Origin of the sequence: Pseudomonas sp. GL-B-19, assembly GCF_019956415.1 — a bacterium.
Classification (GTDB): Bacteria; Pseudomonadota; Gammaproteobacteria; order Pseudomonadales; family Pseudomonadaceae; genus Aquipseudomonas.
In genome coordinates this window covers 1-43,111 of sequence record NZ_JAHBDK010000047.1, presented here as the reverse complement: position 1 = coordinate 43,111, position 43,111 = coordinate 1, and the positions used below count along the sequence as shown (strand labels likewise).

The 43,111-nt window shown below is 59.2% G+C and carries 38 protein-coding genes and 1 pseudogene; 15 read left to right on the top strand and 24 right to left on the bottom strand.

All coding sequences use genetic code 11. From position 1 onward, the window contains the following. The 3 genes from KGB06_RS19390 to copC form a co-directional block, all read right to left on the bottom strand. Window positions 1-457: OprD family outer membrane porin (locus tag KGB06_RS19390; protein WP_411741859.1), on the bottom strand; the 457-nt coding region annotated here is incomplete at its 3' end. A 249-nt stretch (window positions 458-706) separates the two neighbouring features. After that, entirely contained in the window at window positions 707-1,567 is an 861-nt protein-coding gene (gene copD, locus KGB06_RS19385) for a copper homeostasis membrane protein CopD (protein WP_223518614.1), read from the bottom strand. 3 nt (window positions 1,568-1,570) lie between these two features. After that, window positions 1,571-1,933: a copper homeostasis periplasmic binding protein CopC gene (copC, locus tag KGB06_RS19380; protein WP_223518612.1), complete on the bottom strand. Its 363-nt coding sequence runs from the start codon at window positions 1,931-1,933 to the stop codon at window positions 1,571-1,573. 139 nt (window positions 1,934-2,072) lie between these two features. On the opposite strand from copC, the gene KGB06_RS19375 reads away from it, so the two are divergent. Further along, entirely contained in the window at window positions 2,073-2,693 is a 621-nt protein-coding gene (locus KGB06_RS19375) for a TetR/AcrR family transcriptional regulator (protein ID WP_223518611.1), read from the top strand. 113 nt (window positions 2,694-2,806) lie between these two features. Here KGB06_RS19375 and preA read toward each other — a convergent pair whose 3' ends face one another. The 3 genes from preA to hydA form a co-directional block, all read right to left on the bottom strand. Then, window positions 2,807-4,081: an NAD-dependent dihydropyrimidine dehydrogenase subunit PreA gene (preA, locus tag KGB06_RS19370; RefSeq protein ID WP_223518608.1), complete on the bottom strand. Its 1,275-nt coding sequence runs from the start codon at window positions 4,079-4,081 to the stop codon at window positions 2,807-2,809. Beyond that, on the bottom strand, window positions 4,082-5,449 hold the full coding sequence (locus tag KGB06_RS19365; RefSeq protein WP_223518607.1) for an NAD(P)-dependent oxidoreductase: 1,368 nt from the start codon (window positions 5,447-5,449) through the stop codon (window positions 4,082-4,084). A 153-nt stretch (window positions 5,450-5,602) separates the two neighbouring features. Beyond that, on the bottom strand, window positions 5,603-7,042 hold the full coding sequence (gene hydA, locus KGB06_RS19360) for a dihydropyrimidinase (RefSeq protein ID WP_223518605.1): 1,440 nt from the start codon (window positions 7,040-7,042) through the stop codon (window positions 5,603-5,605). Between the two features lie 542 nt (window positions 7,043-7,584). On the opposite strand from hydA, the gene KGB06_RS19355 reads away from it, so the two are divergent. From KGB06_RS19355 to KGB06_RS19335, 5 genes and pseudogenes are all read left to right on the top strand, one after another. Then, window positions 7,585-9,069: an NCS1 family nucleobase:cation symporter-1 gene (locus tag KGB06_RS19355; protein ID WP_223518603.1), complete on the top strand. Its 1,485-nt coding sequence runs from the start codon at window positions 7,585-7,587 to the stop codon at window positions 9,067-9,069. 141 nt (window positions 9,070-9,210) lie between these two features. Beyond that, the gene (locus KGB06_RS19350; protein WP_223518601.1) at window positions 9,211-10,497 is read left to right on the top strand and encodes a Zn-dependent hydrolase; all 1,287 of its coding nucleotides are present in this window, start codon (window positions 9,211-9,213) and stop codon (window positions 10,495-10,497) included. Between the two features lie 586 nt (window positions 10,498-11,083). Then, window positions 11,084-11,600, top strand: a pseudogene (locus KGB06_RS19345) (RNA polymerase subunit sigma-24); the annotation flags it as partial. A 198-nt stretch (window positions 11,601-11,798) separates the two neighbouring features. Continuing rightward, window positions 11,799-13,274 carry a helix-turn-helix transcriptional regulator gene (locus tag KGB06_RS19340; RefSeq protein ID WP_223518599.1) on the top strand — a complete coding sequence of 492 codons (1,476 nt, stop codon included), beginning with the start codon at window positions 11,799-11,801 and terminating at the stop codon, window positions 13,272-13,274. Between the two features lie 201 nt (window positions 13,275-13,475). Beyond that, a complete protein-coding gene (locus tag KGB06_RS19335) occupies window positions 13,476-13,724 on the top strand; it encodes a DUF1652 domain-containing protein (RefSeq protein ID WP_223518598.1) in 249 nt (82 codons plus the stop codon). Between the two features lie 540 nt (window positions 13,725-14,264). On the opposite strand, the gene KGB06_RS19330 is transcribed toward KGB06_RS19335, so the two are convergent. Further along, window positions 14,265-15,032, bottom strand: coding sequence for an SDR family oxidoreductase (locus tag KGB06_RS19330; protein ID WP_223518596.1), 768 nt, complete (start codon window positions 15,030-15,032; stop codon window positions 14,265-14,267). 62 nt (window positions 15,033-15,094) lie between these two features. Next, window positions 15,095-16,162 carry a phosphotransferase family protein gene (locus tag KGB06_RS19325; RefSeq protein ID WP_223518593.1) on the bottom strand — a complete coding sequence of 356 codons (1,068 nt, stop codon included), beginning with the start codon at window positions 16,160-16,162 and terminating at the stop codon, window positions 15,095-15,097. Window positions 16,163-16,353: 191 nt separating this feature from the next. Between KGB06_RS19325 and KGB06_RS19320 the strand changes: the two genes are divergently transcribed. Then, window positions 16,354-16,749 carry a DUF4280 domain-containing protein gene (locus KGB06_RS19320; protein ID WP_223518592.1) on the top strand — a complete coding sequence of 132 codons (396 nt, stop codon included), beginning with the start codon at window positions 16,354-16,356 and terminating at the stop codon, window positions 16,747-16,749. Between the two features lie 188 nt (window positions 16,750-16,937). Here KGB06_RS19320 and KGB06_RS19315 read toward each other — a convergent pair whose 3' ends face one another. The 12 genes from KGB06_RS19315 to tssB all read right to left on the bottom strand — a co-directional run bounded on the left by KGB06_RS19315 (window position 16,938) and on the right by tssB (window position 28,797). Beyond that, a complete protein-coding gene (locus KGB06_RS19315; RefSeq protein WP_223518590.1) occupies window positions 16,938-17,480 on the bottom strand; it encodes a toxin-antitoxin system YwqK family antitoxin in 543 nt (180 codons plus the stop codon). Window positions 17,481-17,492: 12 nt separating this feature from the next. Continuing rightward, window positions 17,493-19,502, bottom strand: a complete 2,010-nt coding sequence (tssI, locus tag KGB06_RS19310; RefSeq protein WP_223518588.1) for a type VI secretion system tip protein VgrG — start codon at window positions 19,500-19,502, stop codon at window positions 17,493-17,495. A gap of 45 nt (window positions 19,503-19,547) precedes the next feature. Beyond that, the gene (locus tag KGB06_RS19305) at window positions 19,548-19,799 is read right to left on the bottom strand and encodes a DUF2283 domain-containing protein (protein ID WP_223518586.1); all 252 of its coding nucleotides are present in this window, start codon (window positions 19,797-19,799) and stop codon (window positions 19,548-19,550) included. Window positions 19,800-19,854: 55 nt separating this feature from the next. Continuing rightward, window positions 19,855-20,160: a DUF4258 domain-containing protein gene (locus tag KGB06_RS19300; RefSeq protein ID WP_223518585.1), complete on the bottom strand. Its 306-nt coding sequence runs from the start codon at window positions 20,158-20,160 to the stop codon at window positions 19,855-19,857. A gap of 16 nt (window positions 20,161-20,176) precedes the next feature. Then, a complete protein-coding gene (locus KGB06_RS19295) occupies window positions 20,177-20,341 on the bottom strand; it encodes a hypothetical protein (protein ID WP_223518583.1) in 165 nt (54 codons plus the stop codon). Window positions 20,342-20,384: 43 nt separating this feature from the next. Further along, window positions 20,385-22,928, bottom strand: coding sequence for a type VI secretion system ATPase TssH (gene tssH, locus KGB06_RS19290; RefSeq protein ID WP_223518582.1), 2,544 nt, complete (start codon window positions 22,926-22,928; stop codon window positions 20,385-20,387). Between the two features lie 2 nt (window positions 22,929-22,930). Further along, entirely contained in the window at window positions 22,931-23,956 is a 1,026-nt protein-coding gene (gene tssG / locus KGB06_RS19285) for a type VI secretion system baseplate subunit TssG (protein ID WP_223518580.1), read from the bottom strand. Next, the gene (tssF, locus tag KGB06_RS19280; RefSeq protein WP_223518578.1) at window positions 23,920-25,713 is read right to left on the bottom strand and encodes a type VI secretion system baseplate subunit TssF; all 1,794 of its coding nucleotides are present in this window, start codon (window positions 25,711-25,713) and stop codon (window positions 23,920-23,922) included. Before tssF ends, tssG begins: the two co-directional genes overlap by 37 nt. Next, window positions 25,697-26,140, bottom strand: a complete 444-nt coding sequence (gene tssE, locus KGB06_RS19275; RefSeq protein ID WP_223518576.1) for a type VI secretion system baseplate subunit TssE — start codon at window positions 26,138-26,140, stop codon at window positions 25,697-25,699. The genes tssF and tssE overlap by 17 nt, the downstream gene beginning before the upstream one ends. A gap of 15 nt (window positions 26,141-26,155) precedes the next feature. Further along, window positions 26,156-26,653, bottom strand: coding sequence for an Hcp family type VI secretion system effector (locus KGB06_RS19270; protein ID WP_223518575.1), 498 nt, complete (start codon window positions 26,651-26,653; stop codon window positions 26,156-26,158). Window positions 26,654-26,729: 76 nt separating this feature from the next. Further along, a complete protein-coding gene (gene tssC / locus KGB06_RS19265; RefSeq protein WP_223518574.1) occupies window positions 26,730-28,211 on the bottom strand; it encodes a type VI secretion system contractile sheath large subunit in 1,482 nt (493 codons plus the stop codon). 28 nt (window positions 28,212-28,239) lie between these two features. Beyond that, complete coding sequence (gene tssB, locus KGB06_RS19260; RefSeq protein WP_223518573.1) at window positions 28,240-28,797, bottom strand: type VI secretion system contractile sheath small subunit; 558 nt, start codon at window positions 28,795-28,797, stop codon at window positions 28,240-28,242. Between the two features lie 226 nt (window positions 28,798-29,023). On the opposite strand from tssB, the gene KGB06_RS19255 reads away from it, so the two are divergent. From KGB06_RS19255 to tssA, 5 genes are read left to right on the top strand one after another with little or no spacing between them, the layout of a single operon-like run. After that, window positions 29,024-29,473 carry a type VI secretion protein gene (locus KGB06_RS19255; protein WP_223518572.1) on the top strand — a complete coding sequence of 150 codons (450 nt, stop codon included), beginning with the start codon at window positions 29,024-29,026 and terminating at the stop codon, window positions 29,471-29,473. Window positions 29,474-29,527: 54 nt separating this feature from the next. After that, complete coding sequence (gene tssK / locus KGB06_RS19250) at window positions 29,528-30,859, top strand: type VI secretion system baseplate subunit TssK (RefSeq protein ID WP_223518570.1); 1,332 nt, start codon at window positions 29,528-29,530, stop codon at window positions 30,857-30,859. 17 nt (window positions 30,860-30,876) lie between these two features. Beyond that, on the top strand, window positions 30,877-31,644 hold the full coding sequence (locus KGB06_RS19245) for a DotU family type IV/VI secretion system protein (protein ID WP_223518566.1): 768 nt from the start codon (window positions 30,877-30,879) through the stop codon (window positions 31,642-31,644). Next, the gene (locus KGB06_RS19240) at window positions 31,641-35,462 is read left to right on the top strand and encodes a type VI secretion system protein (RefSeq protein ID WP_223518564.1); all 3,822 of its coding nucleotides are present in this window, start codon (window positions 31,641-31,643) and stop codon (window positions 35,460-35,462) included. Before KGB06_RS19245 ends, KGB06_RS19240 begins: the two co-directional genes overlap by 4 nt. Next, window positions 35,459-36,547, top strand: a complete 1,089-nt coding sequence (gene tssA, locus KGB06_RS19235; RefSeq protein WP_223518562.1) for a type VI secretion system protein TssA — start codon at window positions 35,459-35,461, stop codon at window positions 36,545-36,547. The genes KGB06_RS19240 and tssA overlap by 4 nt, the downstream gene beginning before the upstream one ends. On the opposite strand, the gene KGB06_RS19230 is transcribed toward tssA, so the two are convergent. The 3 genes from KGB06_RS19230 to KGB06_RS19220 all read right to left on the bottom strand — a co-directional run bounded on the left by KGB06_RS19230 (window position 36,544) and on the right by KGB06_RS19220 (window position 38,631). After that, complete coding sequence (locus KGB06_RS19230; protein WP_223518560.1) at window positions 36,544-37,515, bottom strand: 2-hydroxyacid dehydrogenase; 972 nt, start codon at window positions 37,513-37,515, stop codon at window positions 36,544-36,546. The genes tssA and KGB06_RS19230 overlap by 4 nt on opposite strands. Window positions 37,516-37,617: 102 nt before the next feature. Then, window positions 37,618-38,217, bottom strand: coding sequence for a TetR/AcrR family transcriptional regulator (locus KGB06_RS19225; RefSeq protein WP_223518559.1), 600 nt, complete (start codon window positions 38,215-38,217; stop codon window positions 37,618-37,620). 30 nt (window positions 38,218-38,247) lie between these two features. Beyond that, window positions 38,248-38,631, bottom strand: coding sequence for a tautomerase family protein (locus KGB06_RS19220; protein ID WP_223518558.1), 384 nt, complete (start codon window positions 38,629-38,631; stop codon window positions 38,248-38,250). 558 nt (window positions 38,632-39,189) lie between these two features. Here KGB06_RS19220 and KGB06_RS19215 point away from each other — a divergent pair. The 3 genes from KGB06_RS19215 to KGB06_RS19205 all read left to right on the top strand — a co-directional run bounded on the left by KGB06_RS19215 (window position 39,190) and on the right by KGB06_RS19205 (window position 42,778). Then, the gene (locus KGB06_RS19215; RefSeq protein ID WP_223518557.1) at window positions 39,190-39,525 is read left to right on the top strand and encodes a hypothetical protein; all 336 of its coding nucleotides are present in this window, start codon (window positions 39,190-39,192) and stop codon (window positions 39,523-39,525) included. A 225-nt stretch (window positions 39,526-39,750) separates the two neighbouring features. Further along, a complete protein-coding gene (locus tag KGB06_RS19210; RefSeq protein WP_223518556.1) occupies window positions 39,751-41,031 on the top strand; it encodes a serine/threonine transporter in 1,281 nt (426 codons plus the stop codon). Window positions 41,032-41,125: 94 nt separating this feature from the next. Beyond that, window positions 41,126-42,778, top strand: coding sequence for a SulP family inorganic anion transporter (locus KGB06_RS19205; protein ID WP_223518555.1), 1,653 nt, complete (start codon window positions 41,126-41,128; stop codon window positions 42,776-42,778). A gap of 184 nt (window positions 42,779-42,962) precedes the next feature. Here KGB06_RS19205 and KGB06_RS19200 read toward each other — a convergent pair. Beyond that, window positions 42,963-43,111 (bottom strand): hypothetical protein (locus KGB06_RS19200; RefSeq protein ID WP_223512690.1); only part of this gene is annotated, 149 nt, incomplete at its 5' end.

Here is a 43,111-nt window from a genome sequence, read left to right as displayed (position 1 = left end):
TCCACTCGCCGACCTTCACTTCGGTTTTACTCACTTTCATCTTCCCGGCCACCGCCAGACGACCAAAGTCATCGACTGGGCGACCGTCGCTGCCAATCGGCAGCAGCTGGGTGCCGCCCGTGCCTTTGCCGCCATCGAGCTTGACCGACAACAGTCCCAGCATATCCGCGCCGAACCCCACCGGGCCTTGGGTGAAACCGGACTTGGCGTCGAAAATGAAGCTCTGCGTCCACTCCTCGGCCTTGCTCTGCGGGTAAGCCGGGTTGGTGAAGTTGCGGTTGATGTAGAAGTTACGCAGGTTGAGCGTGGCCTTGGCGTCGTCGGTGAACCCTTCGGCATGGCTGATCATCGGCAGGGCAAGGGCCAGGCCGCCGCAACCAATGAGGCTCAGGGTATGACGGCGTTTGAACATTGGACGTGGGGTGTGGGCGGACGAATTGCGGACGAGCTTGCTCACTGTGACGCTCCCTTGCTTCTTGTTGTTTTTATTTGTCATACGTCGTCGTACAACATGTGCGGCGATTATTTGCGAGGGTCTGAGGGCTTGTCAATCAGAAGTTATACGATGACTTGTCGCTGCCAGTGCGGCTGTCGAAGAAACCTGTGGGAGCGAGCCTGCTCGCGATAGCGGACTGTCAGTCGACAACAATGTCAGATGTGGGATTGCAATCGCGAGCAGGCTCGCTCCCACAGGGGAATTGGGTCGTCAGGCCGAAATCATGGGGGGCATGGTGCCCAGGAGGGAAACTGCTGCCACCGCGCCAATCCCCAGCATCCATTCGAGAATCACGCTGGTTTTCAGTGTCGACAGACGCTGTTCGCAGTGGTTTATGCGCAGGCGATTGAACAGTGCCAGGCCCAACATCGCTGCAATCAGCGCAACCTTGATCAACAGAATCAGCGCGAAACCGCTGAACAATGGCGTCGGCCAAAACACCCCGGTGAGGACCCGAACGTTGATCATCCCGGTGATCAGCAACCCCGCCACCAAGGCGTAACCGACACCACTGAAACGCTGCAGTATCGCTTTGATGGGCTGCTCTGCCGATTGGCGCAAGATCATCACCAACAGCATCAATCCGCCGAGCCAGGCGCCGACACAGGTCAGGTGCACGACTTGGTTGAGCATCAGCAATTGGCCGTTGAGTCCGTCCAGCATGGCGCCGTGACCGACCGGGGCGAGGGTCATCAGCAACAGGCTGGCGAGGCCGATTCGCAGGGGTTTGTGCGCACGCCACGGGCTCATCAGCAACGCCACCAGCAACGCATTGAGCAGCAAGTGCCAGCGCCAGACCTGACCGAAAAACGTATTACTCAGCACCAGGCGCAGCGTCGACGGATCAAATGCCGCTTCCCAGGCCCCGGCCATGCTCGCAGTGATCAGCAGCAACCAGGCAACGCCGCTGAGCAGCGCCACGGCCGCCAGCCAGCGGGCTGTCAGCGCCAGACGGCGATCGAGGTGTGCAGCGCTGCCGTTGAGCAGCAAGGGCCTGAACGCCCACGCCCCGAACAGCATCAACACCACCGTGAAATGCACAAAGCGACACAGCACCATCGCGCTGGTCATGAATTACTGGCCAACCTTGAAACCGTAGGCGCCTTCGCTTTTGTGGGTGTCGACGGACACCGCGTGCCATTCGACTTTATACGTACCCGCCGTCAGAGGCTCGGCAGGTGTGACGATCAGGGTTTTCTTGTCGCTGCCTTCGGTGGCAAGGTTCTTCACGGGTACAGGGGCCCCGTCCTTCGTGATCGTGACTTTGGTGAACGTCGCTTCAACGCCTTCAGAAAACTCCAGCCGCAGTTGCGCAGGTGCGCTCACGGTGCTGTCCGCCGCCGGGGTCTGGCTTTTCAGATGGGTGTGGGCCCATACCGACGAAGCGGCAAGCAGCGAGCCGAGGAGGGCAGCGGTGGTCAGGGCTTTATTGAGCATCGTGAATACCTTTGGGGCAGGTTCGAAGTGGCGCCAGTTTACCCGCCGAAAGCGTGGTGTACGAAGTTTCGTTTTAGCTTGTCGCCGCGACGTAGAGCCGGATGCTAGTCTTGGTCAACGCTGGTGTCAGGGAGCCCTCATGGGCAATCACAAGATCGGGATTCGTCGCAATAACGTCGAGAAAATTCTGCTCGGGGCGGAAAAGGTCTTCGCCGAAAAAGGCTTTGGCGGTACCGCCATGGCCGACATCGCCGCCGAGGTACAACTGCCTCGATCCAATCTGCATTACTACTTCAGCACCAAGACCGAGCTGTACAGTGCGGTGTTGTTTGATCTGCTGGAAGTCTGGAAGCAGGACGCGCTGTGCTTCGAGATGTTCGACGATCCGCGTGTAGTACTCAGCAGCTACATCCGCGCCAAGATGAACCACTCGCGCAGCCGGCCTTACGGCTCGAAAGTCTGGGCCAACGAAATCATCCATGGCGCACCGACCTTAGGCGCGGCGCTGGACGCCAGCCTGTATGACTGGGCGAAGATGAAAGAAGCGAAAATTCGCCAGTGGGTGGACGATAAACGCATCCTGCCGGTGGAGCCATCGAGCCTGCTGTACATGATCTGGGCGTCGACTCAGCACTACGCTGACTTTGATCATCAGGTGAACATTCTCAATGATCATCAGCCGCTGTCGGACATGCAGTTCGAGCGGGCGGTGCAGACGGTGACCAGTGTGATTTTGCGGGGGATCGGGTTGGAGCCCTGAACCTGTGGTGATGCTGCCGGCCCCATCGCGAGCAGGCTCACTCCTACCTTGGAACGCATTTCAACTGTAGGAGTGAGCCTGCTCGCGATGGGGCCAGTTCAGACACTAAAAACTCAGACCGCTACATGATACGGATTCCTCGGATCATGATTCCAATCCAGAAACGGCTTGCCCGTGTCCATCGGCACCATCTCGATACAGTCCTGCACCGGGCAGGTGATCTGGCACAAATTGCAGCCCACGCACTCATCTTCAATCACTGAATATTTATGCGTCCCGTCCGCCTGCTTCAGGCTGGCAATCGCCTGGTGCGAGGTATCCTCGCAAGCGATGTGGCAGCGCCCACAACCAATACACGCCTCCTGATCAATCTTCGCGATCACCTGATAGTTGATGTCGAGGTACTTCCAGTCCGTGGTGTTGCTCACCGCGCGCCCGGAAAACTCGGACACACTGGCGTAGCCCTGACTGTCCATCCAGCGTGACAAACCGTCCTTCATCTCCTCGACGATCCTGAAACCATGCAGCATCGCCGCCGTGCACACCTGCACCGAGCCGCTGCCCAACGCAATAAACTCCGCCGCGTCGCGCCAGCTGCCAATGCCGCCAATGCCAGAGATCGGCAGACCTTGGGTCTGCGGATCACGGGCGATTTCGGCGACCATGTTCAGCGCAATCGGCTTCACCGCCGAACCGCAATAACCGCCATGGGTGCTTTGGCTGCCCACAATCGGGTTGGCGACCATGCGCTCCAGGTTGACGCTGGTGATCGAGTTGATCGTGTTGATCAGCGACACCGCATCCGCTCCCCCGCGATGGGCCGCCCGGGCGGCGACGCGGATGTCGGTGATGTTCGGCGTGAGCTTGACGATCACTGGCAGCGAACAATAAGTCTTGCACCAGCGGGTGACCTGTTCGACGTACTCCGGCACCTGGCCGACCGCCGCGCCCATGCCCCGTTCCGGCATGCCGTGGGGACAGCCGAAATTCAGTTCGATGCCGTCGGCGCCGGTGGCTTCCACCAGCGGCAGGATGAACTTCCACGACTCTTCGACGCAGGGCACCATCAGCGACACGATCAGCGCGCGGTCCGGCCAGTCCTTTTTCACCTGGGTGATTTCCCGCAGATTGATTTCCAGCGAGCGGTCGGTGATCAGCTCGATATTGTTGAAACCCACCACCTCACGGTTGGCGCCGAAATGCGCCGAGTAGCGCGACGACACGTTAACCGCCGCCGGGTCTTCACCCAGGGTTTTCCAGACCACGCCACCCCAGCCAGCCTCGAAGGCGCGGACCACGTTGTAAGCCTTATCGGTCGGTGGTGCAGAAGCCAACCAGAACGGATTAGGCGCTTTGATGCCGGCGAAAACAATCGAGAGATCGGCCATTTACGCAGCCTCCACGTTGAGCATCAGTTGAGCGTTGATGGCCTCGGCGGCGCGTTTGCCGTGTTGCACGGCTTGCACGGTGAGGTCCTGATCGAGGCTGGTGCAGTCGCCACCGGCATACACGCCGGGGATGCTGGTGCGCAGTTGTTCGTCGACCTGAATCCGTTCGCCCTGACGCTTGAGTTCACGGGCCAGCGGGTCGGCGAGGGCGCTGCCATCAAAGGCTTGGCCGATGGCTTTGAAAATGGCGTCGGCGGCCAGTTCGAAAGTGTGCCCGGTGGTTTGCAGGCGACCGTCGACGAGATGCGTGCGGGCGAAGCGCATGCCGCGCACCTTGCCTTGGTCATCGAGCAGCACCTCTTCCGGCTGCGCCCACGTCAGCAAGCGCACCTGATTGGCCTTGGCGATGTCCTGTTCGTGACCGGTGGCGCCCATGTCTTCAACGCCACGGCGGTACACCAGATTCACATCACGAGCGCCGAGGCGGGCCATTTGCACGGCCATGTCGATGGCGGTGTTGCCGGCGCCGAGGACGATGCAATGATCCGCCAGTGGCAGTTGAGTCAGGTCATCGGCCTGGCGCAGTTCGCGAATGTAATCGGTGGCGGCGAGCAGGCCGGGCGCGTCTTCGTGGGCCAGGCCGAGTTGTTTGCTGGCATTCAGGCCGAGGCCGAGAAACACCGCGTCGAATTGCTGGTGCAAGTCGCTGAGGGTCAGGTTGTCGCCGAGTTTTTGCCCGTGGCGGATTTCAATGCCGCCAATTTGCAGCAGGAACTCCAGTTCCTTTTGCGCGTAATCGTCCACCAGTTTGTACTTGGCGATTCCGTATTCATTGAGGCCGCCGGCCTTTTCCCGGGCTTCGAAAATCACCACGTCGTGGCCGTGCATGGCGCTGCGATGAGCGCAGGACAAACCGGCCGGGCCGGCACCGACCACGGCGATGCGCTTGCCGGTTGATGCTGCACGGGGGAAGGGGTGTTCACTGAAGTGTGCGTTGTCTACGGCGTACCGTTGCAGCAAGCCGATCAAGACCGGTGCGCACTCATGGTCGTTGTTGCGCACGCAGGCTTGCTGGCAGAGGATTTCCGTCGGGCAAACCCTCGCGCAACTGCCGCCAAGGATGTTCGCCGAGAGGATTTTCTGCGCGGCGCCCTGAACGTTGTCCTGATGGATATTGCGGATGAACGACGGAATATCAATCTCACTGGGGCAGGCGTTTACGCAGGGCGCGTCGTAGCAGTACAGACAGCGCGAGGCTTCCAGATGGGCCTGACGGTCGTTCAGCGGCGGCGCCAAGTCAGTGAAATGGCCGGCGAGGGCGGCAGCATTCTCGTAAGGATGGGGGAGGTGGTTCAGGGTCTTTATCACGGTAGTGGCCTCACGGTGATGGAGGTGCTGCCTCTGTCGGGCATTGGTTTTGTGTTGTCGCTGCCGGCCTCTTCGCGAGCAGGCTCGCTCCCACAGGGGAATGCATTTCAAATGTGGGAGCGAGCCTGCTCGCGAAGGCCGCAGGCCTCGATCTCAGCGGTTCACAGATTTTGGCTGGTGCTGTGCAGCCCGCTTACTCAGCAAGTCAAACACCGCCGGATACGCCGGCCGTTCGACATACCGCCCCGCGCCACGCTCGGCACGCAAGTCGCCATCGGCCCATACCACGCGGCCCTGGCTGACGGTGTGGCTCGGCACACCGCGCACGGTCTTGCCTTCAAAGATGTTGAAGTCGACCTGCTGGTGATGGGTCTTCGCTGAAATGGTTCGAGTGCCCTCTGGATCCCACAGCACCAGGTCCGCATCGGCTCCAACCCGAATCGCCCCTTTGCGCGGGTAGAGGTTGAAGATCTTCGCGGTGTTGGTGGAGGTCAGCGCCACGAAGTGCTGCATCGACAAACGCCCGGTGTTCACCCCTTCATCCCAGAGCACCGCCATGCGGTCTTCGATACCGGCGGTGCCATTGGGGATTTTGCTGAAGTCGTCGCGGCCAGCGGCTTTTTGCTCGGCGCAGAAGCAGCAGTGGTCAGTCGCAGTGGTGTGCAGGTTGCCCGATTGCAGGCCGTGCCACAGGGCCTCTTGATGGCCGCGAGGACGGAAGGGGGGACTCATCACGTAACCGGCGGCGGTTTGCCAATCCGGGTGTTGATAGACGCTGTCATCCAGCAGCAAATGCCCGGCCAGCACTTCGCCGTAGACTTGCTGGCCTTTGCTGCGGGCATAGGTGATTTCGTCGAGGGCTTCCTTGGTCGAGACATGCACCAGGTACAGCGGCGTGCCCAGTGTCTCGGCGATACGAATCGCCCGACTGGCCGCTTCGCCTTCAACCTGCGAAGGTCGCGACAGCGGATGCGCTTCCGGGCCGGTGATGCCTTGGGCCATCAATTTGCGTTGCAGGTGATAGACCAACTCGCCATTTTCGGCATGCACGGTCGGCACCGCACCCAACTCCAGACAACGCTCGAAACTCGCCACCAGCGTGTCGTCGGCCGCCATGATCGCGTTCTTGTAGGCCATGAAGTGCTTGAAGCTGTTAACCCCGTGATGGCTGACCAGCTCAGCCATTTCCTCGCGCACCTGTTCGCTCCACCAGGTAATCGCGACATGAAAGCCGTAGTCCGACGCTGACTTCTCGGCCCAGCCGCGCCACTGGTGAAACGCCTCCATCAGCGATTGCTGCGGATTGGGGATCACGAAGTCGATGATCGACGTGGTGCCACCGGCCAGCCCTGCTGCGGTGCCACTGAAAAAGTCTTCACTGGCCACGGTGCCCATGAAGGGCAGTTGCATGTGCGTGTGCGGGTCGATGCCGCCGGGCATCAGGTACTGGCCGCTGCCGTCGAGCACTTCGGCACCTGCCGGAACATCAAGATTATCGCCAATGGCTTTAATCACGCCGTCGGCGCAATAGACGTCGGCGCGATAACTTTCATCATGGGTAATAACGGTGGCGCCACGGATCAACAGAGACATTCCGAGTTCCTCGCAGGCAATGACCGGCTTATGCCGGTTCTAAGTGTTTTATCTAAAATCGCCGTCAACAGGCGTATTCCTGTCAACGCTGTCAGGAATTGAAGCTAGTCTGAGTTTATGAAATCAGCAAGAATATTTTTTATAAGCTTATGACTGATTTAACTAATTGATTAATAACAAATTAAAGCGAAATTCACCAAAATGGTGAGGCTGCTCACCATTTTGACGCACTTGACAGGTTCGAAAAATAGACAAGATTTCCTATGTGAAATCAGCCGCTTGAGGATGGTCTATGGTTGATGCGCAACGTTTGAAAAAAGTGTGATGCACCAGATTGAGTCCTGATTATTCGGAGAACTTGCCTGGCATTCAGCCTGAGTGAACAGGCAGGTCGCCGAAGACTCACTGGATATATTAATGAAAACAGTTATTTGCAACGTTTTTATGGAACTGCCCGATGCGTAATCGGGGTGCCCGGCACGTTTATTGATGCCCCGGCTCCCGATGAGCAAAAAAATAATTCAAAGAACAGTGGAGCGGCCATGCAAAAGATCAGATCGCAAGTGACCGAGCGCGAAGGCTTGTTTGAGCTGGAAGCCGGCAGCGACGTCCTCGACAGTCCCCGTTACAACCACGACATCGCGCCGACCAAGGTGGCCGAACGAACCTGGAACAAATGGCACATCACCGCGTTGTGGGTCGGCATGGCGATTTGTGTGCCCACCTATACCCTCGGCGGCGTGCTGACCGCTTACTTCGGACTGACCGTCGGCGAAGCGTTGTTGGCGATTCTGTTTGCCAACATCATCGTGCTGATCCCTCTGACCCTGAACGCCTTCGCCGGCACCAAGTACGGCATTCCGTTTCCGGTGCTGCTGCGTTCATCCTTCGGCGTCCTCGGCTCCAACATTCCGTGCCTGATTCGCGCCGTGGTGGCGTGCGGCTGGTTTGGTATCCAGACGATGTTTGGCGGTCTGGCCATTCACCTATTCCTGGGTTCAGTGTTCGAGGGCTGGAAGTCGTTGGGCGGTACCGGTGAAGTCATCGGCTTCATGGTGTTCTGGGCGCTGAACCTGTGGGTAGTGATTCGCGGTGCCGAGTCGATCAAATGGCTGGAAACATTGTCTGCGCCGCTGCTGGTCGCGGTGGGCGCGGGCCTGCTGGTGTGGGCGATGCCGAATGTCTCGATGACTGAATTGCTGGCGATCCCGGCCAAGCGTCCCGAAGGCGCCGGCGTGGCCAGTTACTTCGCTGCCGGGCTGACCGCCATGGTCGGATTCTGGGCCACGTTGTCGCTGAACATTCCGGACTTCAGCCGCTATGCGAAAAGCCAGAAGGACCAGATTGTCGGGCAGATCATCGGCCTGCCGCTGACCATGTTCCTGTTTGCCTCCCTCGGCGTGGTCATGACCGCGGCGTCGGTGAAACTGGTCGGCGTGACGGTTTCCGATCCGGTCACGTTGATCGGGCATATCCAGAGCCCGGTCTGGGTTGCGCTGGCCATGGCGCTGATCATCATCGCCACGCTGTCCACCAACACCGCCGCCAATATTGTTTCACCCACCAATGACTTCCAGAACATCGCGCCCAAAGTGATCAATCGCACCACGGCGGTGATGCTCACCGGTCTGGTGGGACTGGCATTGATGGCCCATGAACTGCTGAAGAAACTTGGCTTGATCGTCTCGGACCTCAGCCTGGAAACCGTCTACTCCAACTGGCTGCTCGGTTATTCCAGCCTGCTCGGCCCGATCGCCGGGATCATGGTGGTGGACTATTTCCTGATCAAGAAGCAGCAACTGGATCTGGCCGGGCTCTATCGCGATGACGTTTATCCGGCCTGGAACTGGTTCGGGTTTATCGCGTTTGGTGTGCCGGTAGTGCTGACGTTACTGTCGCTGGGTAGCGATGCGTTCAGCTGGTTTTACAGCTACGGCTGGTTTACCGGCTCGGCGTTGGGTGGGGTGATTTATTACGGGTTGTGCTCGTTGCGGCCTAGCCCATCCGTCGAGAAATCTGCGGTGTAGCTGATGGCCTCATCGCTGGCAAGCCCGGCTCCTACAGATTCACAAACCCCCTGTAGGAGCCGGGCTTGCCCGCGAAGACGGCCTCAATAACACCAAAGTACTACTTGAAGAAACCTGGAACAACTGCCTGAGGAGATCACCATGAACGCTGCCGTAGACGTTCTGCAATCCACCCATCAGCACATCAACCGCGACCGCTTGTGGCAATCACTCATGGAGCTGGCCAAGCTCGGTGCCACGGTCAAGGGTGGCGTCTGCCGCCTGGCCCTGACGGACCTCGACCGCCAGGCTCGCGACATTTTCGTCAACTGGTGCGAAGACGCCGGTTGCACCGTCAGCGTCGACGCCGTCGGCAACATCTTTGCCCGCCGTCCGGGTCGCAACCCGAACCTGCCACCGGTCATGACCGGCAGCCACATCGACACCCAACCCACCGGCGGCAAGTTCGACGGTTGTTTCGGCGTACTGGCCGGCGTCGAAGTGCTGCGCACCCTCAATGATCTGAAAATTGAAACCGAAGCGCCACTCGAAGTAGTGGTCTGGACCAACGAAGAAGGCTCGCGCTTCGCCCCGTGCATGATGGGCTCTGGTGTCTTCGCGGAAAAATTCACCCTCGAAGAAACCCTCGCCAAAGTCGATGCCGAAGGCATCACCGTGGGCCAGGCGCTGAACGCCATCGGCTACGCCGGTCCGCGTCAGGTCAGTGGGCATGCGGTGGGCGCTTATTTTGAAGCACACATCGAGCAAGGTCCGATCCTTGAAGACGAACACAAAACCATCGGCGTGGTGATGGGCGCGCTCGGCCAGAAATGGTTCGACCTCAAACTGCGTGGCGTCGAAGCCCACGCCGGCCCAACCCCGATGCACCTGCGCAAGGATGCCCTGGTCGGCGCCGCCGTAATCGTCGGTGCGGTCAACCGCGCCGCGCTGGGCCATCAACCCCACGCCTGCGGCACCGTCGGCTGCCTGCAAGCCTATCCCGGCTCACGCAACGTCATCCCCGGCGAAGTGCGCATGACCCTCGACTTCCGCCATCTGGAACCGGCACGCCTGGACTCGATGATCGCCGAAGTCCGTAAAGTCATCGAAACCACCTGCGATGAACACGGCCTGACCTTCGAGCTCACACCGACGGCCGACTTCCCGCCGCTGTACTTCGACCAGGGCTGTGTCGAAGCGGTGCGCAACGCGGCCAAAGGCTTGGGCTTGTCGTACATGGACATCGTCAGCGGAGCAGGGCACGACGCGATCTTCCTCGCCGAACTCGGCCCGGCCGGAATGATATTCGTGCCGTGCGAAGGCGGCATCAGCCACAACGAAATCGAAAACGCCGCGCCGGACGATCTGGCGGCCGGGTGTGCGGTGTTGTTGCGGGCGATGCTGGCGGCGTCGGCAGCGATTGCCAGTGGTCAATTGGCCCTGACTTAGAGAAGTTGAGTGTATTACGCCCGCTTCAAACCCTCACACGTTCTACACGAGCAGTGTGGGGTATCGGATTTCATCCCGTTGAGCCCTCCAGCTATGGGCGCGACGGGATGCGATCCGGGCAAGCCATGCCACTGGTTTCGTAATGTTGATGAAACAACTCCCTAGGCGATAGCTCGCACTTTATCGATCACTTTGCCGCTAGCATCAGTCTCGAATGAGACCTTTATGCCTCCACGGATAATGAGAGTCATGCTTGGGTGATCGTTCTGGAAGGCCCCATAATCTGCCGTCCACTCCTTCCCATTTGTGTCAATGATGACGAATTTATTGTTTTCGTCGAGGTAGTCTTTCACTGTACCTAGGGGTATGTCTTTCTCCTGAAAATGCGATTCATTCGTTGATAAAACTAAACAGCTGCTATCAAGTCGTCTACTGTAAAAAGTGACAGTTTTTCAGATGTTTTCGCTCTTTCTACAGATCTTTTAAATTGGCGGTCGTCGCGAAGGGGGCTCTGGCAGTTTGAATTGTGTGAATTGCGCAGAATCAATCAGCGCACGTCACAAACCCCACGCCTCAATCGTCTCCTGTTGAACCCCTTAAACATGTGCACAAGTCGCGGGACGATTATATCGGCACCTGGCTGCCGGAGCCGATCCACACCACCCACCAGGGTTCACCCGAGCATGCGCATGAACTGACCTCGGCGCCGGGCAAACCCGCTAAAAGCCAGAACCGGCAAATTGCTGAGCGCCTTCCACAGCGCCATTGCCAGCGGCTCGACCACGTCATTGACCGCAATGCTGAGCGAAGACGTCGAACTCTGCGCCGACAGCGGTGGCAAGGCCTCGGCCATCCGCGAAACATTGTCCGGCATGGCCTGCGTGCTGGATTTCATTGGTCAGTCGCTGCACGCCTATTGGCAGGCGTGCGAATGGCTGCCGATGGAGATCAATGGCGCTCAAGGCGTGATCATCAGGGCTGACGGGATCATCACGGCGTCGTTGACCTTTGGTTTTGAGGAAGCGGGGCGCGTAAGCCGGATTTTTATCATGCGTAATCCGGACAAGCTGGCGGGGCTGCGGGATTCGCTGGACATGCAGTAACCCGGCCCCGACTGACACCCCCCAAAACCTGTAGGAGTGAGCCTGCTCGCGATAGCGGTGGGTCAATCAACAATGATGTCGACTGACACTCCGCTATCGCGAGCAGGCTCACTCCTACAGGTTCTCTGCACGATCCCGACCCTGTGCGGTCGTACTCTTCACGGGGGCTAAAAGCCCCGTTGTACTTGCGGAGTACCCATGAGCCAGGACGTCCTGAGCACCGACACCAATCGTCGCCAGATGCAGCAGATTATTGCGGGTTTGTCCGACGGCGTGATTCTGCTGGAACTCGATCAGACGATCCTGTGGGCCAATGAAGCGGCACTGGCCATGCACGGTGTCGGGCAGCTGTGCGAACTGGGCGCCAATGCCAGGGAGTATGCCAAACGCTTCGCCTTGCGCTATCGCAACCATCACCCCGTACCGAAGGACAATTACCCGATCAGCCGCGTGGCCCGGGGCGAAACGTTCGGCGATATGCTGGTTGAAGTGACGCCTGCCGACGATGAAGAACGCACCTGGGTGCACCGGGTGCGCAGCATGGTACTGGCGGACAGCGCCGGTGAGCCGGAGTCGCTGGTGCTGATCATGGACGACGTCACCGAGTGGGCCAGCGCCGAGCAGCGTTTCGAAAAGACGTTCAACGCCAACCCGGCCCCGGCGGTGATCTGTCGCCTCAGCGATTTGCGTTACATCAAGGTCAACAGCGGTTTTCTGGAGATGACCGGTTATACCCGTGATCAGGTGATCGGCGTGTCGACGTATGAGCTGGATGTGCTGCATGGCGCGGAAAAAAAAGAGCTTGCGATTGAGCGACTGCGTGACCACGCCACGATTGCGCAGATGCAGGCTGAGTTGCAATTGCCTGAAGGGGACAGCAAGCAGGTGATCGTTGCCGGACAACCGCTGGAGTTAAACGAAGAAGACTGCATGCTGTTTTCGTTCGTCGACATGGAGCCTAGGCACAAAGCTGAAATCGCGCTACGCCAGAGCGAGGAGCGCTTTGCCAAGGCCTTTCGCCTGTCACCGGTGCCGACGCTGGTGTGCAGTGTCGAGGATCAAATGGTGCTCGATGCCAACGACGCCTTTCTCGACACCCTGGCGTATCCCAGTGAAGAAGTGCTCGGCAAAACGGTGGCGCAGATCGATTTCTTCGACGACTCGGGCGCGCGCACGCGCTTTTTTTCGGCACTGGAGGAGGCCGCAAGGCTGGACCGAGTCGATGTCAAAATCCGTAAAAAGAATGGTGAAATGATCGATTGCACGGTCTCGGCCGACACCGTGAACATTCAGGACAGTCCTTGCTATCTGCTGGTGTTGATGAACATCACCGAACGCAAACGCACCGAGCTTGAGCTGGTCGCGGCCATCGAAGAGGTGATGAAAGATGCCTCCTGGTTCAGCCGCACGCTGATCGAAAAACTGGCCAATGTGAAAAGCGTTAACGCACCGACGTTGCCCAGCGCGTCCTTCACCGATCTGACCGCCCGTGAGCGTGATGTGCTTGGCCTGATCTGCGAAGGGTTGGCCGACAAGGAAATCGCCGTGCGTCTGAAACTGGCGGCTAACACGGTACGCAATCACGTTTCGATGGTGTATTCCAAACTTGGCGTTCACAGCCGCAGCGAGGCGATTGTCTGGGCCCGTGAGCGTGGATTGTTCTCCCGGCACTAGAGTGCAAATGCACTAGTTCAGGCAGTGCAATTGGATGTATTGGTGCCAGACTTCAGCGACTAGGCTGTCAGTGTGCGAAACGAGTCTTTTGACCGCTTCGCGTCCACGACGACGAAACCGCTCAAGGAACCGCCACATGTGTCGCCCACTCATCACCGTTTCAATCGACGAGGTTGCCCGTCAGCCGGTGGGTGAATCGCAATGATTCACCTGGCGCAATTGCGGGCGTTGCTGGAGCAACACTTTTCTCCCTGCGCCTGTGAATGCAGTGTGTCGGGAGAAAATTCGGTGACGGTGAAGCTGTATCACCCGGCGTCGGGCGAGGTCGACCTGGTGGTCAGTGGATTGAAAGTGACGAGCCTCAATTCGCCGCAAGCGGTGGCGTCGTTAATCGAAGAGCTGCGTTACGAACTGCAGAGCAATAGGTTGCATCACCCCGGGGACGAGTAGGAACTGTCGTTTTTCGGGGTAAAAAACGGTCTGATACCTTAAATGCTGGCATTGACCGGTGACTGGGCTATAAGAAACGAGAAGGTAAAATTTTCTGTGACCGGTCCGCGGCTTCGCGGTGTTGTCGTCGTGTCGCGGAAAGCATCGATTACTTACCGCGGGTCAGACTATGAACAGTCTTGGAAAACGTGCTTTTTCGCCGCTGTCGCTCGCCTTCTGCGTTGCGATCCTCAGTGGTTGCTCCAGTCCACCGCCTCCGCCACCCCCTCTGCCACCCGTAGAAAAAACCTGCGAAACCCTGGACAACACCTCTGTGACAGGTGACGCGCAAGGAGAGGGTGAAGTGACTCGGGTCACCACGACCACTCGCTGCGTGACTCAATAACTCTGGCCGCTTGAAGCGTGGACGCGCCGTGTTGAACGTTATACCGGCAACCTGTTCGGTCGGCTCGACGGTGTCCGCCGCTCAATAAAATGCCAGTCAGCTTAACTGACTGGCATTAGCCCCACGGCTGCCTTTAGCTCACCTGGCGAATCGAATCAGGACAGGAAACCACCGTCCACATTCAACGAAATCCCAGTGGTGTAACTCGACGCATCACTCGCCAGATACAACACTGCGCCCGCCATTTCACTCGGATCGGCAACGCGCTTGAGCGGAATCTGCTGCAGCGCAGTCTTCAGAATCGCATCGTTTTTCACCAGCGCCGAGGCAAACTTGGTGTCGGTCAGGCCCGGCAGCAGGGCATTGCAGCGGATGCCGAATTGCGCGCACTCCTTGGCGAACACTTTGGTCATGTTGATCACTGCCGCCTTGGTGACCGAGTAGATGCCCTGGAAAACGCCCGGCGAGACGCCGTTGATCGAGGCGACGTTGATGATGCTGCCGCCACCGTTTTCGCGCATGATCTTGCCGGCTTCCACCGACATGAAGAAGTAGCCGCGGATGTTGACGTCGACGGTTTTCTGGAAGGCGCTCAGGTCGGTGTCCAGTACGTTGCAGAACTGTGGGTTGGTCGCTGCGTTGTTGACCAGAATGTCGAGGCGGCCGAACTGTTCCTTGATGCCAGCGAAGACCTGGCTGATCTGTTCCATTTCACCAATGTGGCAAGCGACTGCAGTGGCTTTGCCGCCGGCGGCGATGATCGCGTCGGCCACATGCTGGCAACCGTCGAGCTTGCGGCTCGAGACGATGACGTGGGCGCCTTGCTGGGCCAGTAATTTGGCGATGGCTTCACCGATGCCGCGGCTGGCGCCGGAGACGAAAGCGATTTTGCCGTCGAGGTCGAACAACTGAGTCTTGGACATGGGATTCTCTTATAAAAAGTCTTGTTATAGGGGCCTGCTTTGCGATAAGCGCGCCGGGCGGATCAGAGGCTGGATTTCGATATGACTTGCAGGCTCATTTGCTCCAGCAGCTTGTTCATGTGAATGAACTGCGCGAAGCGTTTGTCCTGAGTCTGACCATGGAAGAAGCGGTAGTAGATCTGCTGCACGATGCCGGCCAGACGGAACAGGCCATAGGTGTAGTAGAAGTCGAAATTGTCGATCCGGATGCCCGCGCGTTCGGCGTAGTAATCGACGAATTCGCGGCGGGTCAGCATGCCTGGTGCGTGGCTGGGCTGGCGGCGCATTAGTTGCACCGGTGGCGGGTCGCCGGCTTCGATCCAGTAAGCGAGGGTGTTGCCCAGATCCATCAGCGGGTCGCCGAGGGTGGTCAGTTCCCAGTCCAATACGCCGATGATTTGCATCGGGTTTTGCGGGTCGAGGATCACGTTGTCGAAACGATAGTCGTTGTGGACAATGCTGGAAGTCGGGTGGTCGGCCGGCATTTTGTCGTTGAGCCAGGCCTTTACCGCTTCCCACTGCGGCGCATCCGGGGTCAGGGCTTTCTCGTAGCGGTCGCTCCAGCCTTTGATTTGCCGCGCGACATAACCTTCGGGCTTACCGAGGTCACCCAGGCCATAGGCGTTGTAGTCGACACGGTGCAGTTCAACGAACTTGTCGATGAAGCTTTTGCACAAGGCTTCGGTTTTCGCCGAATCCAGACCCAGTTCCGGCGGCAGTTCGGAACGCAGGATGATCCCGTTGACCCGCTCCATCACATAGAACTCGGCGCCTATCACCGATTCGTCAGTGCAGTGCACGTAGGCTTTGGGGCAGTACGGAAAACCGTCCTTGAGTTGATTGAGAATGCGGAATTCACGGCCCATGTCATGGGCGGATTTGGCCTTGTGGCCAAACGGCGGCCGACGCAGAACGAATTCCTGCTCGGGGTATTCGAGCAGGTAAGTCAGATTCGACGCACCGCCCGGAAACTGGCTGATCTTTGGCAAACCACTCAGGCCCGCAATGTGCGCCTTGAGGTACGGATCGATCAGGCTGGCATCGAGTTCTTCGCCGGAGCGGATACGGGTGGACTGGTCAGTAAGCGCCATGCTTATCCCTTCTGCTTATTTTGGAGGCCAGACATCATTGACTAATCTAATGGTGAGGCGAGGGCGCCACAAGTGCGGCATGGTCTTATAGGTTAGCGTGTTGCTGGATAATCAACGTTCTTGATAGGCGAAAACAGTACCTGCGGGCTATGGTTCAGGGGATACGGTGCTTCCAGGAAGGAGCGTTGAAAATGGGTTGTCCGCAAGTCTGTGCCACCGCAACCCTGCAATGCAGTTTCGGCGCGGCGCCCGCCGTACTCAATGTGTTGCCGGTGAACCGAACCCTGACCGGGGGGCTACCGGCGGCAAACATCATGGACCACATCCCGCTGGTGAACATCATGCCCTTTGGCATGTGCATGAGCATGGCCAACCCGGTGGTCGCTGCTGCGACGGCGGCGGCGCTCGGGGTGTTGACGCCAATGCCCTGCATCCCGGCCACCGCCGCCCCGTGGATCCCCGGTGGTGCGCCGACGGTGTTGCTCGGCAACATGCCAGCCATCGATGCCAACAGCACCCTGATGTGTAATTGGGCCGGGGTGATAAAGATTGTGATGCCTGGACAAATGCAGATGCTGATTCCCTGACTCACACGATCAAACTGTGGGAGCGGGCTTGCTCGCGAAGGCGGTATGTCGGGTGGCATTGATGTTGAATGTGTCGGCCTCTTCGCGAGCAAGCCTGCTCCCACATTTGGATCTCCGTCGCCCACAAATACCACCCCTGTGGGAGCGAGCCTGCTCGCGATCAGGCCATGACATTCAACACAACAAGTTCAGACTTGCGCAGGATCACTCCAGCGCCTGAACCACCAGCGCACCCTCGAGATCGGCTTGCCCTCGGCGTCCAGCGGTCGTCCATCGGCGGCGAAGCCCTGTTCCGGTTCCAGCAATTGACCGTTTAGATAACGGGCCTCGACGGCGGGTTTACCGTTGGGATGAAAGCGCTGATACCGGCCCTCGCGCACGCCGTCGCGGTAGAACTCTGCCTCGGACAGTTGCCCATCGGGAAAGTAATTGAACGCCTCGCCATGCAGCAGCCCTCGGCGGTAAGTCGCCTTGCGCTGTAGCCAGCCTTGCGGCGCATAGAAACTGGCGATCCCCTGCAGCTTGTCATGAACAAACGGCAGCTGCGCCGAGACCTTGCCGTTAGGGTGATAGAGCAGGGTAGTACCTTGCAGCTCGCCCTGGCTGTAGTGCAAATCAGCCTGCGCGCGACCGTCATCCTTGATGTGCAACGCACCGTCGAGCTGGCCATCCAACAAGCGACCTTTAAGGTGTTTATCGTTCTGCTGCAGGTCCAGCGGCGTGATGGCCATGGGTTCTCCTTGTCAGTTGACCTGCACAAGACCACCCTTGATGGTCAGCATGCCGCCGCCATCCACGGTCTGCGAAGCGGCGGCCTTGTTGGTCAGGCTGATCCCGGCATCGTTGGTCATTGTCGTGCCGGCCTTGTTTTCCAACGAGGTACCGGCCTGATTGCTCAGGGACGTACCGGCCTTTTGGCTGATCGAGGTACTGGCCTGTGCCGCCAGATCCGCGCCGCTCTTGATTGAGAAGCTGCCGCCACTTTGCAGGGTCAAGGTGCCGGTTACTTTTATGGTCAGATTGCCATCCACAGTCAGGCTGTAGTCACCGGTGACCTTGTGTTCGTAGTTACCGCCGGTGCTATGAGTCTGGTCGGCGCCGACCTTCACCGTACGGCTGTCTTTCACGTCGAGGCTGTCGCTGCCGGTCTGGATCGTCACGCTGCGTTTGCCTTTTTCCAGGGTCACGGTTTCGTCGCCTTCCTTCACCGTGCGCGTGCGGGCGTTCTGCACCGTCAGGGTTTCGTCGTGGCCGACAGTGGCGGTGGTGTCGTTGAGCACGTTGATCTTCAGATCTTTCTGTGCCTGGAGAAACACCTCTTCGGCGTCTTTCTTGTCCTCGAAGCGCAACTCGTTGAAACCGCCGCCGCCCTTGGACGATTGGGTCTTGATCCCGGACTGGGTCTGATTCGCCGGTAGCGCATAGGGCAGGGCGTTGTCGCCGTTGTAGACGCAACCGGTCACCAGCGGCCGATCCGGATCGCCATCGATAAAGGTCACGATCACTTCCTGACCGATGCGCGGGATGAACTGCATCCCAAACCCTTTGCCGCTCCAGGGCAATACCACCCGGACCCAACAGGAACTGGTTTCATCGTTCTTGCCGTCGCGATCCCACGGGAACTGCAACTTTATGCGGCCGTATTCGTCGGTCCAGATTTCTTCGCCAGCCTTACCGACAACGATGGCGGTCTGAGTGTGCATTCGCGGTTTTGGCGTGGTTCGCTGCGGCCGGAACGGTGTGGCTTTGGGGAACGCTTCGAAGCGATTCTGGTAGCCGTCGTGGCTGGCTTCGTGAGTGACCACTGTCACCACCCAATCAATATTCAGCGTCGCGTCATCATGACCGGCGAGGGTGAACCAATGCCCCGGCACCAGCCAGCGACAGTCACTTTCACCGACAAAGCGCTTCTCCTGACTGCGCAATCCATCGACTCGCTGCTTGGTTAACGAATCGCCCCGAGCCTTGGCGTTGTAGCTGCCGGGATGCTCGTACATCGACCGTGGCCCGGCGACTGCTTCAGCCTGGCTGTACAGCGACGTGGTCGGCGTGGTGAATTCGTAATCCGTCGCCCGATACACCCCGGCGACCGCTTGCATGCACACCTGGCCTGAGCGAATGCCGTGCAGTTCGCGCTCACCCATTTGCTGACCGAGATAATTGACTTTCGGCCCGTTGGGGATCGGCGGGAATGCATCGTTACTGTCCCCCAGCACCAGCGTGTGCTTGCCGTCTTCATGGGTGTAAAACCAGAAAATTCCGTCTTCTTCCAGAAGGCGCGAAACGAACGCAAAGTCGGTTTCGCCGTACTGCACGCAGTATTCTCGCGGGGTGTAGCTGCCGGTGAGTTTCAGCAGGAAGTCGGTGAATCCGTGGGCCTTGAAAATCGTGGTGACGATGTCTGAGGTGGCAAGGTTCTGGAAGACGCGGTTGTTGCTGGCCAACGTTAGCCACCATAACCATGGGCGCAGCATCAGTTGATAGCGCTCGGCGGTGGCATCGGCGGGGAGCTGGCTGATTTCAGCGACCAGCGCATCCATCGGGCGACTCAGGGTATCGTTGTGCAGGGTCGACGTGACGTGAGTGGCGATGGCGGTGGATAGCGTTAGTGAGGCGCCATCGTTGAGGCCGTTGAGGGTTTGCGAGCCCAATTTATTGAGCGCTTCTTCACCGGACAATGTCTCAGGGTAAAGTGCCGACAGCGAGGCGGCGGTGAGGGAAAGGGGCGTGTTGCTGTTGGTGGACCTGGGCATCGTGAGCCTATAAAGAACTTATGAAATAACAAAGCCGCAGGATATTTATTTGGACATCTTAGGGGTCGGCTTTTTGGCGCCACCTTTGGTTTTTTGCATGGCTTTCGCGTGGAATTCACTCCAGTTCAGGTTTTTCCATTGCGAAAGAAATATAACTTCTATGCCCACAACGCCTCCGTCTTTATCGTAGTCAGCAAGAACTCCTTCATCGATAGGCAGGGTGTAGGCTACCTTTTCTTTAGAGAACTTCATGTAGGCCGAATTGGAGTCCGGGTTGTTGGTGATTTGCGTTGTCATTATGTTTCCTCAGTGCTCTTCAAGTTATATCTGATTTGAATGGCTGTTGTTTATTTCAAGTCCACCAAACCGTCACTACGTGTGTGCCAGCAGCATCGGTAACTACGGAAACTGTAAAGCTATTTAAAACAACTTGATAATTAAAAAGGGGCATGTAGTTAGGCGCAAATAATTGTTGGCCCCAATAGTTTAGTACAGGCACGGCTATGGTGTTCTGGTATTGGTATGCGGCGCTGTAAAGCCTGGTGTTGTGTGCCTGCAAGACATAATTTCCATTGCCAACGGTCGCCTCCACAAAAGACGTGGTTATGCTTCTTTCATACATGCGATCAATGGCATGCTGTGAGTAGGTTAGCGGCATATTCTCCTCCTGAGTTTCAGTGTTTTCGTGAGGTTGTCGGATCAGCGCCTGGAAAATATGTTTTTATTCCACTACTCACTGCACCAACTTTCTCGTCACCTGCGTCATCCACATGAAAATAAGGGGATGGATATTTTTTCGCCTGCGTGAGCCATCCACGGCGCTTGATCATTAAATCCATCCCCTTTCTCATGGCCCTAAAAACGAAGTGGGTTGCATCCTCTTCACTCCAACACCCATTCCGCCAACTTCCCCGTCACCTGCGTCATCAACACATTCTCAACATCCCTTGCCCCAGCCGCGCTGCACTTGGCCAACACCGCCTGCACAATCCCTGCATCAAATTCGAATTGTTTCCCGGTTGCGGCCTTGTAGCGCCCGCGCAATTTCTCCAGCTTCGCCAGCACAATCCCTTCCAGCGTCGCCTCATCCAGCGGCCGATACGCCACCACCGTCATGCGTGCCAGAAACGCCGGGCGAAACGCTTGCAGCAGCACTTTGTGCAACGCTTCGTTGAAGGCGTCGGTGCCCAGTTGCGCGACCGGTGTGTCGAGCAACAATTCAGCACCGACGTTACTGGTGGCGAGCATCACAGTGTTTTTGAAGTCCACCACCAACCCGGTTCCGTCCTCCATGACGCCTTTGTCGAAGACGTTGTAGAAGGCTTCGAGCACATCCGGGTGGGCCTTTTCAATTTCGTCGAGCAGCACCACCGAATAAGGTTTACGCCGTACCGCTTCGGTGAGCACGCCACCGCTGCCGTAACCGACGTAGCCGGGCGGGGCGCCTTTGAGTTGGCTGACGGTGTGGGCTTCCTGGTATTCCGAGAGATTGATGCTGATCAGGTTGCGTTCGCCACCGTACAACGCGTCGGCCAGGGCGTAAGCGGTTTCGGTTTTACCGACGCCGGTGGGGCCGACCAGCAGGAATACGCCGACCGGTTTTTGCGGGTCGGTGAGGCCGGCGCGGTAGGCCTGTAAACGCTGGGCGATGGTGCCCAACGCAACGCTTTGTCCCATAACGCGCAACCCCATGCGTTGGCCGAGGGTGCGCACGGCGTGGGCTTCGTCGGCTAGCATCTTGCCGACCGGGATACCGGTCCATCCGGCAATGACGGCGGCGACGGTTTTGGTGTCAACCTGCTCTGGCACCAGAGGGTCATCCTGGCGAATGGCGTCGAGTCCGGCTTCCAGGCGCACCAGTTCGGCGGCCAGGTGATCGATGCGGCTGTCGGTGGCTTCGTCCGGTTTGTCGCTGTCAGCGCGTTCGCTCAAGGCGAGTAACTGGCGACGGGTTTCCAGCAGTTCACGCACGGCGACCCGCTCTTCGTTCCAGCGGGTTTCCAATTCGCGAATGGCCTGCACGTTGGCGACGGATTCGCTTTCCAGCAGGGTGATCCGTTCACGGTGATCGAGTCCGGTAGCTTGCTCCCGACGCAAGCGCTCGACCTCATCCTTGAGGCTGTTTTGCCGATGGCGCAGGCTTTCCAGCGGTGGTGGCACGTCGTGCTGGCCGAGGGCGACCCGGGCGCAGGCGGTGTCGAGCACGCTGATGGCCTTGTCCGGCAACTGGCGTCCGGAGATGTAGCGATGGGACAGTTTCACCGCTTCGTGGATGGCGGCGTCCAGCACTTGCACGCCGTGGTGCTGTTCGAGTTTGGCGGCGACGCCACGGAGCATTTCCACAGCAGTGGTTTCGTCTGGTTCCTCGACTTGTACCAACTGAAAACGCCGGGCGAGGGCCGGGTCTTTCTCGAAGTATTTTTTGTACTCAAGCCAGGTCGTTGCGGCCAGGGTGCGCAGTTCGCCACGGGCCAATGCCGGCTTGAGCAGATTGGCTGCGTCGCTGCCGCCTTCCGCGCCGCCAGCGCCAATCAGGGTGTGGGCTTCGTCGATAAACAGAATGATTGGCTTGTCGGCGCTACGCACCGCGTCAATCACGCCTTTGAGGCGCTGTTCGAACTCGCCTTTGACCCCAGCGCCTGCTTGCAACAAGCCGAGGTCGAGTACGCGCAGGCTGACTTCCTGCAAAGACGGTGGCACATCCCCGGCGGCGATGCGCAAGGCCAGCCCTTCGACTACAGCGGTCTTGCCCACGCCCGGCGCACCGACCAGGATCGGGTTGTTCTGCCGGCGGCGTAGCAGGATGTCGATGCACTGGCGGATCTCGCCGTCGCGGCCGACGATGGGATCGATACGTCCGGCATGGGCGTCGGCGGTCAGGTCCTGGGTGTATTGGTCCAGCACAGAATCCTGTTTTGGCGCGGAATGGCCCGCCGCTGAAGGACGCGTTCCACCGACGTGTTCGCGAGAGCTTTCGGTCCATTCCAGCAGGTTGCTGCGCAGCGCTTCCCGGGGGATTTTCAACAGCGACGAGGCACTGTTGAGGAGCAAACTGCGGCGCTCGTCGCGGTCGATCAAGGCCAGTAGCAACAGACCGGAACGGATACTGTCCAGCCCCAACACACTGGCGTGCACCACCGCGTCTTCGAGCAGGCCGATGGTTTGCGCCGAGAGCGCCGGGGTGCGGGTGCTGCCGGATTTGAACAACTCCAGGGCCTTGTTGATTTCCGCCATCAGGGCATCGCGCTCCAGGCCGAAGCGCGGCAGCAAATAAGCGAAGTCACCGCCTTCAATGTCCAGCAGCTCCAGCAGCAAATGTTCGATTTCAACGTAGTGATGACCTCGTTGCAGACAGCGTTGAGCCGCGCGTTCCAGGGCGCGGCGGTTGTCCGGATTGAGGCGTCCGATCAGGCTGGCCAGTTCCATGTTCAGGTGATCTCCAGCTGTCGAAGACGGGTTTCGATGCGTTGCACGGCAAGGCTGGTTTGTCGTTGCAAACCGCCATTCCAGCCGAGCTGCGGCGGTGCGTCGCGACCAAGTTTTATCGGGCCGGCACCACGCACCAGCAACACCAACGTGCAATCCAGGTCCGGGCCGAAATACAGGGCGCTGAGGCTGGCCAGCGCCGGGTGCGATTCGCCGTCAGGCAAAAACCTCGCCGCCTGGGACGAGGACAACGGACCCAGTGTCAGCCGGATGCCTGCGTGTTCATCCCAGACCCGGGTGCCGGCCACCGCTGTCCGGCCCAGTTGCAGGTTGCGGCCGCCCGGGATCATGCGGCTGCGACTGGCGGGCGGAATCTCGCGCCACGCCCCTTCATAAGCACTCAGTTGCACGGGCAGTTCGAACTGTTCGCGCACAATGGCGGCGAAACCGGCGAGGGAGCGACGGCCGTCAGCAAACAGCGCGCTGCACGCCAGCACGGCGGAATCAGGAATGGCCTGACGTTCCTGCAAGGCTTTGGGCAGCAGGCCGGTCAGCGCCCTCAATTGCGCCTGCACCGGCGACGCGGCGGGTACGGTGAAACCCACGGCGATCCGGTGTTTGCGCATCACCTTGTACAGCAGGCTCAGTAACCGATGCTGGAACAGGTCGAGGAATTCGGCCGGTGCGAAGTCCTTGGCCCGAGCCCGCTGCTGCAACCATTCCTGATAGGCGTAAGGCAGGGGGCCGTCAGGGCCGCCGAGGCCGAACACCGGCGTGCTGAGGATCGGTTGCTGGTCGGGTTCCTGGGTCAGGCTTTCGATTTCGCTGGCGGAGAACAGCGGCGTCAACGGCCCGCGCAGGCGCAGTGCTTCCGCTTGAGGGGCGGTGCCGCTGCCGAGGGATTCGGCCTGGGGGTGTTCGCGTTCCAGCAGCAATAACGCCTGCAATAATTCGAACGCTTGGGGGTCACGTCGCAGCCGTTGGCTCAGGTTCAGAGGGACAGCGGCATGCCGGCTAGGGGTTGCCATGTCTTGACCTCCTTGTTTGATTGAACCAGCACCGTGCGCACGAAGCGGTTGGCCGTGGCATAGAGTGAAAAGAACTGCGCCAGCACCGCTGAAAACAACACTGCGCTGCTGCCCACAAAATGTTGTGGATCGAGTTGCAGTTGAACCTCCAGCCCATTACGCCAGCCGCGCCAGGCGTCTTCGCCGACATGGCCAATCACCCGTTCGCAACCCAAACTCAATAAGCCCTCGATTTGCCGCCAGGCGCTGGCCTCGTCACGCAGGTTGTGCAACTGCAGGATTTCCTTGAGCGCATCCAGTGCCTGCGGCCCTTCGACCAATGAAAGATGATTGAGGGTCAGTTGCGACACCAGCCGCCAGCGCGATTCGCCGTCCAGGCGCGGCAAGCTCTGCGGGCTGGGTGGATTGCGCAGGCGCGCCCAGGCCACCGGACCCGGACGTTCGAAACCCAGCGGTGTACCAGCTGGAAGGCTCTGGGCCAAGTGTCGATTGGTGCAGAGCAGTTCGGCGGTGAGGCTGTATTCAATGGCCTCCGACAGCGGATCGAGTCGCGTGTCCACCAGACTCACCAGCAGGTCGGTGCCGAGGCGATTGGGGGTCATGCTGCTGACTCGTCGCGCATGCCAGTAGCATTGCTTATCGGCGCCACTGTGCTGACTGCCGTAATAGGCCGGCACTCGTTGCACACCTTGGCTGGAACTGGCGCGCATCGCCCGGATGCTATGGATCTCGACGCTGTTTTCCCGGTGGCTGTCGGCGACCAGGCGGTATTCGCTGCGGGTGCCGTCCGGGCGCAGAGGCTCCGAGGTGCGTGGAAACAGGTTGATCACCGGCGCGCAGCCCAGCGCAATATCGCTGGCCTGAAGGTGTAAACGGCTGCTGGGCGCGCGATCGAAGACGATGTACAGATAAAGCGTCTGGCTGTCGCTGGTGGCGCCTGCCAGTGGAAGGTCGAAGAAGTTGAATTTGTCCGGGAAGGCAAAGTACTCGGCGAGCAAACGCATGCCCGGGTGCACACCGTCTTCGTCCGGCAGCAGCACTTCATCGCTGGCAAAACCGACGATCCGGGGCAGCCCCGTCAGCACGTTGGGCACACTGCCGACCGGGCCGGCCAGTACCTTCACGGCATGGGCACCGAGCAGGTCATACAGGCAGGCGTTTATCATCGGTGAGGCGGTCAAATGCACGCGCAATTGTTCGATGCCCAGCGCCGACCATTGGTTTTCACCGAGGCACCGCAAACTCAGGCGCAGCGCCGAACGCGCTTGAACAACGCCGGTCAGGGCCTGGGCTTCGTCGCTACCCAGCAGCAGCGCTTCGTTGATTTCCACGGGCCACAGCCGAACCGCGGCGCTGGTGCGAAAGTGAATGCTTTCGCCTTTGCTCGTGGTGACGAACAACGGTGTGTCCCGGGGCAGCGGGTAGCCGCCGGCCAGGTTGCCTTTGCTCAGGTCCGGTTCGAACTGCACGATGGAGCACGATGGTAGAGGGCGCATGGCTAACGGGTAAAGCTGTTCGAGCAACGCATCGCTGAATTCAGCGTAGTCATCATCGAGACGGCGTTGCAGGCGCGCCGCCAACAGCGCAAAACCTTCCAGCAGCCGCTCGACGTGCGGGTCCGGGCATTCATCGGGTGACAGTTCAAGGCGCCTGGCGACCTTGGGGTAGCGCTCGGCGAAAATACTCCCGGCGTGACGCAACCAGGTCAGTTCCCGTTGGTAGTAGTCGAGCAGTTGCGGGTCAATCGAGTCGCTCATGACGCACCTCAAGGCCATCGCTGACCTTCTCGATGACAAATGCCACCGGCCAGTGCTGCCGGCCGCTGCGTAGCTTCCCGATCAGCCTGATGCTCAGTTGCTGCGGATGGCCGGGCACCGGGTCGACCTGAACCTCACCCAGTTTCAGGCGCGGTTCGAAATGGTAGATCGCCTCGCGCACGTCCCGCGTCAATTGACGACGGTCATCGCTGCGCTGCTGTTGCAGGGCGGTCCAGTCAGCGATGCCGTAGTCGAGAATGCTCGGCGGGGAGGTGAGCGCCAGTGGCCTGCGTCGGGTGTTGAACAGGCGCAGCAGTTCCGTGCGGACCGAGTCGAGCAGGCCCTGAAGGTCGAACTCCAGCACCGTGTCGACCTCGCTTGAGGCGAGTCGCTCGAACAACGGTGGGTGCATGCCGGTGCCTGCCATGGCCGACGCGTCCACTTACTTGACGAGCTTGTTGGCAGCCATGTCCCAGGTCGAGGCGGCCGTACCTTCCTTGGTGCCGTCGTCTTTCTGGGCGGTGAGTTCCCATTTGATTTTGGTGAAATTCAGAGACAGAGTCTCCACCGGTTTGCCCCCGGTGCCGCCGCTGACACTGACGTTGGACAGCACCACGTTGGTCAGGGTGTAGATGATGAACGGCATCAGTTTGCCACTACCTTCAGCAGCGTTGCGCCCGACGATGACCTTGGCTTCCGGGATCGGTTTGCCCGCGCAGCAATATTCGTTGAGGCTAGGTGTGGAACTGTCGACAAATTTAGTCAACGTGAACTCGCCGATGTGTGGCTTTCCGGAGGTCCGCTCCGAGTTGCTGACGTCGTTTGTGACCTGCATGGCGACGTTGTGGCTGTAGGACATGACTTCGATCTTGTCCGTGTAGCCTTCGAGCAGACTGTCGCCTTTGATGTCGCCGCCGAGGTCGAGAATAATTGCATCCATCGCATGAACTCCTGAAGGTTTTCAAGCTTGATAAACAGGGAACTCCCGCCGGGTTGGCCGGCGGGAGAGGGGCCGGTCAGGCGGCTGCCGGTGGCGGCAGGGTGGCGACCAGTCGGATCGACGCAGTCAGCTCTTCGAGCTGGAAGTGCGGTCGCAGGAACACCGTGGCCTTATAGGCACCCGGCTTGCCGGCCACCTCGGTCACATCCACTCGGGCTTCACGCAACGGGTACTGCGCCTTGATCTCTTGCGGCGCGTTGTCGTTGATCAGCACGTAGTCGGCGATCCAGTTGTTGAGGTAGGTCTGCACATTATCGCGGGTCATGAAGCTGCCGACCTTGTCGCGCATGATCACCTTCAGGTAGTGCGCGAAGCGCGAGGCGGCAAGCACGTACGGCAACATCGCCGAAATCCGCGCATTGGCATTGGCCTCGTTGGTGTTGTAAAGCTTGGACTTGTTGGTGGTCTGGCCGCCAAAGAACACCGCCACGTCGCTGTTTTTCTTGTGGCACAGCGCGATGAAACCGAGGTCGTTGAGCTCTTTTTCCCGGCGGTCGGTGATCGCCACTTCGGTCGGGCACTTGAGCGACAGGTCGCCGGAAGTCGTGCGGAAGGTGTGAGCCGGCAAACCTTCAACCGCGCCTCCGCCTTCCGCCCCCCGAATCGCTGCGCACCAACCGTATTTAGCGAAGGCTTCGGTGATGCGCTGTGACAAGGCCCATGCGGCGTTGCCCCACAGGTATTTACCGTGGTCGCTGCCGTTGACGTCCTCAACGTAATTGATGCCTTCAACCGGCGAGGTGTCCGGGCCGTAAGGCAGGCGCAGCAGGAAATGCGGCAGCACCAGCGACACGTAGCGCGAATCTTCGCTTTCGCGGAAGGAGCGCCACTTGATCAGTTCCTGGCTCTCGAAGACCTTGGACAGGTCACGCGGCACGGCTAGTTCGGTGAAGCTGTTCATGTCGAACAACCGTGGACTGGCGGCGGCAATAAACGGCGCGTGAGCGGCGGCGGCGACGTTCGACAGTTTCTCCAGTAGCCCGATGTCCTGTGGGTGCCGGCCAAAGGTGTAGTCACCCACCAGCAAGCTGAACGGGTGCCCACCAAAAGTGCCGTATTCCTCTTCGTAGATCTTCTTGAACAGCGCGCTCTGGTCAAACTCGACGGCTTTTTCCAGGTCGTTTTGCAGCTCCTTCTGCGTCACGTTGAGCAGGCGCAGTTTCAGCCGGGAACTGGTTTCGGTGTTTTGCACCAGCAGGTGCAAGCCACGCCAGGAAGCCTCGAGTTTTTGTAATTCGGGATGGTGCAAGACTTCATTGAGTTGCGCACTGATCAGCTCATCGATCTGGCTGATGCGGTCGTTGATCATCGCCACGGTGTCCTTGTCGATGGCCATGCCTTCGTCGAGGACCTGGGTGGCGAACTCCGCGAGCATGTCGCGGGCATAGTCCTGCTGGCTGTCGTCGTGGGCCATGCGGCCTTCGGCGATGATGCGATCGAGCAAGGACAGGCTTTCTGTGGTGCTTTCACTGGTTGTGGCGCTGGCTGAAGCGGGCATGGCGACGTCTCCCTGAGTGAATGAGTGATCAGGCCTGCGGTTGATCAGGTGCTTCGGTCGGTGCTTCGCTGTCGCCTGCAACGGGGGCGGCGGTTTCCGGACGGGCAGACTTGATCTCTTGCAGGCCTTCGGTGTTGGCGATGACGTCGCGCAACAGCTTGTCCAGATCATCATTGCCGTCGAGTTTGGTCAGCAGGTCGCGCAAGCGCTGACGGGCTTCGAACAGGCGCCGCAAGGGGGTCACTTGCTCGACCACTTTGACCGGGTCGAAGTCGTCGATGTGTTTGAAGTTGAGCTCGATGTTGAGCTTGCTGTCGTCACCGCTGAGCGTGTTGGTGACCTGCAAGGTGGCGCGAGGGGCGATCGAGGCAAGCACTTCGTTGAAGTTGTCGCGGTCGATCTCGGTGAAGCGCCGCTCGTTCAATTTGGGAAGTGGCTCGAGAGGTTTGCCGGAAAGGTCGGCCAGAATGCCGACGACCAACGGCAATTCTTTTTTCTCGATGGCGTTGCCGATTTCGACGTCGTAGGTGATTTGCACCCGGGGCGGGCGGACCCTGTCGAGCTTGTGTTGAGTGCTTTCTGCCATGTTGGCTGACTCCGATGCATGAATGGGCGCAATGCATCGGGAGGCCCGCTCATCGCTTTCCCTTGCTGGGCCGAAGGTTAGAAAGGGTGGCAGACGGAGCTGTCGGTCCTTTGACGAACCTTCCACATTCGGCATGGGGGCCGAACTACCCAAGACACTAGAACAGGTCTATAAAAAGGCAAGCAAAAAACATTTTTGGACCGGCTCGATAAAAGGAAAATTCAATTTGTCTGCACGTTTTTTTGCTTTTGTCCTGTTCCTGACCGTCTCCGGTTGCTCGTTATTCGGGCCACGGGTGGATCTCGATAACCTGACACTGGACGTCGCGCCGAAGGCCAACGACGACACCCCGATTGCCGTGGATTTCATCGCCGTGAACGACCCGGACTTGCTCAAACAGTTGTCCGGCATCACGGCACGACAGTGGTTTGCCGATCGCGAACAGTATCAACGCGACTATCGGCAGCTGATAACAGTGTGGGGGCTGGAACTGGTCCCCGGCCAATTCATCGACAAACAACCTTTCCCGCTGGGGGGCAAGCGGGCCTCTGGACTTTTGGTTTTCGCCAGCTATAACACACCCGGAGCACACCGATTGCGGCTGGATGATCAGCACGATGCCTGGCTTAAGTTCGACAGCCGGGAGATGACGCTGGTGAGCAGCACTTCGCAGTGAACACACCGCCAAGCCGCCGGTTTGCGCGGCGACGTAAACGTCGAAGGGACTCGTATGAGCCTGTTACCTGATGCGGTTTGCTGGCACGAGGGCATGCAATTACTGCCCCAGCATTTTCAGTTGCAAGGCCTTCGAGCCGAAGCATTGGTGACGCATTTTGCGCAAGCCTGTAATCCATGGTTCTGGGGTGTGAGCCGAATTGAAGTCGACCCTGGTGCACTGAGCGCCGGGCTGGTGCGCTTACTCAATCTGCAAGCGACATTACCAGACGGTTTGCCGGTCGACCTGCAGGTGGGGGGCGGACCGAGTTTGGAGCTTGATGTCAACGAAGCGGTCAACGCTTCGGAAAACGCGACGGTGACCGTGTACCTCGCCGTCAGCCCGTTGTGGCGAGCCGGCCAGCTACTACCGCTCAAGGGGCGGCTGCAGTCCGTGGTCGGCGATGCGTTGCCGGATTTGACCAGCGGTGAGTACCCCGAGTCGATCACGGTGTGGCGTCCTAATCCGCGTTTGTGCACACAATTGAACAAAGCCGATTCTATCTGCCTGCCGCTGCTGAAAATTCGCAAGGAGGGCGGCGGCTTTCTGTCGTTGCCCTACACGCCGCCCACGCCGTGCCTGTTGCCTGAGTCAATGTTGGGTCGAAGGGTTGCGGGCCTGTGTGCCCGAACGCGGGAAAAATGCATGTTCCTGGCTGGCCGTCTGCGCCAGGCGCAGCAGGCCGGCAATCAGGATGATGCGTTGGAAGTCCGTCGCCAGTTGACGGCGTTGTGGGCCCGTCTGCCGGAAGTAGAGGGCGTATTGAACAGTCGACTGGCAACGCCACAATCTTTGTACGGTGGGTTACTCGGGCTGGCAGGCGCATGGTCCGCTCTCGACCCGTTGGCGGGCGTTCCACCCTTTGCCCCACTGGATTTTCTGGAGCTGCAACGCGGCTATGAGTCGGTCCTTGACTGGCTTGAACGAACCCTCCAACTGATTCGTGCCGGCTATCGCAGCCTGCCGTTTGAACGCAGTGAACAGAGTTTTTCGATTCAACTGCCCGACGATCAGCCGAGTCAGCGTCTGGTCATCGGTTTGCGCATGCCCAGCGGCAGCGGCGAACAGGCCGCCAGCGAATGGCTGAGCGGGGCGATCATTGCCTCAGCGCCGCACATTCCGTTGCTCAGCCGTCAGCGCATGAGCGGTTTGCCTCATCAGGCCATGGGCCGCAATGAGCAAGTGTCCTACAGCGTCGGCGACGACACGCGCTTGTTTGTGGTGACGGCCGAGGGCCAGTGGTTCGACGGGCAATTGCCGTTGCTGATTGCCGCGCCGGCCTCAAAACCGGCGAGCAGTCCATGGCAAGTGGTGTTGTTTGTGGCTCAGGCGAGTGAAAGTGTCTGATCGAGGAGAGGCATCGAATGTCTGAAGGGAATGCCGGGGCGGGTACACGGGGGCTTCGCGAAGCGCCGCTGAGCAGTGCCTTTCGCGAGGCGTGGCTGCAATGGTCTCAGGAATGGATTCAGTTGCCCAAGGACAGCGACGATGAGGCGCTGGTCGAGGCAGTTTTCGACCTGTCGACGCAAATCTCCCAGCGGCTGTGGCGAACCGCGTTCGCCCGGGTCGGTGATGCGGCGACTGACCAGGTGAAGGCGCTGGTCTACGCCTTTGTCGCGTTGATCGATGAAACGCTGTTGTTTGCGCCATGGCCGGGCCAGTCTGCCTGGCAGGAAAAACCGCTGGAATCGCGGATGTACGCAAGCCGGCAGGCCGGCGAGAAATTGCCGCTGGCGATCAAGACCCTGCTGGACGAACAGATTCCCACTACCCGCGACCTGGCCAATGTTTATTTGCAATGCCTGGTGTTGGGGTTTGAAGGGCAGCTGCGCGGTGAACAGAGTCAGACCCAGCATGAAAAACTGCGCCTGGCACTGTTCACCTTTGCCTGGCAGCACGACGCGGACTATGCCGATGTCAGCGCAAGGCTCCAGCAACCTTCGGCGGTACCGCCGGTGCAGTTGCCGGTGCGTCAATCCTTGCCGGATGGTTTTCGTCTCGGACTGGGTATTTTCGCCATGGTGATGATACTGACAGGGCTGGGGCAGTTTTTCTGGCGTGACATTCACCAGGAGCTTGATCCGGTGTTGCAGATGACCGATTCGGTTGCCGCGTCGGAGCAAAACTTATGAGCACGCTTGGGTGGGTCGGTCTGATCATTGTCGTGCTGTTGGTGCTGATCATTATCGGGGGAGTGGTCTGGTGGTTGCGCACCCAGAGCGGGGCGGCGATCCGCAGTTTTTATACCTCGGTCCGCCATATGGAGCAGGAGCAGGGCGCTCAGGACCGTTACCAGATTCCATGGCTGCTGATGCTCGGCGACGAAACCCAGGGCACGCAATTGTGCCGCCAATGGCGCCTGCAACCAACCGACAAACCTGCCTGGTTCGGGCGTTGGTGGTCGGATCCCGAAGGCGCCGTGCTGGTGGTGCCGCAGGGGCTGTTCCTGCCTGAAGAAGGCATGAACCTGCAACGAGGCAGCTGGTGGCGCTTGTTGGGGTTGATCCTGCGCTTGCGCAGCAAACGGCCACTGGACGGGGTGATCTGGACGGTGCCGGTCAGTCGCCTGGTCAGTGCTGAGCAGGCGGCGAGCCTTGGTCTGGCGGCCCGTCGGCGCTTCATCGATTTGCTGCAACGGTTCGGGCTGAGCCTGCCGGTGTACGTGGTGATTACCGGCATGGAAGAGCTGCCAGGTTTTCAGGATTTGATCACGGCGTTGCCCGAAGAAGCTCGCGAGCGCACGCTGGGTTGGTCCTCACCGTTTGGCCCCGAGGTGGTGTGGCAAACGCAATGGAGTGATCAGGCGCTTGACCAGATTAACCGCGCCTTGTCGGAATCGATTATCGAGATTGGTGCCTTGGCCGGCCATTTGAAGGGCGAGTTGTTTGGGTTGCCGGAACAAATCGAGGTGTTGAGGCGCAACCTGCAAACTTTGCTTGAACCGGTTTTCCAGGGCAATGCCCAAGGCGAGGCGCCGCGTTTTCGTGGTGTGTATTTCAGCGCTAATCAACCTTCGCAAGACGCGCTCGACGGTTTCTCGGCGTACGACACCAAGTTGCAGCAGAGTGTGTTCGCCCGGCAATTGTGGCAGCACCGGGTGGTCGCCGAACGCGGATTGGCCTTGGTGGTTCCACGCTTGTTGCGCCTGCGCCAGCGGTGGCAGCGATTGACCGCTGGGGTGGCACTGGTGGTCGGTGTGGTCTGGGCCGCGAGCATGCTTTGGGTCTGGCAGGACTCGGTCAAGGACGCACATGAATTGTCGCGTCTATTGCAGGGTGCGCAGAAAAATTACGTGGTGGTCACCGATGAATCGCATCGGCTGGAGTCGACCCGGCGCAACGTCCAGGGGTTCTGGCGAGTATTGGAAAAGGCCCCACGCTGGGACTTCACCTCCTGGGTGTTTCCCACTTCCTGGTTCTCGTCGCTGGATGTGCAGTTGGAGAATCAACTGCGCCTGACCGCTCAGAGCCACTTATTGGAGCCCCTGCACGACTTGCTGAACGCAGAGTTGGTAAAACTCAAGGCTATCCGCAACACCGAGCGCCGGGGCAACGTCGAAAGCGAAGATCCCGCCCAATGGCAAAACTACGTCAAGGCCAAGGACCTGGTGGAGCGCGCGGTACGTCTTGAACAACAGAATCAGTGGTTCAATCAGGCGCTGAATAACCCTAAAGCACCACTCGAAGATCTGGTGTTGCTGAGCAACAATGCCCTGTCCTTAAACCTCAATGTTGGCACCTTGCACCGAGCCGGTTTTTACAACCGGGTGTTGCTCGATACCAATGGCAGTGACTTGAAACCACTGGACCTGGCCGTGGAGCGCCAAGCCATTGAGGATAATTTTTCCGGGCTCATGGAACGCTGGCTTGACCAGTATTTTCTCGCAGACAATTTCGTCCGCCAGGCGGGTTATCTCAAGTTGCACCTGGAACGGCTGGAGGCTGGCAGTGGCAACTCCCTGACCGAGCTTGAAGATTTGCGCGCGTTGATCGATGACCTGCAAGCGCTGATCGGCCTGACCAATTCGGCGTGGAGTCGTGGTAAGGGCCAGGACCTTGTGCCCGGCTACCGCGAGATGATGGATAAGGTTCGCCAGAGCAGCTTGCTCGGCCAACAGGTAGAACAGCAACTGGATCAGTACGCGTCGAAGTTGCAGCATAGTTTTCGCGACCAGTGGATCGCCCAGGCAGGGGCCAGAGGTAACTTGCTGGTTCAACAAGGTAGCGGACAGCTAGCGTTACAGGAGCATATCAGCCAGTTGAATAATGCGGTGCAGGCGCTGTTCAAGCGCGATTTTGTGGCCATCGCCTTACAGGCTGATCAGTCCGTTGCTCCGAACGGGCAGGGGCAGGGCGTTGATGGCGACGACTTCGCCAATGCGCTGAACTATTTTGCCAGTTACAAGAGGTATGCCGCCGAAGAGCTGCCACGCATTCCCCCTGCGTATCGTGGCGCCTTGCTGCAAGCGGCTGAAGGCGCAGTCGTCAAGGCCATGTTGACGAGCTTTCGGGAGCGCAATGAGCAGGCTAACAGGGGTGTATTCAATGTGCAGGCCGCACAGGCTATTGACTTGCAAAAGGCTTTCATCGAGGTGCGTCGCAGTGATCTGGCTACGCGTTTGCAAAGCGCCTTGAACCGCCGGGCCCTCGCTGAAGTCGCCAGCGGCCTCGATGGAATCGTCGCCCAGCCGCTCTTCAGCGAACGTACTGAAATCGGCCAGTGGGACGGCTCGAAAAACCTCGGTCTGCAGCTGTATGGCGCCAGTGATGTGCAAGATTTGAAGCTGAGCCTCAAACAGCAATTCAACACCATGCTCGGGATCACCGAACGGCGCACCTCGGCGCTGGAATGGCTGAAAACCCAGCAGCAGAACCTCTCGGCGCTGGATTATGAGCGTGTGACGCAATTCAGCGCTCTCAATGAAGAACTGCTCAAGTACAAGGACCAGAACCCCGCAAGTTCACCGGCCCAGATCGAGCAGCTGTTGAGTCGCGACTTTATCGAAATGGACGCAACGTCGTGCGGTCAGATTTTGCAAACCGCCAGCCTGTCCGGCGGGCGCGGGACGTTGGCACTGCGCGCACTGAATCTGCAACAAAGCGCAATGCAACGTTGTCAGTTCCTGCAGCAGCAGCAAGCAGCGGCGGCGTGGAACGACTTGGCCAACTATTTCAACCAGTACTTGGCCGAGCGCTTCCCGTTTGCCAATGGTGTGCTGGCCACCGACGCCGACCCGGCCCGGGTCCAGCACTTCCTCGACTTGATCGACAAGCGTCTGCCGGTGGCGCAAGCCGGGTTGCAACTCAGCCAGACGCCGGAGCGTTTGGCCGCCGAGGATTTTCTCAATCGTTTGAAGCAGGCCAACACGTGGCTCGGCCCGCTGTTTGTGCGGGACAAGAGCGGCATGCTTGGCGTTGAAATGGACGTGCGCTGGCGTACCGATCGCGAGGAAGAGCGTGGCGCCGATCAAGTGATTGCCTGGGGTTTAAATGCCGGCAATCAACAGATCAACTACCCCGGTGAGGCCCAGCCGAACCTGCGCTGGATGGTCGGTCAACCTGTTCGGCTGACCTTACGTTGGGCCAGAAATGGCTCGCAGCGCCCAGCCAGCGACCCCTTGCAGCCTAACCTGGTAGTGAGGGATTTCGAGGCTGGTTGGGAGTATGGCGGCCCTTGGTCGTTGCTGCGTCTGATCCGTTCGCACCAGTCGGTACAGCGCCAACCGAACATGGACTACACCGATTTTCCGCTGACATTGCGCCTACCGGTGACTGCGCAGACCAGCACGGCTGAGCAGACTCTGATGTTTGTTCGCCTGTCGCTAATGAGCCAGGGCTCGAAGCTGCCGCTGTCCATCCAACCGTTGCCCACCCGGGCCCCGCGTTCACCCTTCATACAGACCCGGGCGACCGCGTCCGCGACTGCCATGACTCAGGAGGAAGGCTTGTGAACCTGACTTCACCACCGTTGCCGGACGTAATTGCCCGACTGCTCGAACCGATCAGCGAAGAGGCGCCTTGCGGTCAGGATCTACGCTATGAACGTGAGTTCGACCTGGCGCGTGAACTGCGTCGCGAGGACGACACTAGCCTGCCGACGGGCGTCTGGCAGTCGGCAATCAAACGGGCCCAATGGTCTGAGCTGGAGCATCTGACGAGCACTTTGCTGCTGGAACGCAGCAAGGACCTGATGCTGTGCGCCTGGCTTGGTGAAGCCTGGTTGCATCAGGACGGCCTCGACGGATTGCCGGGCAGTCTGGCGTTGGTCGTCGGCTTGTGTGAACGCTATCCCGAGCACCTTCATCCTCGGGCCGAAGACGGTGATCAGTCATGGCGAGTCATTCCGCTTGAATGGCTGGCGCGGCGCTACAGCGAAGTGCTGCTGACGCGGGTGCCATTGTTCGATCCGTGTAACGGTGAATTCGAGGGTTACTGCTTGGACACCTGGCGGCGACTGCAACTGCAGCAGGTCCTGGTCAATGACAGCAAGGCGGCCAAAACGTCGGCGGAAACGGCGCGAGGCGAACAGAAAAAACTCACTGAAATGATTCGAGCCACTCCTCAGTCCCTCTGGTTGCGCCGTCAGGAGCATTTGCTGACAAGCCTGCAACATCTGCAACGGCTGGACGCATGGAGCGACGCTTACCTGGGTAATCAGGCGCCGGGTTTCAAAGCTTTGCAGGACGTGATCGAGGCGATATTGACGCTGGTTCAGGAGTTCATCGCCATGCAGCCACGACCGTTAACCGAAACGCCGGTGGAGCCACCGCCAATGACGCCATCAGCCACTGTCGAGTTGCCGCAAACGTCGTCGGTTCCACAGGTATTTCGTGAGCCGGCGAGCCGCGATGAGGCCTATCGGCAATTGCTGTCGATTGCCGAATACCTGGCACGTACCGAACCCCACAGCCCCGTTCCTTACTTGATCCGGCGGGGAGTGGAGTGGGGCAATAAGCCACTGAGCGAGTTGCTGGGCGAATTGATCTCGGCCGATGCCGAGTCCCGTCGACTCTGGACACTGCTGGGTGTCCTTTAATCAGCGTCTCCGCAGGGCATGGTTGGGAGGGGTAAAGCAATCGGCGTTAACACGGGCTGGTTGCTAAAGAATGCCAACAGGTTTCTCCCAACAAGCTCAACGGTGCCCTGAGTGGCCTCGGGTGAAAGCCCGGCCACATGAGGTGTCAGGATCACGTTGCTCAACGATTTGAGCGCCTGCGGCACATGCGGTTCGGCATCGAACACGTCCAGCGCGGCGCCGGCAATGCGTCGTTGTTCAAGCGCTCTGACCAGGTCGGCGGTGACGATCACGCTGGCGCGGGCGATGTTGATGAGAAACCCGTCGTGGCCCAAGGCCTCGAGGACATGTTTGTTGATCAAGTGTTTGGTGCCAATGCCGCCAGGGGTCGCGATGATCAGGAAATCCGAGACGCGGGCCAGTTCGGTGGGCGTGGAGCAAAAGGTGTAGGGCGCATCGCTGCGATGCTGGCGGTTGTGGTAACTCACCGTCATGTCAAAACCATTGGCCGCGCGTTTGGCGATGGCCATGCCGACGGCACCCAGGCCGAGAATGCCCAGGCGCTTGCCGGCCAGGGAAGGGCGCATGATCTTTGGCCATTCACCCCGACGCACAGCCGCATCGCAGCGAGGAATGTCACGCACCAGCGCGAGCAGCATTGCCATGGCGTGGTCGGCGACCGATGACGCATTCACCCCGGCGCCGTTGGTGACCGTGATGCCATGGTCGGCGGCGGCTTGCAGGTCAACGTGTTCGTAACCGGCGCCAATGACGCAGATGATCTTGAGGTTGGGCAGGGCAGCGATTTCATCGGCGTACAGACCCAATGGGCCACGGGTCAGCACTGCATCGATCTGAACGCCATTACGGGCGATGGCCGCCGTGCGCTCGGCAGGGGTGGGGGCAAGAATCAGGTGAAAACCCTGATGTTCGAGAATTGGCAAATAATCATTGATGGTTTCAACCAGTACCAGAACGGTTGCAGGCATGCTGCGCTCCTGTGGGCATAGGAATGTCGGGGCTCGAACGTCGCTTCAGATTGCTGATTCCCGATCAGTTTGGCAATGGCCAAAGATCGTACACGCGGCTGTTCAGTTGGATGAGTCCTTCGAGGTCAGGAACGTGCGTGCCGCGTCGAGAATTTCATCCGACACCGCATCGCCGCGGCTGGCGCGGGCGAGGGTCAGGGCGCCGACCATCAGCGAAAACTCCACCAGCGCCTGTTGCCGATCGGCTTGTGCATTGCCTGAATCCAGCAGCGAACCGTAGGATTTCAGCAACCTGTCGAGCCCTTCCATGAAGGTCTGGCGCAAACCACTGTCTGCCGCTTCGTGGCACATGTCCCCGGCGAAGGCGGCTACCGGACAACTGTCCCCCGGAGTGTCGCGGCTGGCCTGGGACAGGTAAGGCTCGATCAGCGCACGGCGTGCAGAGTCATTGTCGTCGACATGGGCGGCGATCCATTTCTGCCAGCGCTCTGCCGATTGGTCGAACGCCCGGCCACTAGCCTCCTGCGCCAACGCTTCCTTGGACTCGAAATGCCCGTAGAAGCCGCCATGGGTGAGACCTGCCGCCGCCATGACGTCGACGACACTGATGCCGTGCAGGCCCCGCTCGCGAAACAGCCGCGTGGCAGCCTCGACGATGATTTCGCGGTTGAGGTCGGCTTGCTTGCGGGAAACTCGGGGCATCAGTGGCTCACAGGTATAAAAGGTGGGGGATCAAAGAGCGTACTGGGCAATCCCGTTGCCGAACGACCAGTTCTCTTTTTTCACTTCCACCAGATTAATGAAAACATCCTCCAGGCGCACCGCCAGTTCGCGATTCAGGCTCTCGGCGATGGTTTTGTAGAGCAGTTTTTTCTTCTCGTCCGTACGGCCTTCGCTCAGCGTGATCTGGATGATCACCAGGTTGTCGGTACGTTTAATGCCCAGGTATTCGGGGTCGAAGATGAAATGGTGTTCATCGTGCTCCGTCAGTATCTGGAAATTATCGTTTTCCGGCACGGCGATGGCGCTGTGCATCGCGGCGTAAATGAGCTGGCCGACGCGTTTGGCGAAGGTGGGATCCTGATGCTTTTTGATGTCGACACGAACCAGTGGCATGGGATGTCTCCAGATAGAAGGCCGGTCAATTAAAAATACATGACAGGGGTCCTTTATCAAGTGAAAGCTACTATTGGGCGATGAAACAACCTGCGGGAGCGAGCCTGCTCGCGATGGCGATGGGTCATTTAACAACGCTGTTGACTGGCACACCGCTGTCGTCAGCGCTTTCAAGTATTCGAGGAAGTTCCTGACAATTTTTGCAGTGAGATGGCCTCGCACGTCCCCGGATTCGGATGCTTTCAGTTACCTATTGGTGTTTGCCGGCGGTACGCTGCCTCACACATAATCCACGGCATGTTTTTTCGTACGCAGGCGCCCAGAGCGGCCCATCCAGGAGGAGGCGAACACATGTCAGCCAAGAAAATTTGTCGTAAGGAAACCCGGTCGTCTATCACTCGAGTCATGGACGTCACAATGATTTCGACAACAGTGGGCAGTGCCGCTTTCGCGAATATGATTTTCCCTGGCCTTGGAAGCACCATAGTGGGTGCTGTTCTAGGCGCAGTTTTTGGTTTTCGAGCTACAAAATCGGCCTGATATCAAGGATAGGGCCCTATGGCACCGGACCAATTCAGCTGCTCGATTATCAGCAGCGTTCTTTGCATTGCTCTCTATCTGGGACTGTGCCGGTACTACAAACAGAAAGCAGACCTGACTCATGGGGTGATCATCGCGATATCAATGACGGGCTTGGTCGCAGCCTGTGCCCTTGGATCGCTCACGATGTCCTCAAGCCTTGAGCAGATTGGTGTGTTTCGGGATCATAAGCCGAGTATTTTAATCGGCACTTTGGCGATGATCTGGGTTTCGGTGACAACGGCGCATCAGTCTGTGATGCATCCTGTTCGATCAGGCAAGCGTCACTCTCCTGCGCAACCCGATGCACCCTGAAATGTCCATGTTTCGCTACGCGGCGCCAAATCCGGCTCACTCCCTCACGGTTGGCGAATCTTCCTATAGCCACTGATCCGCACCACCACTCCTCAGCTAAGTATTTGCTTTTATTCATTAAACCCGGACAATCGCGCCCCTGTTTCGGCCAGGGCGCTGCCTGTCGGGTTTTTCCGACTCGTCCTGACCGGGTAGCAACTGACCGGAATGTGGAGATCCCACCGGATGAATGATCAGGCCAATAGCGTCGACAAACGCTATGTAGCGGCGGCACCAGCGACTCTTTCGAGCTGGAATCGTCATGACACCACCTGGATGCTGGGCCTGTTTGGCACGGCCATCGGGGCAGGCACGCTGTTTTTGCCGATCAACGCAGGGCTGGGCGGTTTCTGGCCGTTGCTGGTCCTGGCGGTGTTGGCGTTCCCTATGACCTTCTACGCACACCGTGGCCTGACCCGCTTCGTGCTGTCCGGACGCGAAGGCGCGGACATCACCGAAGTGGTGGAAGAACACTTTGGCATCAAGGCCGGTGCGTTGATCACGTTGCTGTACTTCTTCGCGATCTTCCCGATCCTGCTGATTTACAGCGTCGCGCTGACCAACACCGTGGGCAGTTTCCTTGAGCATCAATTGCACATCACGCCGCCACCGCGCGCGGTGCTGTCATTGGTGCTGATCCTCGGCCTGCTGGCGGTGGTGCGTTGCGGCGAGCAGGTGATCGTCAAGGCCATGAGCCTGATGGTGTATCCGTTCATCGTGGCGTTGCTGTTCTTGGCGGTGTTCCTGATTCCGCACTGGAACGGCGGCATTCTGACCACCGCCAGCACACTGCCTGAGCCGTCGGCGCTGCTGAACACCTTGTGGCTGGCGATTCCGGTGATGGTGTTCTCGTTCAACCACTCGCCGATCATCTCGGCGTTTGCGGTCGATCAGAAACGCCGTTACGGCGACCACGCCGAAGAGCGCAGCTCGCAGATCCTGTCCCGCGCTCACCTGTTGATGGTGGTGATGGTGCTGTTCTTCGTCTTCAGCTGCGTGCTGACCCTATCGCCAGCACAACTGGCCGAAGCCAAGGCGCAGAACCTGTCGATTCTGTCGTACCTGGCCAACCATTTCAGCAACCCGACCATCGCCTTCGCGGCGCCCTTGATTGCCTTTGTGGCAATTTCCAAGTCGTTCCTGGGCCATTACATCGGTGCCAGCGAAGGCCTGAAAGGCCTGATCGTCAAAAGCGGCAAACGCCCGGCGCCGAAGACCCTGAACCGTATGACCGCTGCGTTCATGCTGGTGGTGTGCTGGATCGTTGCCACGCTGAACCCGAGCATTCTGGGGATGATCGAAACCCTCGGTGGCCCGATCATCGCGGCGATTCTGTTCCTGATGCCGATGTACGCGATCCGCAAGGTGCCGGCGATGGCGCGTTATCGCGGGCAGGCGTCCAATGTCTTCGTGACAGCGGTGGGCCTGGTGGCGATTACTGCGTTGATTTACTCGCTGACCGCGTGATCGTTCGGCCTGCTCGCACAGCGCCGAATTGACAGCTACAGTGGCCGCTGCACGTGATACGTGCAGCGGTTTTTTTTCGCCTGGAGTCACCGGATTGCCGAGCGCCTCACCCCCCAATCTCACCGAACAACCCAATCGCTGGCGGGACTTGCTGGCCGGGTTGTCGATTGCCGGGCTGTTGTTGCCCGAAGCAGTCGCCTATTCAAGCATTGCCGCCGTAGCGCCGCAGGCCGGGGTGATCGCCTTGTTTGCCGGTTTGCTGTGTTATGGGCTGTTCGGCACCAGTCGTTTTGCCATTGTGTCGGCTACCTCTTCGTCCGCAGCGGTGCTGGCCGCCGCCACCGCAACGCTGGCCAACGGCGACCCCCAGTTGCGTTCGACCCTGGCCATCGGCCTGGTACTGATGACCGGCGCGTTCTTTTTGTTGGCCGGGCTGTTCAAGCTAGGAAGTGTGACGTCATTCATTGCCAAACCGGTACTGCGCGGCTTTGCCTTTGGCCTGGCACTTACCATCATCCTCAAGCAAGTTGCCAGTGTGGTCGGCGTGCATCTGAGCGACGGCAATCTGGTGCGGTTTCTGCCGCAACTGCTGGAACAACTGCCGCAATGGAATGGGGTGGCGGCGAGTGTCGCCGCCGTGGCATTGGCCTTGTTAGTGCTCTTTGCAAGATTTCGACGCTTGCCGGGCGGTTTGCTGGTGGTCGTGATCGGTATCGTTGCCAGTCAGTGGCTGAACCTGCCGGCGTATGGGGTGAAGTTGATTGGTGTGATCGATTTGAGCCTGGAAGTGCCCCGGTTGCCGGTGTTGCCCTTCACTGACTGGTTACGCTTGGGCGAATTGGCCTTTGCCATGGTGATGATCCTGTACGCGGAGTCATACGGTTCGATCAGTTCGTACGCGCTCAAGCACGGCGACCGGATCTCGTCGAGCCGCGATCTGCTAGTGCTGGGTGCGTCTAATCTGTTGTCCGGATTGTTTCATGGCATGCCGGCAGGGGCAGGGTTCTCGGCAACGTCGGCCAATGAAGCGGCGGGTGCCACTTCACGGCTGGCCGGTGGCGTGGCGGCGCTGGTGGTGTTGCTCATCGTTTTGACGGTATTGCCTTATATCGCCCTGACCCCGGAGCCGATTCTCGCCGCCATCGTCATCCATGCCCTGGCCCGAGGCTTGAGCCTGCAACCGCTGGGACGGTATTTCATCTGGCGGCGCGACCGGTTGCTGGTCATCTGCGCGGTGGCGGCAGTGCTGGTGCTGGGGGTGCTGGACGGTCTGCTACTGGCGGTGGCGATCAGTGTGGTGCTGATGCTCAAACAAATGTCAGCGGCGGATATTCAGATCCTCGGGCGCATTGATGGCGGCCATGACTTTGTCGACCTGCAACGCCATCCGACGGCGCAAACAGTGCCAGGGGTGTTGATCGTGAGGCCGGGGGAAGCGTTGTTCTTTGCCAACGTCGAGCGGATCCTGGGTAGCACGATGCGTTTGATCCGCCATTCGCCAACACCGATTCACTCGGTGATTCTCAGCCTGGAGGAGTCGCCCGATCTGGATGGCACCAGCATCGAGGCGTTGCAGGAGTTTTTTGTGCGGGTGCAGGTGGAAGGGAAGCGGTTGGTGCTGGCGCGGCTCAAGGATTCGGCGCAAAGCGCGTTGGCGGTGTTGCCCGAGGTGGCGGGTACACAAGTGACCCTCAGTGACCTGAGCGTGGATGGCGCGGTACAACAAGCCCTCAAGACCTGCGCATAACCCCTGTAGGAGTGAGCCTGCTCGCGATAGCGGTGTGTCAGTCGATACTGATATTGAATGTAAGACCGCTATCGCGAGCAGGCTCACTCCTACAGGGGATTTGTGTCAGGGCATATTCATGTCGCAGGTACAAAAAAACGCCGCGCATCTCACGATGGGCGGCGTTTTCTATGGCGTTGTAGCGTTAGGCTTGAACGACCGGAATGTTGGCGTTCGCAGCAGCTTCACGGAACTCGGCGATCTGGTCGAAGGACAGGTAGCGGTAGACATCGGCCGCCATGCTGTCGATCTTGCCAGCGTATTCCATGTACTCCTCGACGGTCGGCAGGCGAC

What these genes read in the sequence shown, in the direction of transcription:
- copD (WP_223518614.1), bottom strand. Translation starts at nt 1,567, where the DNA reads ATGACCAGCGCGATGGTGCTGTGTCGCTTTGTGCATTTCACGGTGGTG.
- copC (WP_223518612.1), bottom strand. Translation starts at nt 1,933, where the DNA reads ATGCTCAATAAAGCCCTGACCACCGCTGCCCTCCTCGGCTCGCTGCTT.
- KGB06_RS19375 (WP_223518611.1), top strand. Translation starts at nt 2,073, where the DNA reads ATGGGCAATCACAAGATCGGGATTCGTCGCAATAACGTCGAGAAAATT.
- preA (WP_223518608.1), bottom strand. Translation starts at nt 4,081, where the DNA reads ATGGCCGATCTCTCGATTGTTTTCGCCGGCATCAAAGCGCCTAATCCG.
- hydA (WP_223518605.1), bottom strand. Translation starts at nt 7,042, where the DNA reads ATGTCTCTGTTGATCCGTGGCGCCACCGTTATTACCCATGATGAAAGT.
- KGB06_RS19355 (WP_223518603.1), top strand. Translation starts at nt 7,585, where the DNA reads ATGCAAAAGATCAGATCGCAAGTGACCGAGCGCGAAGGCTTGTTTGAG.
- KGB06_RS19350 (WP_223518601.1), top strand. Translation starts at nt 9,211, where the DNA reads ATGAACGCTGCCGTAGACGTTCTGCAATCCACCCATCAGCACATCAAC.
- KGB06_RS19340 (WP_223518599.1), top strand. Translation starts at nt 11,799, where the DNA reads ATGAGCCAGGACGTCCTGAGCACCGACACCAATCGTCGCCAGATGCAG.
- KGB06_RS19335 (WP_223518598.1), top strand. Translation starts at nt 13,476, where the DNA reads ATGATTCACCTGGCGCAATTGCGGGCGTTGCTGGAGCAACACTTTTCT.
- KGB06_RS19330 (WP_223518596.1), bottom strand. Translation starts at nt 15,032, where the DNA reads ATGTCCAAGACTCAGTTGTTCGACCTCGACGGCAAAATCGCTTTCGTC.
- KGB06_RS19325 (WP_223518593.1), bottom strand. Translation starts at nt 16,162, where the DNA reads ATGGCGCTTACTGACCAGTCCACCCGTATCCGCTCCGGCGAAGAACTC.
- KGB06_RS19320 (WP_223518592.1), top strand. Translation starts at nt 16,354, where the DNA reads ATGGGTTGTCCGCAAGTCTGTGCCACCGCAACCCTGCAATGCAGTTTC.
- KGB06_RS19315 (WP_223518590.1), bottom strand. Translation starts at nt 17,480, where the DNA reads ATGGCCATCACGCCGCTGGACCTGCAGCAGAACGATAAACACCTTAAA.
- tssI (WP_223518588.1), bottom strand. Translation starts at nt 19,502, where the DNA reads ATGCCCAGGTCCACCAACAGCAACACGCCCCTTTCCCTCACCGCCGCC.
- KGB06_RS19305 (WP_223518586.1), bottom strand. Translation starts at nt 19,799, where the DNA reads ATGACAACGCAAATCACCAACAACCCGGACTCCAATTCGGCCTACATG.
- KGB06_RS19300 (WP_223518585.1), bottom strand. Translation starts at nt 20,160, where the DNA reads ATGCCGCTAACCTACTCACAGCATGCCATTGATCGCATGTATGAAAGA.
- KGB06_RS19295 (WP_223518583.1), bottom strand. Translation starts at nt 20,341, where the DNA reads ATGGATTTAATGATCAAGCGCCGTGGATGGCTCACGCAGGCGAAAAAA.
- tssH (WP_223518582.1), bottom strand. Translation starts at nt 22,928, where the DNA reads ATGGAACTGGCCAGCCTGATCGGACGCCTCAATCCGGACAACCGCCGC.
- tssG (WP_223518580.1), bottom strand. Translation starts at nt 23,956, where the DNA reads ATGGCAACCCCTAGCCGGCATGCCGCTGTCCCTCTGAACCTGAGCCAA.
- tssF (WP_223518578.1), bottom strand. Translation starts at nt 25,713, where the DNA reads ATGAGCGACTCGATTGACCCGCAACTGCTCGACTACTACCAACGGGAA.
- tssE (WP_223518576.1), bottom strand. Translation starts at nt 26,140, where the DNA reads ATGGCAGGCACCGGCATGCACCCACCGTTGTTCGAGCGACTCGCCTCA.
- KGB06_RS19270 (WP_223518575.1), bottom strand. Translation starts at nt 26,653, where the DNA reads ATGGATGCAATTATTCTCGACCTCGGCGGCGACATCAAAGGCGACAGT.
- tssC (WP_223518574.1), bottom strand. Translation starts at nt 28,211, where the DNA reads ATGCCCGCTTCAGCCAGCGCCACAACCAGTGAAAGCACCACAGAAAGC.
- tssB (WP_223518573.1), bottom strand. Translation starts at nt 28,797, where the DNA reads ATGGCAGAAAGCACTCAACACAAGCTCGACAGGGTCCGCCCGCCCCGG.
- tssK (WP_223518570.1), top strand. Translation starts at nt 29,528, where the DNA reads ATGAGCCTGTTACCTGATGCGGTTTGCTGGCACGAGGGCATGCAATTA.
- KGB06_RS19245 (WP_223518566.1), top strand. Translation starts at nt 30,877, where the DNA reads ATGTCTGAAGGGAATGCCGGGGCGGGTACACGGGGGCTTCGCGAAGCG.
- KGB06_RS19240 (WP_223518564.1), top strand. Translation starts at nt 31,641, where the DNA reads ATGAGCACGCTTGGGTGGGTCGGTCTGATCATTGTCGTGCTGTTGGTG.
- KGB06_RS19230 (WP_223518560.1), bottom strand. Translation starts at nt 37,515, where the DNA reads ATGCCTGCAACCGTTCTGGTACTGGTTGAAACCATCAATGATTATTTG.
- KGB06_RS19225 (WP_223518559.1), bottom strand. Translation starts at nt 38,217, where the DNA reads ATGCCCCGAGTTTCCCGCAAGCAAGCCGACCTCAACCGCGAAATCATC.
- KGB06_RS19220 (WP_223518558.1), bottom strand. Translation starts at nt 38,631, where the DNA reads ATGCCACTGGTTCGTGTCGACATCAAAAAGCATCAGGATCCCACCTTC.
- KGB06_RS19215 (WP_223518557.1), top strand. Translation starts at nt 39,190, where the DNA reads ATGGCACCGGACCAATTCAGCTGCTCGATTATCAGCAGCGTTCTTTGC.
- KGB06_RS19210 (WP_223518556.1), top strand. Translation starts at nt 39,751, where the DNA reads ATGAATGATCAGGCCAATAGCGTCGACAAACGCTATGTAGCGGCGGCA.